This window comes from Sphingomonas faeni (assembly GCF_040407495.1).
Lineage (GTDB): Bacteria > Pseudomonadota > Alphaproteobacteria > Sphingomonadales > Sphingomonadaceae > Sphingomonas > Sphingomonas faeni_D.
Window position 1 is genome coordinate 1 of the sequence record NZ_JAPZPP010000004.1, and the last position, 55,990, is coordinate 55,990.

The window sequence follows — 55,990 nt, forward strand, 5'->3', positions numbered from 1 at the left end:
TCAAAGAGCCGACAAAAATACCGACACTCGCACAACCTCCCTCTCGAGAAGCTTGCAGCATCTGGTTTTTTGCGACCGCAACAACCAGACCGTGGGGCCGTTCGCTGCGGTTCGACGTATCTAAGAGAGCGGCCTCGGAACGTCAACAGGGAATTTTTTCAAATACGGGATAACGAACACATCGTCGTAATTTCACGGGGCATGACGCGGTCGGGCGGCGAAGGCCCGGTGCGTCGGCTACCACGCGAATATGCTGTGTGCAGGCCGGTCTAATAACAAACGTCCATGCCTCCCCTCCGCCTTCTGATTTCGGAAGCCCGTTCATCGCCGCATTCAGACCGCCTCTACCGCAAACCGTGCCAGGGATGAGGGGCCTGCGAACTACATTGGCATTGGCCAGCCGCAAATTTGAACGCGTCGTATGCCACTGCTTCAGTGTGGCTCGACTGGAAACGTATCCCCGCGGAACGCGAGGATGCGAGATGGCAAAGCCCTTTACGATAGCGCTGTCCAACGAGCGGCTCGCCGTCATCAGTGCCAAGGTCGCCGCGTTCGACTGCGGACATTGCCGGGCGCGGCAGGCTGACAATCCGGCATTGGGCTCGCGGACATCAAGAAGCTCGTCAACTAATGGTGCACGCGGTTCGAATGGCGCGCGCAGGCATCGCTATGGCGGACAGCCCTGCTGGCGTCGCCGCCTGAATCCTGAAGAAGTTCGGCGGATGGCGGACGCGCTGCGCTACAAAGAGGACCGGCCCGATCTTTGGCACGTTTTCGACGAAGACATGCTGCTCACCAACATCATGCTGTAACTTGTCGAGGGATCCTTCATCACATCGACCTATCGCGGTCGCGTGCTGGAAGGGTCGGGCAAGTTTCCGGCAGGTCGTCGCATCATGGTAGCGACCGGCGTTGCGCCCTTTCCCGATCCCGTCCTCCCGCCGCCCTACGTTCGCAAGCCCGTTAGACCTACAACATCGTCCATTGGAGCGTGATTGCAGCAGGCGGCCATTTCGCAACACTAGAGCAGCCGGCACTTCAGCGCGGCCGCCTGACTGCGCTGCTGCGGACGGTGCTGAGCCCGCAAGGTATGGAGATGGTCATCGAGCAGATGCAGGCCGACGACATCCTTGCTCGCAAGGACCCCGCGGTGTTCGGGGCAGATCGCTATTTCGTCGACATGGTTGGCATGCCGTCGCTCGACCGTGCCTGGACGCTCCAATTCGGCACCCATCACCTCGCGATCAACGCTACCGTAGCCGGGCCGCACGTCACGTTGTCGCCTAGCTTCACTGGCAGTGAGCCGGTGAAGTTCATCTACAACGGCAAGCGCATTTACATCGGTCGAGAACGAGGTCCTTCAGGCGCAGGCGCTGATGCGAGCATTGACGCGTGATCAGACGAAACTGGCAGTCCGTTCAACGCAGAAATCGATATCGTGGACGCGGGTGGCCGATCGCATACAGGGTCAGGACCGTAGCCCGGACGGACGAGCCTTGGTCTTCCGATACTTGAATACGACCGGCTGACAGCAGCTGACCCTCAGACCGATCTACGGTAGCCTTGGCGTCTCGGTCTAACTCGCAGGCAACACCAGAAGCAGCTCGTCCAAGCGCTCCATTGTCGAGGCCATGCCACCTTCAAGGCCCATATCGATCGCCTTTTGCAGATCGTCAGGCGATGCGTATTGTACGATCGTCGTGACCAGCGTGCGATCAGATGCATCGGCGAATGTGACGACCAACTTCGATCTTGGCATGTCGGGGTTCACCGTGCCGGTTTCGTCGCAGAAGCCGTCCATCGCCGTGTAACCGTCGATCGGATCGGTTTCCACGTACTCGAGCCGATTCCAATAGTGCTGACCGTCCGGCGTGACCATCGCGTAGTGCCAATAGCCACCGTCGCGGAAGTCCATATGCTTGGTTTTAGTCGTCAGCCCCTTCGGCGCAAACCACTGGTCCAGAAGGTCCTGCCTCGTGTGGCAGTCCCATACCAGCTGGCGGACCGCATTGAATTCTCGCGCGATCGTCGCCAGATCCTGGGTGTGCAGTCGACCGTCACGCCACCAGGCGTCCGATGCGCGGGGATCGCCGACATAACGGGGCGTGAGCCAAGGCGTCCGGAGTACCAGTTCGCCCACGGTCTCATCGTCCGCCGGCATCGGACTCATGGCTTCGTCGACAACCTGCGCCGACGCGAGACGAACCGGAATGCCGCTACGGATGGCATCGTAGCGTTGGGGACCGGCACACGAAGATCGGACCGGTTTCGGACATGCCATAGCCGGAGGTTAGCGCCGCCCCTATTGCGGAAGCCTCCTCGCGTAATTCACGCACTAGGGCACTGCCACCGATGACGAAATGCCAGCCGTCGAGGCGCCCGCCTGCATCTTTGGCCGTATCCAATACGATCTTCAGGACTCTCGGGACGCAGTGGGAAAAGGTTACGCCCTCTTTCTCGCGCAGCCGCAGGATCGCGACAGGATTGTAACGGCCCGGATCGACTTTCTTGAGGCCCAGCATCGTAGCGACATAGGGCAAACCTCACTTCTGCAGGGCCCCTGTTAGCTCCTCTACTACTGATCGCGCGGCGAGTGCCCAACCATCTCGCGGCAAGCGCGCAAGGCCTTGACGCCGTTTTGCTTGATGCGATGCTGGCAGGAGTAACCGCAGCGTCGTGTCCATTCGGGGCGAAAAGGCTCTCTCTTGCTTATGGCGGCATGGTAGTTATCGCGCTCGCCGCGCCCCCATTTTTACTCATTGCCCTAGGGTCAGAACGTAACGCCGTTCGGCCCAAATGATGTTCGCAAGCTACCTCGCCTTGCCGTCCTTTTTGAAAAAGCGGCAGCCCTACAAAATGCCTATTACTACTAGCTTTCCGATAGCAGCCATTCCGCTTTCCTGTCCAATTATCGCCAGACAGCGTTTAGATGTGGGGAAAGCCCGGTAATCACGACTGTGCGACGAACAGATGTTTTGCGTCGCTCGCGCTACCTTGCCGACACTGAGGTCCGGCGACAGATAAGAGTAGAGCGGTGACCGATCCACGGATGAGAGCCTGGTCAGTTGTCCTCGAACGGCAACACACCCTCCAAGGTTCAAACGGTCGCTGGCGTCGGCGCCAGCGCAACATAAATTCGGCCACCGCCTCAGACAGCACTGATGATAGCATATCCCTGAGTTCGTTTTATGTACCGAACCCAAATAGATAGCCCCATTCAGTCTGAGATTGCCAAAGACCAATCCAATACCTAGATGCCCCTCCAGAAATGGAGCCTTTCTATGTCTGACACTGCCCTCGACCTGAACCCCGTTGAACTCGCTACGGAATTGACAATCGCCTGGTTAGCCAATCCTAACACGCGCACCAATGCTGACGACGTTCCGGCCTTCCTGAACAAAATGTACGAAACTGTTTCGGTGCTGGTCGGCGGAAACGCGACGGCTGCTGAGCCCGAAGCATCCGCTCAAGAATACACCCCGGCAGTGACGGCGCGTAAGTCGCTTGCCAGCCCCGATCACATCATCAGCATGATCGATGGCAAGCCGTACAAGACGCTGCGCCGTCACCTCGCGACTAACGGCATGACGCCAGTTGAATATCGCGAGCGTTATGGCCTGAAGGCTGATTACCCCATGGTTGCTCCTACCTATTCAGAAGCACGCCGCACGATGGCCAAGAGCATTGGCCTTGGTCGCAAGCCTGGCCAGACGAATGCAGCTAAGGCAGACGCCAAGCCCGCTCCGGCTCAGCGTAAGCGCAAGACCGAAGACGCAGCAGCGGAATAATCCCTAGGCCCGGCTTCCTGGAAAACGGGAGGCCGGGCTACTGCTGAGACATTGCCGAATTCATTCCGTGTCGGCTCACTAGCGGTAATCCGGAACGGTTTGCCCACCCCCGACTGCGCCATTTGTTCACCGAGTTTTGAATAGGTCGACGACGCTGGTCGGCGCGTCCGGCCCGAAAAAGCGAGACAGGTTTCTTGCGCTGAGCTTTGCGATCGGTTGGCTGCGCGCGAACAACTCATGTTCGTAGTTGGCTAGCGCTCTTTCGTTATCGCCGTGATGTTCGATCAAGGCCAGCGCGAGTTCCGCTCCATCCAGCATTGCCAGATTGGCACCCTCCCCCGCGAACGGGGACATGAGATGCGCGGCATCGCCCAGTAGCGTCACGCCCGTTATCCGCGGCCAGGCCAGCAAGGGCGGCAGCGCGTAGATCGGGCGCATGATCGGGGCCTTTTCGCCGTCGGTGATCAGGGCACGCAGCGATCGCGCCCAGCCGTCGAACAAGCTTGTCATACGGGCGGTCGTTGTCGGCAGGTCTGCGGCCAGCCACGCCTCGGGGCGATTTACCGCCACATAAGCGTGGATGCTGCCGTCCGCGTTACGGTGCGCGAGAATGCCCTGGCCGGGCGCCACCGCCATCAACGTGCCGGAGCCGATTACCGTCGCAGCGGGGGCCGCGCGCGGATCGTCCGCGTCGAAGCGAAGCTCGAGAAAGCAGGTTCCGGTATAGGCAGGCCGGGCGTCGGTTACGAGCGGGCGTACGCGCGACCAGGCACCGTCCGCGCCAATCAGCAGCATCGTCTCGACCGTGGAGCCGTCGGTGAATGCGACCGCGTGGCGACCACGGCCCACGCGTAGTACCGACGCGACCTTGCGGTCCCACTGCACGATCCCTGCCGGCAAGGCGTCCAGCAACAGCCGGCGCAGGTCACCGCGGTCTACCTCCGGGCGAGCGGAGGCGGAATTACCCGGCCGATCAAGCAACACCGTGCCATTTCGGTCGACGACCCGCTTGGCATCTTCGCCCGGCCGGACCAGCTTCAGGAACGCGTGGTGCAGTCCGAGCATCTGCAGCGCCTGCTGACCGCTATGCTCATGCAGGTCGAGCAGACCGCCCTGAGCCCGCCCGTCGGGCGAGGGCTCGCCTTCATAAACGACGACTCCGATGCCGCGGCGATGCAATGCGCCAGCGAGCACCAAGCCGCCCAGTCCCGCGCCGATGATAGTAACGTCTTCTCGCATTTGTCCGCGCTCCTAGCCCGCAGGTCAAACCTGCGTTGCCGTTGATGGAGCCGCTCGCCAGCGATCGACTGGCGTATGCGCGAGGGTGATGTTTACCAAACCGTCGTTTTTCGCAGCCGGCGTTGTCTAGAAAGAGATCATCTGTTGCGCAACATTGAAGGTCGCACGACGTGCTGCCCGCACCCGGAACGTTCACGCTGGCGATCCCGGTTCCCCATAACAGCCATTCGTTAAGCGCGATCTTTTCCGTTTCTGCGTCTCCAACGGCCGATTTCTCGGCGCGGTCGCCCAAGCCGCTATTCCCTATGGAATTCTAGTCGAGGAAAGGTGCAAGCGCCCTCGCACCGCAATGGAAAATAACATCGGCAGGCGAACCCTGATCTCCGACGTGCGTTGAGGCAAAATGGCTACCGAACCAAAACCATCTGTCCTTGTCGTCGAAGACGAAATGTTCATCCGCATGGTAGCGGTCGATACGCTGGAGGACCGCGGCTACGTCATTCTGGAAGCTGGAGACGCTAAAGAGGCTCTAGAACTCTTGGAACAGACGCCAAATATCTCGTTGATTTTCACAGACATCAATATGCCCGGTGACATTGACGGGCTGGATCTGGCCACAGAGGTGGCGAAGCGTTGGCCGCAGATCGAGATCATCGTCACGTCGGGGGCGGTTCGCCTCAGTAATGATGTCATACCCGATGAGGGCGTATTTCTCCCCAAACCCTATTCGCCCGCCGACTTAGCCATGTTGGTCAAGGCACAGCTTATCAGCCGCAAGGAGGACGGCTAAGGCCGCGTCCGTGTCTTGAGCCGATCGAGCAAGCTACGGGGCAAGGCATCATCCATCTCGACCATCTCGACTACGTTGGCATCACCACCGGCGATCACGAACCGCCTTGAACCGATATCTTGCTGCCTCAGGATCGCGGCCGCCCATAATTGCCGGGCAGCACTCAAGGCTTCCTCGCGAGCGGCTGCTAGATCAGGCAGATCGCTGCCCTCCTCATCCTCGATCCGCTGCGTCCCGTCATCGATATGCAGGAAAAAACGAGGCATGTCCGGGTATCCGTGAACTTGATTGAGGTTAGACTGATGGTTCAGCGCAGCGGGCCGATCAAGCGCTCATATTCGGCTTCGGGTACGCCGTAGCCAGCGCCTGCAAATTCCTCCAGCAGCTCGCGCTTGCGCACCACGATCAGCCCGCGGGTAGCCTTGATGAAACCGAGGCCTTCGAGCGAGTGCAAGGCAATCGTCACACTCGGCCGGCGGACCCCAAGCATCAGCGCCAGGAAGTCGTGGGTCAAAGGTATCTCGTCGTCATCCTGACGGTCGTGGCTCATCAGCAGCCAGCGTGCCAGCCGCTCTTCGACGGTATGCACGGCGTTGGACAAAGCCGTGTAGGTGGTCTGCGTCGAATAGGCCTGAACGTAGCGTAGCAACATCTTCCGGATGTCTGCCTGTTCATCCATAATTTGACGAAAATCATCGCCGTCAATGCTGTAGCCGGCGCCCGCGACTTGCATGAAGATGCGGTGCGGGGTGCGATCGGCATCGAGAATGAGCGGCATCCCGACTAGGCCATCGCGTCCGGAGAGACCAACCTCGATACCCTGATCGTTCCCGGACATGGCGATGATCGAACTCAAGCCGCTTTCGAGAAACCACACGCGCTTTATCGGCTCGTCTGGCGAAACAAGTACGGTGCCGCGCTCCAGTTCAAACCATTTGAAATGGGGGCGCAGGATCTCCTGATCGGCAGACGAGAGGGCACGAAGGAGACGATTGTTATAGGCCATAGGGGTGCCCTGGCGGCATCTTTCGTGTCTGACGGCCGGTAATGAGCCGGCATCCGTTGTTGCTGCCACAAGGGGTTAGATGCAGAATGCCGCTTGGGCGAGGCCGCAAGTCTGTTTGGTTCGATACCTTACCAAACGTCCATCAGTAGGTAGTGATAAAGTGCGGGGGTAATGCGTCGGCAAACGGTACGGTCATCAGAACATGACCGGCCTCGTCGGTAATTTGGAACGCCGTACCGAGCGGTGCGACGCCAGCCAGAATAGCGTTGGCCAAAAGCTGGCGCGCCGCCAGAATGGCCTCATGCTTTGCGGCCGTCAGGTCGACGGCTTCGGTGCCGTCCGGGTCTTCGATGATACCGTTCGCGATCTGCTGATGGAGATAGAAGCGGCTCAACCGAACGGACCGATGAGACGACGATACTCGGCCTCGGGGACGCCGTACATGCCATCGGCAAAATCGACCAAGGCATCGCGGTCCTTGATTGCGATATGACCGCGCCGGGTCTTGATGAAGCCATAGCCCTCGATCACGTGCAGGGCCGTCGTAACGCTAGGACGTTGCACCGCCAGCATGATCGAAAGGAACTCGTGCGTCAGCGCTATATCGTCGCCGGCCACCCGGTCGTGGCACATCAGCAGCCAACGTGCCAGGCGGCCTTCGATAGACTGATTAGCGTTGGACAGCGCCGTATAGCTGGTCTGCGAAATAAACACGTGAACGTAGCGCAGAAGCGTCTCACGCAGCGAGGCTGACTGTTGGCAAGCGTGGCGCAATGCCTCGATGCTCACGCGGTAGCCCTCACCCTCGACCTGTACCAAGGTAGTCTGTGGACACTGATCGACTCCGAGCAGGCAGCCAAAGCCGGACAGGCCCTCACGCCCAAAAATGCCCGCCTCCACACGCCGGCTGTCCACGGTACTGACGACGATCGAACCGATTCCACTGTTAAAGAAATGCGCATGCATGAACGGCTTGCACGCCTCGATCAGCACGGTGCCCCTGGGTAAGTCGACGGGCTCAAGATGTGGGCCGATTGCAGCGTAACCGGTCGCACAGCGAGGTTCTGGCGCAGAGTGGAACCCACGGGTTCGAGCTGGTGCACAAGCCCTACTCGATCGACTCGTTGTCCCGGGCTTTGCGCAAGGTCTCGCGACGCAAATAGCGGCGGAAGCCGAGTCAGTACATGGCAGCGTGAACATTTAAAGGTGCCAGGCGTGCAATCATCGCATCGAAGGCTGCAAGGTCATGGCGTTTCCCAACCGGCCTCCCGACAGGCAGACTCGCTGGCAGGCCGAACTGAACGCGGCCGGGCAGCACCGCGTCCAGCGCCGTGTACCAAGCAGTGATTCCCAATCCATCCTCCGTTTGCGAAACGTCCGTTCCGTTCACGTAAATAGTTTCACTGCGACATAGCAGTCGTCTCCAGTCATCGGCGACGGCCGAGCCAGATACCGATCCCCGCCAGACCGAGCAGCGCGGCACCGCCCGCCGCGGCCGCCACCTTGCGCCCCCGGTGTGGATCGCGCCGGCCACCCTCCGGACCGGCGGGGACGCCAGGTTCGAACAACACCCCATCGCTGTCGTTGCCGTCAACCGCGCGGGCCGACCAGGTGTCGAGGAAACCGCTCATGATCGCCGCCAGCAGGTTCGGCGCTGCGAACTCACCGAGTTTGAATGCGATTGCCGGCGCGCCGACGGCGGTAAGGTTACGGGGGCGCGTGGCTAGCCTCACGACTGCCTTCGCCACCGTCTCCGGCGCGAGCGAACCCGGGGGAAGCGAAAGCCGTGCGCCAGTATAGTTACCGGCGTGGTCGACGCCGGGCGTATCGACGAAGGTCGGGCAGACGTCGCATATGTGGATATGCGGGCGCTTCGATACCTCACCGCGCAACGCCGATCTGAACCCGCGCAACCCGAACTTGCTCGCCGAATAGGCCGCAGCGTAAGGCGTGGCGACGAAACCGCCGGCCGAGATCATGTTTACCCAGGTGCCGTGATCCTGCGCGAGTAAGATCGGAAGTACTGCGTGGACGTCGTTCATGTGGGCGACGAGGTTCACCTCGACGACACGGGCATGATCCGCGATCGGGACGTCTTCGTACCGACCCAGCACACCGACGCCTTCGCAGCTGAACCACAGGTCAATGCCACCGAGCAGATCGCGCGCCTCGGCAGCGAATGCGGCCACTGCGCCTGCGTCAGTGCAATCGACTGGACGGACGATCGCGCTGCCGCCAGCTTGGACGCAGCGCTGCGCGACGTCGTCCAGCCCTTCCTTGCCGCGAGACCCCAGGACAAGCCGCGCTCCCGCTCTGGCGAAAGCCACCGCCGTTGCCGCCCCGATACCGCTCGATGCACCGGTAATCACTACGCGCCGCCCGGCCAGGTTACGACCAGCGCTCATCGGACGATGCTCAGGGCGGCCGCCTCAACTACGGGAAGGCAACGCGGGCGCGTTAGACGCACTGTCCTATCATCATGCTTAGATACTCAACGTCCCGGAGGCGCCGGGGTGTCCATCCGACGGCGCGCGATGTCCTTGGAAGTGATCGCAGGATGATCAATTCGGCTTGGTATGCGGCTCCTTGGGGCCATCGTTCAAAGACCTGACCTGCGCCTCGCGAGTTGGATTACCACCACCGCCATGCGGAACCGGCACGTCGATAGGGCTGTTCGGCGTTGCACCACCGCTGAGTTTTCCAGATCCGCTCAACACATCCGCGGCATCGGCACCGCCTAGACCCCCGCCACCCGGCGTTTTGGTCATCTGCGCATCGTCTAAAACGGTCGCAGCGCGATCCGCGTCGTTCGGCTCCGGCTTCACGTCGTCGGGTGCAATGTTCGGCTGTTCGGTCGCCATGTCGATCTCCTTTGCTCGATCTAAAACCTTTCAAGCGGCGCTAGTGTCCCATCAATTCGACGATTCAAATGCTTGTTCGGGAGAGATAGTTAGCCTTGAGCATACCGTCTCGGCCCGCCCAACCCGATGACCAAGTCATCCAGCATCACCTGTGAGGACCAGAGGCAATTCTGCCGCCACGCCCTCATGGATATCTTCCAAAATCTAGGCGTTTTGAACATCGTCACAGGGAGAGCATGATGTCCGATACGTTCAAACCAACTGCGAAGATCGCCGCCAATGCGAAGAAGGGACTAAAGTTACGCGACGATTTTGGACGAGGCGGTACGGACGTAGGGGTTCGTCGTGCCGAGCAACTGACAGCGCAGGACGATGTAACCGTCGAAGATGTGAAGTCGATGCACAGCTACTTCGCGCGTCACGAGGTCGATAAAGACGGCAAAACGCATGAGTGGGGATCGGACACCGATCCATCTGCCGGCTATATCGCTTGGCTTCTCTGGGGAGGCGATGAAGGGAAGGAATGGGCCGATCGACACGTCGATAAGCTCGACTAGAGGGCTATCGAAGCGGAAGATCGCGACAACGAACGTCATTCGATCAAGATCTACCACCACTTTCAATGCAGAGGGCCGGCACGATGCCGTTAGCGTTCTTTGCCCCCCGTAAGCGATCGGCACCTGTCAGATGTACGTTTTCCTTTTCGCTGCGGCCGCAGCGCTAGTGCAATCTTCGATTGCCGGATCTGTGGTGAAGCCAGGCACGATAGCGATCGTTGCTGCCGATAGTCCGACCGCGTCTCCCGCTATCACTAAAACATTCGCGGACGCCGTGCAGCGAACCCTCCTTCGGACACCTTTTCTGCCCCTGCCCGACGCAAACCACAGCCTTTACGTCGCCAAGGTCGAGGTATCGCAAACCCCGCGCGGCGTCGTCCGGTCCGGCAACGACCGATCGGATCGGCCAGGCATGGCGGCCGGGCTTGGAGGCCTGTCGCTGACTTTGCCCTCTGGGAAGGATCAGCTGCACGGTTTGATCGTGACCCGTCTCGACGTGACCGTGTCGCTGCGACGCGATAATCACGTCGTGTGGACGGGACAGGCGACCACGGTGCGCGCAAGCGGGACGCGAACGGGCGAACCCACGGCTGTTGCCGCAGCTCTATCCGATGCCCTGCTGACGTGGTTTCCCCGGCAGCTACCGGGGCCGCTGTCGGTGCCATAATACTGACCGGGTAAGGCGGTTGTCAGCTTCTGATCTTCGACACCGCGCACGCGGCGAGCTTTGGCGACATGGTGCTAAACGACATTCTCTTCCGCGTTAATTGCCTTTGTTCTGACACTGGCAAATGGCGGTATAGCGTTGCAATCGAGACGCCGATGGTCGGGCAATTTCCCGGCCAGTCATGCCAGAGGCTAGAAGGTTCGTTCGCAACCCGCACCGCGCAGCGCTTCGAGCTGCGGGGTCAGATCCTGTGATGCGACGGAGCTTCAAACATAATACGGCTTGCGACGGCGAGCGCAGCATTAACAAACCATGGGTGCGTGGCTGGATAGCCCGGCACGGCCTTCGATAGCGACTGCGACTATCGACTAAGTCGCTTCTAGATCAGTTGGTGACCGCATGAGCCTTCAGCGGTAGCCATCAGGCGACTGACATCGTTCACTCATATAGTGACAGATGACCGCCTTCGGCCACGTTCTGGCGCAACACGCGGTCTGCGCCCTTTGGAAAATCACTATCCGGTTTCGACCCAGGCGTTTGGAAGCTGGTCTCCCTATCCGGCCCGATTCTCGCGATCCGGTCGTATGCCAACGCTCGTCGTCGCATACAGCCGGCTGTCTATGTGGACATCGGAATGGACACCGCGCTGGTTCTCTTGGAGAATCTAATGATTTCAATGCAAGATGGCGGAGACGGAGGGATTCGAACCCTCGGTACCAGTAAACCCGGTACGGCGGTTTAGCAAACCGCTGGTTTCAGCCACTCACCCACGTCTCCGGTCGCAGCAGATGCGGGGCTATAGCGAGGGTCGGTGCGGGGGGCAACGCCTGTATGGGGCCGGTTCGCGAATTTCCGTATTCATATCGTCGGTGTTCTCGGTCGCAAACCGACGCCCTCGCCCCGGCGCGCCTCGTTCCGCCTCGTGCGCACCCCCGCACTCCCGCCTTTCATCCCGTATTCGCCCGAATTCGACACGGCGGCAGGGTTCGTTCATTGCGCGGCAAGGCCGACCTTGATTAACCTGGGCGACCGCGGGCAACCCGTAGTCCATCTACCGTCACGGGGTGCTTTGATATTTTGGGGATCGATCGACATGCGTAGCGTCTGGCTTGGCCTAGGTGCCCTTGCGGTAGCCGTTTGCGGAGGGACCGCGTCCGCGCAGGTCCGCACGATCGATCCCAACCAGGCGATCGATGGCGATCTTTCCGCCCAAGCCTATCAGCCGCCGTCCCGCCCGCGGACGACCACGCAGCCGTCGCGTCCCGCGCCGGACCCGACCTATCCCGAAACGCGCGCCCAGGACGTGCCGCCCTCGCTGCCCGCCCAGACGATCACCACGCCGGCGCCGGAAACGCGCGCCGAGGCGACGATGCAGGCCGCCGACACCTATCAGCGCGACGATCTGCTCGCGGCGGGCGAAGGCGTGTTCGGCAAGGGAGCGGCCGGGCTTGGCGGGCTCCTCGAGAAAATTCTCAAGGATCAGGGCCAACCCAATGCGTACATCGCCGGGCGTGAAGCGTCCGGTGCGTTCGTGCTCGGCGTGCGCTACGGTTCGGGCATCATGAGCCACAAGGTCGAAGGTCAGCAGCCGGTCTATTGGACCGGCCCCTCGGTCGGCTTCGACATCGGCGGCGACGCGAACAAGGTCTTCGTGCTCGTCTACAATCTGTACGACACCGAAGAGCTCTACAAGCGCTTCCCCGCCGTCGAGGGTCGCCTGTACCTGGTAGGCGGTTTCGCCGCGACCTATCTGCGCCGCGGCAACGTCGTGCTCATTCCGATCCGCCTGGGCGTCGGCTGGCGCGCGGGCGTGAACGTCGGGTATATGAACATCACGCATAAAAGCCGTTGGCTGCCGTTCTAGGCAAAGTTGGGCAGCCGGCCACGCCCGGCTGACTGCAACGAGCCCGGCCGGCGGGCAAAGCCCGTCCGACGCCGTGGGCTTTGCCCACGGCGCATCCAAAACCACACCGCATCTCAAGCCACAACACCCAAACCCCGCCACCCAAGTTGACGCCCCGACTCAAGGCGCTACGCCCGGGAAATGGCAAAACCCGACCGCCTCGCCCGTCTAGACGCCCAGCGCGAAGACCTTGAAACCGAGTATCGCGAGACCCTGCTCGCCGCGCTCGAAAAGACCGCAGCCGGCTCGCTAGGATTGTTCGACCGCACCCCGGACCGTCGCGTCCGCGCCGCGATTGCCCCGACGATCGACGCGCTTACCGAAATGGGCGGCGATATCGACGACATGCGGGAGCGCCTCATGCTCGACCCGTTCGCGCTCCACCGCGCGTTCTTCACTGCCCGCGGCCCGGTCAGCGCCAGCGCCGTCGGCGAACAGAGGGAAGCGCGTCTCTGGCTCGACCGGCTGAACGCTCCGTCATCCTGACGAAAGTCAGGCTCCAGAGCCCAAACGGCGGCCCACGTGGCTCTGGATCCTGGGTCGAGCCCAGGATGACGAAAAATAGGGAGAAGCCGGTGGGGACCCGTTACCCCTCGAACCGCCACCCGGCATTCGTCCCCGCGAGAAACGGCACGACCGCCGTCTCCCCCGCGCCGATCGACGCCGGAACCTCGGCATCGCCGCGCACCAGAGTCACCGTCCCCGCGTTCAACGGCACCCCGTAGAACCGCGCGCCATGCTCGGAGGCAAACCCCTCGAACTTGTCGAGCGCCCCTTCCTCGTCGAACACGCGCGCGTACGCCTCCAGCGCGAACGGCGCGTTGAAGATCCCCGCACAGCCGCACCCGGACTCCTTGGCCCCGACAACATGCGGCGCGCTGTCGGTTCCCAGGAAGAACCGCGGCGACCCGGATACTGCGGCGCGGCGCACGGCAAGCCGATGCGTCTCGCGCTTCAGCACCGGTAGGCAATAGGCATGCGGCCTGAGCCCTCCGTCGAACAGCGCGTTGCGGTTGATCAGCAGATGCTGCGGCGTGATCGTCGCGGCGATCGGATGATCCGCTTCCGCCACGAACGCCGCGGCCTCCGCGGTCGTGATATGCTCCAGCACGATCTTCAGGCCGGGGTAATCGCGTACCAGCGGCGTCAGCACGCGCTCGACGAACACCGCCTCGCGGTCGAAGATGTCGATCGACTTGTCGGTCACCTCGCCGTGGATCAGCAGCGGCATGCCGATCCGCTGCAGCGTCTCCAGCACGCCGGTCAGCGCGCGGATATCGGTGACGCCGTGCGCCGAATTGGTCGTCGCATGCGCGGGGTAGAGCTTGCACGCAGCGAACACGCCCTCGGCATAGCCGCGCTCGAGCTCTGCGGAATCGGTGCCGTCGGTAAGATAGCACGTCATCAGCGGGGTGAAGGCGGCATCCCCCACCGCCGCCATGATCCGCCCCCGATACGCCTTTGCGGCGTCGATCGAGGTCACCGGCGGGGTCAGGTTGGGCATGATGATCGCGCGCGCGAACTGCCGCGCGGTATGCCCCGCCACCGCCTCCAGCATCGCGCCATCGCGCAGGTGGACATGCCAGTCGTCGGGGCGGCGGATCGTGAGGCGCTCGGTCATGCCGCCCTCCTATAGGCGCAGGCGGTCGGATACCAGATGCGGGCAGCTTGGAAATCGCATCCTGCGCACTAGGTGGTACCGATGGACCAGCTCACCTCTGTACCGACGTCTCCCACGATGCTGGCCGACCGCAGCGTCATCCGCGTTGCCGGCGAAGACGTCCGCGGCTTCCTGCAGGGCCTCGTCACCGCGGACACCGCGCTGCTCACGCCGGACGCGCCCGCCTGGGCCGCACTCCTGTCGCCGCAGGGCAAAGTGCTGCTCGACTTCATCCTCTGGGCGGACGGCGACGACGTGCTGATCGACGTCGAGGCGGCGCAGGCCGAGGCGCTGACGAAGCGCCTGACGCTCTACCGGCTGCGTCGCAAGATCACGCTCCAGCCCGACGACGCCAAGGTCCACTGGTCCCCAACCGGAAACCAGGGCGTTCCCGACCCGCGTCTCGCGGGCTTGGGCCGGCGCTGGCTCGGCCCAGCCGGCGAACCGGCCACCGGCTGGCACGCGCATCGTCTGTCGCTCGGCGTCACCGAAGGCATCGCAGAGCTCGGCAATGGCGAGACGCTCTGGCTCGAATGCAACGCGCGCGAGTTGAACGGCGTCAGTTTCACCAAGGGGTGTTACGTCGGCCAGGAGAACACCGCGCGGATGCACCACCGCGCGAAGGTCAACCGCCGCCTCGTCGTCGCCCCCTTCACCGAACCGAGCGCGCGGACGCGGGTGACGTATCCCGACATGAAGTTGATGGTCGAACACCGCCGCATCGAATCACTCGGCGACGCGCTAACGCCACCCTGGCTAGCCGCAGCGCTAACGGAAACGCCCTAACGAACCCCTTCACGATCCTCCCCCGCCAGGGGGAGGTGGCACCGCAGGTGACGGAGGGGGCGGACACGGAATCAGCGTTATCGCGCCCTCCCCCTCCGTCTCGCTACGCGATCCACCTCCCCCTCGCGGGCGAGGATCGCACGTTCGCGCACTCAAGAATGCTCGCGTGCCCAAGCGCCGGCGTCCGCCACCTGCCCCGCATCAGGCGTCACCCCGGTATACAGCACGAACTGCTGCACCGCCTGCAACGTCGCGACGTCCGCGCCCGTAATGCACCGCTTCCCTGCAACAGCGGCCGCCCGCAGGAACGGCGTCTCGATCGGGTATTGCACGACATCGAACGCCACTTCGCAGCCTGCGATCATCGCCTCAGGAAACGCCAGCGCCTCGGCGTCCGCCCCGGTCATCCCTAACGGCGTGACGTTCACCAGCAACGACACAGCCCCCGCGGCGACCGGCGCCCAGCGATACCCATAAAGATCCGCCAGCGCGCGCCCCGCCAGCTCGTTCCGCGCGACGATTGTCCCGTCGCGAAACCCGCTGTCGCTCAGCGCCGCCGCGACCGCCTTCGCCATGCCGCCCGAACCCTGGACGACAAACGGCATCGCCCGATCCAGATCCGCGACCAGGTCGACCACCGCGCCGTAATCGGTGTTGTGCCCGGTCAGCACGCCCTCGTCGTTGACGATCGTGTTGACGCTGTCGATCGCGTTTGCGGTCAGCGCCAGGCCGTCGAGCAGCGGAATCACTGCCTCCTTGAACGGCATCGAAATCGCGCACCCGCGAATCCCCAGCGCCCGGATCCCGCTGATCGCGGCGGTCAGATCGGTGGTGGAGAACGACTTGTAGACGAAATCCAGCCCGGTCAGTTCGTACAGCCGGTTATGAAACCGCGTCCCGAAATTCCCCGGTCGCGCCGACAGCGACATGCACAGCTGCGTATCCCGGCCAATCAGCGGCTTCATCTGCATCTCCTTGGCCAGCCCACCATTCTATGCCGGCGGCATGGTGAAGCGTCGATAGAGGATGTTCACGCGAAGGCGCGAAGGCGCAAAGAGGTCGTATCCGGCCCGAGCTCCTCCTCCCACACATGCGGCAGCATTGAAAAATCACAGGAGAAGGCGATCGACGCCGCCTCACGCAAACCTTCTTCGCGCCTTTGCGCCTTCGCGTGAACACATCGGCGTTCCGCCAGACACCGCCGTCGCGAGAGGTCCGAACGTTGATTTTGTTCGCGCGGAGGCGCGGAGCCGCGGAGAGTAAGAAGCAGGTTTGGGCGGCAAGTCCCGCCATCGCCGCGCCTTGGCGAAGCCGATTACCGAAAGCCGCATTCGCGGACGACCTCAGCCCCGAAAATTCCATCTTCGCACATACTCTCCGCGCCTCTGCGGCTCCGCGCGAACAAAATCGACGTCAGCCCAAGCCGCCGTCCCCGCGACCGGTCCACACTCAAAACGCAACGCACAAAAGAAAAGGGAGGCCGGCTCGCGCCGACCTCCCCGATCTTCATTCCGTAACCGACCCGAGAGCCGGTTGGCGAAAGTCTTACTGGCCCGAACCCGGACCGTAGGTGACTTCCACGCGACGGTTCTGCACTTCGCGAACGCCATCGGCGGTCTCGACGCGCGGACGGCTCTCGCCGAATGCTTCCGTCGAAATGACGCTGTCCGGGATGGCATGCGAAGACAGATATGCCTTCACGCCATCTGCGCGACGCTGCGACAGACCGACGTTGTACGAAGCCGAACCCGACTTGTCCGCGTGACCTGCGAGCATGACCTGTGCGTTGCCGCACGACTGGTACTGCGTGATCGCGTTGTCGAGGATCGACGCTGCCTCTGGCGTGATGTCCGACTTGTCCCATTCGAAGAACACGATGAACGGACCAGGCGAGCAGACCACATCGATCGGCGCCGGCGGCGGCGGAGGAGGCGGGGGAGGCGGCGGCGGCGGCGGCGGCGGCGGCGGCGGAGCAGCAGGCTCGCCGAAGTTGTACGTCACACCACCAAGGATGCTGTGCGAACGATAGCGACCTTCGAACTGACGGTTCGAAACGTCGACCAGCTTGACGTTCTCGGCGTTGAAGAAACGATACTTCAGCGTCGCGTCGATGTGATCGGTCAGCGGTGCACGGATACCGGCAAGACCCTGATACGCGAACACGGTGTCCGAGTCGTTCAGGAAGTCTGCGTTGTTGTTGAGGCCGTACTGCGCCTTGACGCGCGCAACACCAACACCACCACCGACGAAGCCCTGGATGCCATCGTCCGGACCGAAGTCCAGCAGGCCGTTCAGCATGAAGCTGAGTGCCGACGAGGAACCACCGGCATAGTCGTAGTTGCCAGCAGCCGCGTTGCCGCGAATGCCGGTTGCACCGAACACAGGCGTGGTCGCCGACGACGTGTAGCCATCCACGGTTGCCTTACGGTAGCCGACTTCGGTTTCGAGGCGGAAACCGCCAAAGTCGTAGCCCATCACGGCATCGACATCGTAACCATAGTCATGATCGACCGAACCGGCATTGTTCAATGCGCCGATATCATAGTCGATGTCTTCAACGATCATCGCACCGCCTTCGACGCCAACGTACCACGACTTGTCGCGGGCGAGGGCGGGAGTGGCGAGTGCGGTGGAGGCGAGTGCCAGAACGACGGCAAGCTTCCGCATACTAAATCCCCTTTCATGAGTGTCACACGGACATCGCAAACTCCCTATCCTCGGGCTTGTTTCCACGCAAGCTAACAAAAGTTGATACTGTTGCTGGAACGACACAGTTTTTGGGGTGTTTTAGACCAAAATCAGTCCATGCCCTCGCAAGGCACTCAAAACGGCGGCAATTGCCGCCCGCGCTTCCAGATCGATGACAAGTCCGCCGGAGGGATCGACGATCGCCCCGCGTCGCGCACCGACGACGTCGACACCGCCGATCGTCACCCGCGATCCGGCCAGCACGCCCAGCGTCCACACCCCGCCGCCAAACCGCAGAACCTGTTCGTCCGCCACGCTCCACACCGCCATGCCGTCACGTGGTGCCACGAACCGCCACCCACTGCTCGTCCATCCCGCCATCGCCCGTGCGTGCCCGGTCCAGCCCCCCGTCGGCACCGTGCCGACGATCCAGGCGTCCCCCGCCGCAGGCGACGCCGGCGGTGCATTCAGCCCCACGGCCAGCACGGTCGCCGGCACGACGAGGTCGAGCAGTGCGAGCGCCTCGTTATGCGTCGTTTCCTTCTGCGCCTGGCCTGGCTGCAACATCGGCAATGCCAGTCGCGGTGTGATGTCGTCGCTCATCATTCGTTCCCCCGTTCGAAAATCAGGCCGGTACGATCAGGCCGGTTCCCCGCGACTCCCCGAAGACGCCGCGTTGCCGCACCGTCACGCGCGCGACGCCAGCCCGCTCCTCCGCCGTCACTGCCGCGGACGGCGTCACGACCTCGATCTCGCGCGTGCCCGTGGCGGTGGCGACGGTCACCCGGTACGCCTCGGTCTCCTCGGCAAGCGGTGCATCGACTCCGTCGATCCAGCGCCAACCCGCTCGGCTTCGCCGCGTCCACCAGACCGTCGCGCCGCCGTCCGCCTCGCCATGCCAGTCGAGATGCACGGGCGAAGGCGGCACCACGGACGCGCCGGTCATCAGGCACCGGGTCTCGACCGGAGTCGCATCGCCCACGCCCGAGGCCATCACCCGAACCTCGCGCGCCAGCACCGAGACCGGAAGATCGAACGCGCGCGCCGCCCCCGTTTCCAACACCGCGAACCGATCCCCGATCCCCTGCGTGCCGGCCGCCGCCTCGCTCCCCCGCCGTCCGCGCAGCAGCCCGCTCAACCGCCACCGCGCGCCACCCAGCGGTTCCGCCCGCCCGAACTGCACCAGTTCGTCGCCCAGCAACGCCAGGTTCTCGCCACGGTCGAGCGCCGCCGCATCCGCATCTCCCAGCGTCATGTCCGCATGGGCAAGGACCACCTCGAACGCGCCTCGAAGATCGATCAACGTCGCGGGCGCGCCCGACGCGACACCGGCAATCGTCCCCAGCACCGCAGGCGCAGCCGTCGCCCCGGCCGTCACCCAACTCACCCCGTCGTCGAGGCTGTACAGCAGAGCCGCCTGCCGCCACGCGGCGCCGGTGCCCGCCGCGACCACGGTCATCCGCGGCGCAGTCAACGGAGCCTCCTCCAGCCCGGGGATCTCGAAGGCATGGACGATCGTCGCGCCGATCACCGCGTCCGCCGCCTTCGAAACCCGTCCGCTCGTCGCCGTCGCAGGCAGCGAAGCCGCCACCAGCGGCACCAGCCCCAAGATCGTCGCCATCCCCTCGATACTGACGTCGGTCACGCGCCAGACGCCGCCCTCGCTCGCGCCCCGTTCGTCGACAATCGTCACGCAAGCCCCTGGCGCGATCGCCATCGCGCCGAACCCCGCCGCGACGGTCCGCCGCACGCGCCCAGCCTCCGCCCTCGCAAGCATGGCCTCCGCCACGGTCTTTGCCGCGCCTGCCTCGAGCACCGCCGGTACCTCGATCCGTTCGTCACGCAGCCCCGCGCCCGGCCGCCGCGCCCGCTGGACCCCCGCCTGATAATCGCGCGCCGCGTCATAATAGCCGACCGTCAGCGACCGCGGCACCGTCTCGATCGCCGCCACCGCTCGAGCCCGCCGCACGCCCTTACCCGAAGCCGCAAACCCCTCGTCCGCCACGGTCACGGCAGCGCCCGCCGTATCGCGCATCACCAACCCGGTTCCGGAGGGCGCGAACCAGGCCCCGCCGGCGTGTCCCAACATCTCCAGCACCGCCCGAACGCTACCGCCCGACGCGGCGAACCCGCCCACCGTCAGCGCAGCCGTTCCCGAAACCTCCTGCGCCAGCGCCTTCGCGATCGTCGACACCGGCACCGAACCCTCGTCCGCCATCACCTCGAACGTCAGCGAAGGGATCCGATTCCCGAAATCCGCCAGTTGCAACATCTCGAACACGGCGTACGCCGCCCCCCGATACGCAGGCGACGCCGCGCCCTCGGCGGACGCGATCAAGGGATCGACCGCTTGATCCTCACCCCCGAGATGCAACCGAAACCCGGTCGCCGTCTTGAAGTCCCCCGCCGCTCCCCGCAGCAGCTTCCCCTCCGCCCAGATCCGCCCGACACCGCGGATAGCCCGCGCCGACAACAGCACCGCAAACGACGCCGCATAGGAATAGGTGGACGTGCTCGGCTGCCCTTTTCCACGACGGGACGACGCGCGAGTCTCGATCAGGTCGGACGCCCAGATCACCGTCCCCGCCACCCGCATCGTACCGAACAGCTTCGGAATCTGGCTGCCGTAAGACGACGTCTGCACCGCCAGCTCGACCAGCCGCGGTCCCTCGCGCCGCTTGGGGGCGAACAGCGCGTGATCCACGGACTGACCGATCAAAGCCCCGATCGCACCGCCGATCGGCCCGCCCACCGCGCTCCCCACCGCCGTCAATACCAAGGTCGCCATGTCACACTCCCATCCGCCACACACCGATCAAAGGCCAAGGCGGCATCCCCGGCCGCTCCACCACGCGCCGCAATCCCGCGTCCGCATGCACGAAGCCGGTCGCGGTCCTGATCCCGAAATGAAGCTGCCCCGGCCCTGCCGCCATCAGCAGCACGTCGCCCGGCTCAGCCTCGGCAACCCGCACCAGCACCCGATCGAGCACGCCCCAGTCGTCGCCTCGCAACGAATACCCGGTCGGAACCTCGCCGACATAGCCGCCAGCGCGCAGCGCCAGCGCGACCAGCCCGACGCAATCGAGCCCGTCCGCCCCCCGCCCATGCAACCGAAACCGCGTCCCGACAGCGGCAATGGCAGCGTCCGAAACGGCGCTCAAACCCCCGGATATCGCGTGAGCAGATCGATCCCCGGCAGAAACGGCTCCCCCCGGAAATTCACCGCATTCCCGAACCGCCCCGCGCAGGTGGCCAGGCTCTTGTCACACCCCTCGACGACCTCAACGAGTGCGCCGGCCTCGACCACGAAAGCCGGCACCGCCCGCAAGGTAACCGCCATCCCGGCCCCCCGTGCGACCGCGCTCTCCAATCCGCAATTCGCACCGCCGAACCAGCGCAACAGCCCACCACCAAGCCCCTCCGCGCTCGAGTCGAGCGTCACCACCGCTCCCTCGGTCGCAACGACCCGAGCAAACCGCCGCCGCCCCGCCATCGCAACCCGGCACCGCCGATCCCCCAGTTCCGCCCGACACTCCGGCGACGTCTCCTCCACGACCGCCCGGTCCAACGCCGCACTCGCTCCTCGCAGTTCGGCGGTGAACCCGGCGTCCCTCAGTTCGACGGCGCCGATAACACCCTCGCCCAGCTCCACGCGCGAGGTCGGATCGGTCCAGTCCACCGCGAACAGCGCCACCCGAGCCCCATCCCAGCGTCCGCTCAGCAGATCGCGCTCGCCAATGGCGGCAGACGTCAAAGCCCCCGCCACATCCATGGTATCGGCGTCCAGGCCGTCGCCGCGCTGGATCGCGGACGGTGTCATCCCCGGCGCAGCCCGGTGCACCAGCCCTGCCACCAGCAGATCCCGATCATGCGCGGTCAGACCCACCGCCACGCCGTCGCGCCGCTCGATCCGCCAGCACAAGGCGATCGTAGCCAGCTCAGCATCGAGAAACATGGCAGTCTCCTAAAAACGCCTCTCCCATCCGGGGAGAGGGAGGGGCCCGCGCGTGGAGAAATCACGCCTCCCGCACCTCGACCAACGGCACGCTCGCCGCCACGCCAGCGAGAAACGTGGCTCGAGCCACGCTCAACCGATCCTCGGCAAACCGGACCGGCACATCGAACGCAAACCCGGACGTCACCACGACCCCGAGGGCCGGCGCCAGATCCAGCACCACCCACCCCCCGGCCTCCACGGAAAACGCCGAAGTCCCGACGCCCCCCACCGCCACCGAGACACTGCCGGCAACCGGACGGGTAATCCGCCGCTCGGCTGCGCCATAGGATTTCACCAGGGCAAACCGCCGCGCCACCCCGTCGCCAACCCCCACGACCTCACTCACCGCATCGAAGTCGAACGGATCGCGCAACCGAAACCCGCGCGCCGCCCCCATCCGCGCGCGGAAAAACGCGAGCAACACGCCGATGTCCGCCTCGCTTCGCAATCCCGGCCCGACGTCATACGACGTTCGAGCCTCCGCCCACGCCGCATTCCGCGCCTCGCGTCCCCCGGCACTCGTCAGGATTGCGGTCGAAAACCCAGGCGCCACCTCGGCCTCGCGCCCCAGCTCGAGCGGAAACAGCACGTCATCGAACGCGTCCACGGCATCCTCCTGTTCCGTATCGAAATGCACGAACCCGTCCCGCATCACCTGCGGCAGCGCCCACAGGAACGTCTCCGCCACCCCCCGCGCTCGAGCGACCTCGGCAGCCGCTTCGATCAGCCCCCACTGCACCGCCTGATCCGGCCGCAACACGAACCCGGACAAGTAATGCTGCCGCTCCGCCGGATAGCCGAGCCGCGCGAACGCGACCGCCACGCCCTTGGCGGACGATGCGGAATCCCCCGCGGTGACCCAGTCGTAATCCTCGAGCTGCAACACATCGAACGCAGGACTTGCCCACCCTACCGGCATGTTCGCACGCTTGGCTTCAGGCGCGGCGGCATCCAGAACGGTCGGCAGATACGTCAGCAGATGCGTGACGCACCCCGGCGCCTCCGCCTTGGCCGCCGCCGCCAACGCCGCCGTGGACGCCGCCAGGCATACCCCCGCCGCATCCAAGGTCGCGATCCGCGCCGGCGTCTTCGTCCCCCGGATGCTGCCGATCGCGACCGGCGCAAACGCCGCCACCGCGCTCGCATCGTACAGGCAGGGCCGCCCGTCCGGCATGATCCACCACCACGGCTCGCCGACCTGGAACTTCGCGGCCAACCCTCCGGCCACCGCGATGGCCATGAAAGCCCGCGCGACCGCCCGCAGATACCCCATCGCTCCGCCATGCGCCGGCGACAGCAGCGTCGACGGCGGCTCCCACCCGGTCAGCGCGGGCGATCCATCGGCCGCCCGCTGCTTCCAGTCGTTCCAGCAATGCGCGTCGAACAGCTCGTAACTCAGCGACCAGATCACGTCGAAGCCGAGCGCCTTCGCCCGCGCCGCAAAATCCCGGTGCCACGCCGCACACGCAACGTTCAGCACGCCCCCCGCCGCCGAAACGTAGAACCCGCCGCCAAGCGCCTCGAGCCGAAAATAATGGCTCATCCCGACATAGTGCGTGATGCTCCCGCGATACCCGAGATGCAGCGCATTCCGCAGCAACCGCGCCGGCGTCAGATTATAGCTGTCGTCATACCCGCCAGCGATCCGGAACTCGTGCTCCGGCACCACCGCATCGCCGATCGCCAGCACTGACCCCGGCCCCTCGCAGACCATATCGGTCCACTCGACCCACCCCTCGCGCGGCGCGGCCAGCGGCACATCGACCTTCGTATAGTCCGGCGGCACCAGCGACACGAACATCCGATCGATATCCCCCGCCCAAACCGGATCGGAGTCCTCGGGCAGTTCAAACCCGCTAACCATCGCCCCGAAATCCAGCGAAACGACCGCATCCTCCGGTATCCCGACCGCATAATTCCACAACCGCACATACCACGCGCGCGCCACGCCCGCCGCATCGCGCCCTTCGATCGTGAGCGTCGGGCCGTTGATCGCATCCAGCGCCATCACGCCGCTCGAACGCCACCGAAACGCCAACCGACAGTCCCGAAAATCCCGCGACGTCTCGTACTTCAGCAGCGGATGATCGAACCGATCCTCAGCCGCCCAGATCACCCCGGCCAGGTCATCCACCGTGTAAAACACAGCATCCACCCGCAGCGACGCGGGGCCGGTCGTCACAACGGACGCCATCATCGGCCGCGGAAAATCCACCGTCCAGAACCGAGGATCGAACCGGGACACAAGCCCCTCGACCTGCACAGTCCGAGCCGAGCAAAGCCAATGCGCCATAAGATCCTCCTCTTTCCCTCGCCCCTACGGGGAGAGGGAGGGGCCCGCGCGCCCTTGCGCGCGGGAGGGAGAGGGGCGTGAGGCACGGAACCCCCGCCCCAAAGCCCCTCACCCTCCCGTCGCCGACGGCTCCTCCTTCCCTCTCCCCGACGGGTAGAGGGACTATTCGCTCGCCAAAGCCGCCTTCACAGCCCGAGCCACCTGCCGGCTCGACTGCGCCAATACCCCAGGCGCGCTCCCACCAGCCGCATTGACGGTGATCGCCACCCTCACCTCCCGAACCCCGCCCCCCGGCGCGCCAGCCTCGACCCGCCCGCTGGAGGTAGGCACGAACACCTCCGCCCCCCGCTCCCCCACGACATAAGCCCGCCCCGGCAACCCACCAACCAGCCCGGCAAGCGCCCCACTCAACCCCCCACCACGCAACACCGACTGCACCCCAGCCTTCAAAGCCGCCGAAGCAATCGCATCCAGCGCCGACAGAGCGACCCCCTTCAGCTCCTCGAACCCCAGCTTCCCCGACCGAACCGCCCGCAACAGCCCCGCCTCCAACCGAAGCGCAGCCCGCTCCGCCCCAGCGCCGAGAACACCCTCCAGCTCCCCCCGCATCGCCTCGACGTCACGCGAGAACCCGGTCGTATCGGCCCGCACGCTCACCAGCGCCGCATCAAGATCATCCATCAGGAAAAGCCCCCCTCAACCACGCGATCGTCGAGGCATCCGGCGGCGTTTGCACATCCCCCACCAAAGCCCCCACAACCCCCGCCAATTCCGCCGGCGTAGCGCGCCAGAACACCTCCGGCGCCCACCCCAACACCGCGCCAGCAAACCCCGCCAACCGCGCCGCATTCTCGGAGAACGTCACTTCCCCGCCAGGATCTGCCGCAACAGCACTCGCAACACCGGCGTCACCGCCGCCAGCCCCGCCTCGACGACAGCCTCCCCCAACCGCTCCCGAGTAACCCCCTCGGGACACTCGCGCAGGCAATGCCAGAACAGCCCCACCATCTCCCCGATCCCAAGCTTGCCCTCGGCCGCGCGCTCCACCAGCGCAAACAAAGGCCCCAACTCGCCCTCCGCCGCCACAAGCGCAGCAAAGCTAGGCCGCAAAACAAGAGTCTCCCCCCCAACCCGAAGAGATCCCTCCCCCCGAACCGGATTCGCCAAATCACCCATAAGATGTCTCCAAAAATTCCCTCGCCCCTCCGGGGAGAGGGAGGGGCCCGCGCGCCCTTGCGCGTGGGAGGGAGAGGGGAGTGAGCCTAAGGACCCAAGTCCCAACCACCCCTCACCCTCCCGTCGCCAAGCAGCTCCTCCTTCCCTCTCCCCAAAGGGCGAGGGAGATTAAGCAACAACAACAGCCCCGGAACTCTCCAGGCTAAGCGTATAAGACCGCTCCCCGTTGAAATCCCCGGCATAGTCCAGCCGCGACACCAGGAACTTCCCCGTCATCGTATCGCCCCCCTCGAACGCCAGCCGGTAATCATCGAGCACGCCGGTCAGCGCGCTAGCCTTCACCCGCAACTCCGCCACCGACCCGGTAAAGACCCCAGCCCCCGACACCGAAACACTCCGAACCCCAGCCCCAGACAGCAACTGCCGCCACCCCCCGGAATCCTTCGTGGTGACGACGATAGCCTCCCCATTCACCGACATCTGCGTCGTCCGCAGCCCCGCCACCGTCGCATAGACCACCGGCACCGCCCCGTTCCCCACCTTCAGCAGGAACGCACTCCCCTTCTCCACCGCCATGTCCGTCTCCCCCAAAACCGTGCCGCTCAACTCTCGCGGTACATCCGCACCAGAAACTCCGACGTCCCCCGCCACCGATCCCCGACCCGCAGCACCCGAGACCGCACCAGCGCCAGCCGAACCACCCGCCACCCCTCGCCAAGATCGGGCGGCAGCGCCTCCAACCCCTCCTCCGCCACCGTCAGCAGAGCGCGCGCCCGAACCGGCCGCTCCCCCCCATCGAACAGCGTCAGCAGAACGCGCCCCTCGCGCCCGACCCAGGTCTTCGTACTCCAGTCCGACAACACCGGCTCGTCGACCACCGCATACGGCAGCCCCCCACGAACCGGCGGCGCATCGAACACGCTCACGTCCAGCACCGCGTTCAACCGAGCCACGATCGCCGCCTGCAAGACCACCCGACCACTCACGAATGCACCCCAGCGGACAGCCGCATCCGCCGATAAGGCCGCCACAAAGCCGCCACCGCGGCCGGCGGCGCGACATCGCTCTCCCGGTGATCGAACAGATGCGCGATTAGCATCGCCACCCCCTGCGCGATCGGCGCGGGCACTGCCTCGAAGCTCAAGGCAAGCCCCGCCGAATACGCGACAGCCACCCGCCCCGCCGATCCCGCGGCAAGAACCCGAACCCACCCGACCCCGTCCGCATCGATATCGACCGCATACGTCCCGACCGCCAACACGAACGGCGCCCCCTCGCTCGGCAACCCCGTAACCCCGGAAATCGCGCTCACCGGCGCAACCAACAGCCGCCGCCACCCCGCCGCACTGGTCACCACATCTTCGAACGGCCGCCCGATCACTGCCGTCCCCAGAAACGCCTCCGCCAACAGCAACGCCGTCGACGCCAACCGCGCCAACACGACATCCTCCCCGCTCTCCACCCGCAACAAAGCCCTAGCCGCGACGACCACCTCAGCGATCACCCCGGCAGAAATCGCCGACCCACCCATGGAACTTCTCCTGTTTCCCTCGCCCCTCCGGGGAGAGGGAGGGGCCCGCGTGCCCTTGCACGTGGGAGGGAGAGGGGCGTTGGAACGAGCACCGCTCGACCCAAACCCCTCCTCACCCGTCGATCAAGCCACCGAGAACTTCATCAGCTTGATGGCCTCGGAGTTCGTCACACACCCACCGACCCGCTTGGTCGCGTAGAAGCTCACGAACGGCTTGTTCGAATACGGATCGCGCAGGATCCCCGTCTCCGTCCGCTCGGCGATGATGTACCCCGCGCGGAAATTCCCGAACGCGATCGCCAGAGCATTCGCCGCGATATCCGGCATGTCCTCGGCCTCCACCACCGGATAGCCGAGCAACGTCGCCGGCTGCCCCGCCGCCAGCGACGGCGCCCACACGAATGCCCCATCGCTCGTCTTGAACTTCCGGATCCGCGCCAGCGTCGCCGCATTCATCACGAAGCTAGCCCCCTGCCGATAAGGCCCGCGCAACGACTGGACGAGATCGATCAACCGCTCCTGCGGACTCGCCGAAAAGTCCCCCGCAGTCCCGCTCGCCAGATACTGCAACGTCCCGAAAGCCCGAACCCCATCCGCAGTCGCTGCGGTAGCCGAGGTCAGGAACCCCTTGGGCCGCGACACGCCCGACCCGGACACGAACGCCGCCCCCTCGGCCTTCGCAAACTCCATCGCGATCTCGCCCGCCAGCCACTCTTCGACATCGAAAGCAGCATCGTCCAGCATCGCCTGGCTAGCCGAAGGGTTCGCATACAGCTCCCCCGTAGGCGGCGCGATCTCGGTGAAAACCGGCGAAGCCGTCTCCGGCCGAGCCGCATTCTCCGCCGCCCACCCGGACGGCGTACCCCCGGTCGTCACCAGCTTGCGATACCCCGCCGAGCCCACCTTCACGACATTGGCAATCGCCCGGATCGGCGAGATGCTCTTCAGCAACGTATCGATCTGAGCATCGATCTCCCGCGGCACCGCAAAGCCGCCAGAATCCCCCGTAACCCCGGTAAAAGCCTTCATCTCCAGCGTAGCGCCAGTCCGAACGAACCCCGCAAACGCCGCATTCTGCGCCAAGGGGGAAGCCCCCGCCAAAACCGGCCGGTCAACAACACTCATGTCCATCTCCTCGCATGAAACGAAAAAAGGCGCCCCGCAGGACGCCTCATGAAACTCAAAAATCCCCTCGCCCCTCCGGGGAGAGGGAGGGGCCCGCGCGCCCTTGCGCGTGGGAGGGAGAGGGGAGTGAGGCTAGGAACACCCGCGCCAAAGCCCCTCACCCTTCCGTCGCCAAGCGGCTCCTTCCTCCCTCTCCCCGACAGGGAGAGGTAAACGCCGCTAAGGCACCACCTCAACCCGAGCCAAAGCCTGCATCGGAACCGCCACCAGACTAACCTCCACTAGCTCCACCGACAGCAACTCTCGCCGAACCCCCTGCCGCACGGACGTCGCCCGATACCCAACCGACAACCCAGCAACCGCCCCAGACCGCACCAACCGAGCCAGCTCCAGATCCGCAACCACCCCCTCGACCCGCAACCCCCGCGCATCCTCCGCAACAACGGACAAGGACCCTACCGCCCCCCCACGATGCTGCCACAACAAAGGCACCACCCCGGCCCCAGCAAAAGCCCCCCGCCGCACCACATCCCCCGCGCGATCGACAACATCGAACACTGCCGCATACCCAGCAAACGCCACCGCGCCGCTCACTTCAACCACGCAGCAAACCCCAGCTTCACCGCCAGCCCCGCCAGCATCAGCGCCATCGCCAGCCGAGCGATCCACCCGACCACCGCCTTCCACACCGACCGCTTCGCATCCCGCCAAGCCGCCAGCAGCTCGCGCAACTCCGCCACATCCTCCCGAGCCCGCTCGTCGCTCAACGCCACCCGCGCCAAGGCCCGAGCCGCCCCCAACTCCCCCGCCTCCTCCACGATCGCCCGCAGCGTCACCAGGTCGACACCGCGCTCAGCCCCCTGCCGCATCAACTGCGCCAAAACCGCCCCATCCATCACGCCACCTCCTGAATCTCGAGCAACGCCCGCTTCTCCACATCACTGAGAAACGAAGCCGCAGAAACCATCCCCCAAAGCCGCTCGCGATCCTCCGCCAGCGCCGGCACCCGGTCGAGATCGACCGAAATCGCCGCCCCCTCGAACCACCCGGCCAGCCCCTGCGCGATCCCGCCCAGCACCGCGCTCGCCAGCGGCAAAATCGCCAGCCGCCACAGCGCACGATTGGCCTCGCGGTAATTCGCGTACGAATTGTCCCCCGGCAGCCCGAGCAGCATCGGCGGCACCCCGAACGCCAGCGCGATCTCCCGCGCCGCCGCCGCCTTGGTCCCCACGAAATCCATATCCGCCGGCGACAAGCTCAACGCCTGCCACCTGAGCCCCCCCTCCAGCAGCATCGGCCGCCCCGCATTCCCCGCCCCCGAGAACGACGCCTCCAGTTCACCCCGCAACCGCTCGAACTGCTCGGTCGACAACGTCGCGCCATCCTTCGGATCGTACATCAACGCTCCCGAAGGCCGCGCCGCATTGTCGAGCAAAGCCTTGTTCCACCGCGCCGCCGCATTGTGGATCGCCACCGCCCCAGAAGCCGCCCCCAGGCACCCCAACCCATAATGATCATCCACCGGATTGAAGCTCTTCAGGTGAATAACCTCCGGCCGAACCGGATCGGCATGCAGCCGCGCCACCCGCTCCCCAACGCGGTACCGATAAGCCGCCGGCCACCCACTGGCATCCGGCTCCACCGTCACCCGCTCCGGCCGCAGCGCATAGAGTTCCGCCGCCCCGCCCTCGACATCGCGCAGCACCTGCACATACGCATTGCCGTGCAGCATCAGATGCGCCGCCACCGTCTCGATCAGCGTCTGCCCGCCCGACCGCACCGTCGCCAGCGCCAGCAACGCCGGATCCGACGCAACGATCGGCGCGCTCCCCAGCCCCTCCACCACCAGCTTCACCGCCCGCTGCGCGATCGGATTATCCAGATACGCCTCGCGCACTTGCGCCTCGTAACTCCGCGGCCACTCGCCAAACGCCGAGCCCCCAATCGCCCCCGCCGAAGACCGAGACAACACCGGCCGCGACTCATCGCGCCCAGATTTCCACCCGAACAATTTCATGGATGATCTCCTCTAAATTCCCTCGCCCCTACGGGGAGAGGGAGGGGCCCGCGCGCGCTTGCGCGTGGGAGGGAGAGGGGAATGAGGCTCGGGACCAAAATCCCAACCACCCCTCACCCTCCCGTCGCAAGAGCTCCTCCTTCCCTCTCCCCGAAAAGGGAGAGGGCCAAACCTAAAGCACCCGCGCCGAAACCCGCGCCCGCGGCCCCAACATCACCTCGGTCATTGCCCAAACCAGCGCATCAGCCCGATCCGGAGACCGCCCCGGCCCCTCATACCCCCCGCCGGCGATCAGCCCGCAAAGCTCGTCCTCCAGGTCCGGAAATGCCCCCACATGCCAAGCCCGCCCACACTCATACAAAGCCGCCACCGGCTCCGCCCGCGCCACCTTCCCCAGCGACGCATGCACCAGCTTCACCGGCATCGCCCGATCAGCCCCGGCAAGGACGCTCCCCACCATCTTCCCCCCCTGGTTGGCCTCCGCGATCACCCGATCCGCCCCATGCCGCGCCGCGCACTCGGCCACAGCCCGAGCCCACCCCTCGGGACTCGCCCCCGAAACGCTCGCATCCTCCAAGACATACGCAAACCCATCGTCCCCAAGCGCAACCGCCACGATCCCGCAGGCATCCCCCGGCCCCCCGGAAACACTCCCGGCCGGAGGATCCACCCCCACCACGACCCGCGTCACCACCGGCGCAAAAGCCACCCGCCGAGACTCCACCAGCGCCCGCGTCCACAAGGCCCCAGCGACGTCCTCGATCATCTCGCCATCCAGCTCCTGCCGCCCCAACCGCGTCCCCGCATAGGTCGCCGTCACCGCCGCGACGAAGCTCGCGGGCAGATGCGGATTGTCACGCGTCCGCCCGTGCGTCTCGACCAAGTCGGGCAGCGCCATCAACCGTCGCATCAGCGCGATCGGCCGCGGCGTCGTCGTCACCAGCGCGCGCGGCGTCTCGCCCAGCCGCAATCCCATCATCAGATTGTCCCAGGTCGCATCGCCGTGCCGCCATTTCGCCAGCTCGTCGCACCACGCCCAGCCATGCTCGGGCCCGCGCAGCGATTCCGGCGCTTCCGCCGAATAGGCATAGGCCTTCGCGCCGTTCGCGAAGTGCAGCTCGCCCACCGCCCCGCGCCACGCCGGTTCCTCATCGTCGTGCGCCACCGCGATCAGCCCGCTTTCGCCCTCGATCATCACCCGCCGCACGTCGTCGAGCGTCGCCCCGACCAGCGCGATCCGCGCGTCGGGATCCGCGCGTGCGATCTGCCACACCCATTCCGCCCCCGCGCGCGTCTTGCCGAAGCCCCGCCCCGCCCGGATCAGCCAGATCCGCCAGTCGCCCTCCGGCGGATATTGCCCCGCATGCGCCCAGTGTCGCCACCGGTCGCGCAACTCGTTGCGCTGGCCGAGCGTCAGCTTGCGCACGATCTCCGCGCGGTGGACGATCGGCAACCGCGCGAGCTCCGCCACCAGATCGCGATCCGGCTCCAAGTCGGGTGCCGGGTCGGGTACCGCGGCAGGCCCCTCGGCAGGCCCCGCGGCAGCCTTCGCCTCCGCGACCCGCGCCGCCTCCACCCAGGGACGCGGCACACCCTTGCGCTTGCGTGCCACCGGCTTGGCGTTCGCGGTGCCGCCCTCGCGAGGGTCCGTCCCGGCGATCGGACCGTCCGCGTCGGGACCCGCGCGCCGCTTCCGCGTCACGAGTCTTTCGCCATGCGTCGTGCCAGCGAATCCAGGAGCTTGCCCAGCGCGGCATCGGTGTCGATCGATGTCGCCCGGTGGCTCTGGTTCTTCCTGCGACCGCGCGCCTGGTCCGCGCGATGCTGGTTCAACATCGACAGGGCGAACTGGATGGCGGTCACGCTCGAAAGCTGGATCAGCCCAGCCCCGGGCACCGCCTGCCCCCGCCCGAGCGACCCCGTCGCCGCCCCGCCCCCATCACCAGCACCACCGCCGACATCCCCGTTCTCGCTCTCGTCGTCCGCTGTATTTCCACCGGCAACGGTCCCCCCGACGGTTCCGCCGCCGACCGACTCCAGCGCGGTCGCCAGCAACAGTTCTTCCAGCCGTTCGTACCCCCGCACCAGCGCAGCCTGCCATCCCGCAGCGAACGCCGGATCGCGCGCCCGGCGGTTATACGCGCCGCCGACCGACATGCCGACCGCCGCGACCGATGTCGTCACATTGCCGGTCATCGCCAACGCCTCCAGGAACCGCATCTGCATCGCCGCGCTCCATTCGTTCACGCGCGGTTTGCGGATTTGCACAAGGCGGTTCTTGCCCCCTCTGATCGCCCTCGCTCGCGTCGTCCCCGTCTCGACCGTCCCCAGCTCGATCGTCGCCTTGCGGCTCGCGCTCGTCATCTCGCCACCAACGGGCGTGCTCCCAATGGCCCTGGTTTCGGCAATCGTGGTTTCGGCGATCGTGGTGTCAGCAACCGCGATTTCAGCCGCCTCGATTTCAGGAGCGACGGTTTCGGCGACGGCGGTTTCGACCGAGGGTCCGCCGATCCGGATTTGCCCTGCAACGATATCGGCCGGCGCAGGATCCTGTGTCTCCGCCAGCGCGATGGACTGCGTATGCGCCATCGGTTCTCCCTTTCCGCAACGACCGCCAGAACGCGAAAAGGCCGGCGACGTCCGAGGCTCTCACCCCGGCCGTCCCGGCCTTCGTCCGCCGAGCCCTACAGCCCGACCCGCAATTCTTCAGCGTTCCCGTTATGTACCAAACGAGCGTGACGATGTCAAGCGATTTAACCGATCTGGTTATCTCAAAGCTTACGGTCGGTTCCGAGCCAACGCAACGTCATGTCCGCAATCGCCCAATATCAGACGCTCGGATGCCGTATCGGGGCTCCCGAAACTGCCATTCGTTCAGGACGATCTTTCTCACTACAGCACCGGACTAAACGGAACGCGTGAACGCCCCGTCAAAGCCAACGGTCAGCTTGCCCTTTTCTGGAACGTTGGACCAAGCTGCGCTCAGCTCATCAATCCTGACGCGTATCGCCTCGATGTCTTGCTTCGATACGGGAGCGACCGCATGCCCGCTGGCCGCACAGCCATGCTCATACATTGCGATGGCGTCGGAGGCGCTGACCCTTCCGCTCCACATTTCGGCTTGGAAGGTCTCGACGAGCCGCTCGATCGCGTCAGCCACCTCATCGCCTTGGGTCGAAAAGCTCGCCGGTTGGCCTTCCCGTAACAAAGACAGGAAGCCGCGATGCGGCACGACGCTCTCGACCGCATAGTGGATCATATCGTGGGGGATGATGCCCTGTTTTGGGCATTGAATCATCTCTAGGGGTAAGCCGCCGCGCTCGATATGCAGATTATCGTACTTCCCAGTGCCTTTTGTAAACGTAAGATGCACGCACTAGTCTCCTTGCGTTTGCAATCCAGCAAAGTCCCGCGCGCGTGGCAAGACCGGCGGCTAACGCCCAAATGTTCATCGTTCGACGACTTCTGATCTTCAATCCAAAGCTGCCGTTGGTTAATCAATCAAAACCCGTATAGGTTTCGAACCAAGTGGATGCGCATAATGGCGGTAGCTCCGAATATCAGCATGACGATCAGGGCCATGCCGAAACGTCGGTTCGGCTTATCCTCAGGACTGGTAGCCATTCCTAGAATGCTTGAAACGGCAACAGAAGCACACACGGTTGCCATACCAATGTATCCAAACAAGTATACAGCCGTACTTTCCGCTTGGTGACGCCGAACCGGATGATTAACTGTGCCGTACAGGTCGAGAACATGCGGAACATGCTCATAAACCCAGGCAGAATATATCCAAAGCGCGGTGCAGGCCAATGCGAACGGAGCGGCCACGATCCAGCGCCTGCTCGGACTCTGTTCCATCACGATCGTTTAACACTGGTCGAGACTGTCCGCTATCCCCAGACTTTTGACCGAAAGCCGCCAGTCCGCTTTCCTTCCCATTCCGACCATTCCGCTTCCGCCCAATAGCGCCTCGCCGCATCGGTCGCTTTCGGCTTGGCGATAGACCCCGCACCATGCATCCCGTTCTAAACTCTTGTAGTCGAACGCGGGGCTCATCACCACGGCGAGAGCAGAGCCCCCCGCGTCAGCGTCTTCCTATCCTTGGGCGTTCTCCGGACGGAGGGTGTCGATGATCGCGCGGCGGCTCGCAGCCAACCTCTATCAAGAGCGCGAGTTACTGTATTATTATAGCGACACACATGAATCGGTTCGGTATGCGCCTGCCGCCGGGTATGCGATCCCTCGCTGACCGGCAGCTTCCCTTTTAGGGCACCTCCGGTCGCGCTCGACGTATCGATGTCGCGACCGCCTTTTCCGACGGCGCCAGCAGAACGCGCGACGGCCGGTCCCTGGTTTTTCGAGCTGGATGCAAGGTCTCGGTGTCCATTGTGAGCATGTGCGCCGCAACCGGGTCGACCGTCCGTTTCGCTCGCATGGCGGGCGTCGCCCGATTGCAGACATCGGTGTGATCGTTCACCCTAGGCAAGCTGCGGCGACAAGGTGACTAAACATGAGCTATAAAACGGACCATCGCAGCCGAACGCGAGCGGTCGCTGTGTATGGAGTGATCGTTTGCATCGGGGCAGCGCTGGGCTTTCTCGTAAGGGCAGGCGTCATCACCGACCACATCCTCTGGTAATAGCTGCCAACGATCGAACGATCGCGTTCCGGCATTCCGGCCATTCCGTTTACGCCCGCATCCGGACGCTTGCGCTCGTAATCAGGGCCACGGAAATGATCCGTGGTTCAGGCGGCGTGTTTCTTCGCGAATTCTGCAAAATAAGCATGCACGATAGGATCTGGTATCGGTGCGATAAGTTCGGCTACGTCACTGGCTACGGTGCCTTCGGCGTGCGGGATGCCAGCCGGTTTATAGCCCATCGCCCATTCGGAAAAGCTGCGCTCGGCGATCTCCCGATCGCTCAATATGACCGCGGCAAAGTGCCGACTATCGGCCTTGATACGGTCATAGGTCTTCATGACGGCGTCTGCAGGACCTTCGAGAGCCTGAAGGAACCGGCGACCGCCAACGATCAAAAGGCCTGTGACGTCGACCGCTTGATTGTTCCGGCGCGACACTCGCAGGACCTCATCCAGCTCCTGTTTTGAAAGCACGCTACGCGCGGTGCTGATATAAATTAATCGTATCACAAGTCGCCTCCGTATGGGGCGCTTCTACCGACTGAATCATAAACGTTTTCTCAATCGGAGTATAAGCATCCTCGCGATGCACATCGGCATGAGCCTCATTGCGTCCCGATCACCAATCGCTTCTGTAGAAAGGCAGTGGTGCAACTATGTCGACCTTGCCGATCGCCTTACCTATAAGCCGCCAGTTCGCTTTCCATCCCGGACATTTCCGAAATCCGATCCCGACGGGACAGCCCGCTCGCCTCGCTAGCCGTTCTCGAGCGGCAGAGCTGCTTAGCGGGGGCGCTGACCTAATCGCCAGGCAAGAAGCCGGGTGAATGGCGCCGGATCGTCCAGGCGGAACGCGACACGGACGAACGGACCTCGCTTTTTGAGGACCGAGCGACGACGCAGAGGACGATCCAGCCGCAGCATGATGTTGGGCCAGGCTAGCAATGCCGCGTTGAGGGTCGCGGGATCGCGTACCTCCTCGCCGGTGAAACCGCATTCGATGGCAATGATCGCGTCGAGCGGCACGAGCTGGTCGATCAGGAAACCGGCCCGCACGCGCACGCCCTCGGGCGTCAACAGCACCGGCCTGAACCGGAACGACTTGATGAGGCCGACAAGGTACACGAACCCCACGTCGCTCAGCACGAACATGACCAGCGTGGCGGTGCGGCTCCAGTGTCCGACGAGAAGATGGTAGACGGCGATCTCGATCGCCGACAGGATCAGCAGCGTCGTGCACATCGGCGTCAGGTGCTTGTGATAGGCGAACGCGCGGGCGTTGGCTGGCACGTCCGCCGGTCCGCCCCAGCGGAACAGCGCCATGTGGATCACCGTCATCTCCGCCACGGCCACGCGGACCAGCGCCGAGGGCAGAATCTCTGATGCGGCCGCCACCCACCGCGTCTTCCGGTCCATGCCGTCCCTGCTTGCCGCCCGGCGCGCTCTCGCCGTGGCCCAGGCGACATGGCCCAGAACGACGGCCGACATCGTCAGCACAAGGATCGGCGTCTCGAACAGTACGCCCCGTATCGCCGATGGCGAACCCAGCCAGACGGTGAAGCTGGCGCCGGCCAGCACGCCCAGGACGGCGCTCCGTGCCGGCTTTCCGGCGGATCGGGCGATCAACGACAGCATCAGCGTGTCCGCGACCGCCCACACGAACAGCAACAGCGCCACGAACGGATAGGCGGTCGCCAACGGCGTCCGTATCGCCATGCCGGCCAGCGCGACGATGATAACGGGCGCAATGCGTGCAGTGATATGGCGGCGATTGACGCTACCATCGGTCTGGGCTGCCATGGAAACCCCCGTTCGCTGTGCAAACGACCCCGTGCTGGTCTGGCGCGGCGTCAACCGTGCTTATACGCTGGCTTTGCAGGCGATCACCAGCGTCGCCAGCGTCTCAAACTTCCTTTCGAACGGGTTTGGAGATCGTGTCTGCCCTCCCCCCTCACCGCGTAGGCACGGGCTCCGCGCCCGAATAATCGTAGAACCCGCGCTTGGTCTTGCGCCCGAACCACCCAGCCTCGACGTATTTTACTAGCACCGGCGCCGGCCGGAACTTCGGATCGCCCGTCCCCTCGAACAGGACGCGCGTGATCTCGAGGCAGGTGTCGAGCCCGATGAAATCGGCCAGCGTCAGTGGCCCCATCGGATGGTTCAGCCCCAGCCGGCACGCGAGGTCGATGTCGCGCACGCTCGCCACGCCTTCGCCCAGCGCGAAGCACGCCTCGTTGATCATCGGCATCAGCACGCGGTTGACGATAAACCCCGGCGCGTCGTTAGCATGCACCACCTGCTTGCCGAGCTTTTCCGCAAACGCCTCGACCGCCACCACCGTGGCATCCGACGTCGCGAGGCCGCGGATCAGCTCGATTGGCCGCATCACAGGTACCGGATTGAAGAAATGCACGCCCATGAACCGGGCAGCATCGGGCGCCGCCTGTGCGAGGCGCGTGATCGGGATCGACGACGTGTTCGACGCCAGTATCGCATCCGGCCCCAGCACCTTGCCGACCTGGGCGAAGATCGCGCGCTTCACCGCCTCGCGCTCGGTCGCCGCCTCGACGACGATTGCACAGTCGCCCATATCCGCCACGCTCGCGATCGGCTCGATCAGCGTGAGTGCCGCATCGCGCGCCTCGCCCGCGATCTTCTCCTTCTCGACCAGCCGACCAAGCGCCTTGGCGATCCCCGCCTTGCCCTTGGTCGCAGCATCCAGCGATATGTCCGCCAGCAGCACGCGGTAGCCCGCCTGCGCCGACACCTGCGCGATCCCCGCGCCCATCTGGCCTGCACCAATCACACCGATCGTCTGCACGTCTCTCTCCTGATCTGTTGCCCCCTCCCTAGCCGCTTTTCCCCGCGCCGCCAGCGCGCTACGCTGCAACAATGCTGTGCAAACCGATCTTTTCCGCCCTCGGCCCCCTCGTCGCGCTGCCGCTGGCAGCCTGCTCGCCAAGCCAGCCCGCACCCCAGCCTAAAGCAGAGACGGCGCCAACAACCGAGCCAGCTCCCGCCGCGCCGACGGCACCCCAACCAACCCCTGCCACCGACTCGCATACGCCTTCAAAGCCGGGCGCGCTGAAGACCTTCACCGACTGGACCGTCGGCTGCGACAACACGCTGCGCTGCACGCTCGGCTCGCTCCTTCCCGAGGCGGGCGGCGAGACCATGATCACGCTCAACCTCACGCGCGAGCCTGGCCCCGTGGCAAGCGGCGGCGGCAAGATCGCGCTGGCGCTGGACACCCGCAACGACGCGGCGGCCACCAAGCGCCCGCCCGCCAGCTTCACCGTCGACGGCAAATCCATAGCCTTGGACGATGCCGCCGCGCTCGCCGCGGCCATCACCAACGCCCGGTCGTTGAAAATCCTCGACGCGAACGGCGCCACGCTGGCCACCGTCTCGCTGACGGGCGCCGCCGCCGCGCTTCGCTACATCGACGCACGACAAGGCCGCACCGGCAGCACAGACGCGATCGTCGCCAAGGGATCCGCGCCCTCGGCCGCTTCCACGCCCCCGCTCCCAACCATTACCGCGATCGCGCCATCGGGCACCGCTGCAAAGCTCACCGCCGCTCAGGTTGCCACGATGCGCAAACGCGCCACCTGCGATCTCGCCAGCTTTCCCGACGGCGCAGACGAGTCAATCACCACCCATGAAACGCACGCGCTGGGCGGCGGCAAGTCTCTCGTCATCCTCCCCTGCTCGACCGGCGCCTACAACCTGATCGGCGCGCTCTTCATCGTCGATGGCGCGAGAATCACTCCAGCCCAACTCGACGCCCCTTCTGGCTTCGAGGCAACCGGCGCCGACACCGGCACCCCCGTCAAAAGCGTCATCAACGGCACGTTCGAGAACGGCATCCTCACCAGCTACGCCAAGGGTCGAGGCCTGGGCGACTGCGGCTCGCACCAGAGCTTCGTCTGGGACGCCACCCGCTTCCGCCTCTCCGAACAGGCCGACATGGGCGAATGCCGCGGCAACATCGACTACATAACCACTTGGCGCGCAAAGGTGGTGCGGTAACTCTTCCCCCTTTGACGAAGGGAGCATGCCCAGACTGGACATCGCGCTGCGAGCCTGTCGCGAACTGGCAAATACTGAGTCGGCCAAAGCTCGCGTACGGCGATCGAAGAAGCGCTAACGGGAAAGGAAAGGACCTCCCGGTTTCGCGGCTAGGACGTAGCCTTGCGCAAGACACGCGATAATTGCTCGACGGAATAGGGTTTGTGCAGCAGCTCGAAGCCATGCGTTCCATCTTGAGCCAGCACGTTGCTGTATCCCGACGTGAGTACGACAGGAATGTCGGGATGTTCCTCTCTAACATATTTGGCCAGATCGATCCCGTTCATGCCTGGCATGACCACGTCGGAAAATATGACATTGAACCTCGACGCATCCTTATCGAGTTCGGCGAGGGCCTCCTGAGCATCAGCGGCCCAAACCGTCACATAGCCAAGCTCTGCCAGCGATTGGGTCGTAAAGGTTCCCACCTCCTTGTTGTCCTCGACCACGAGAACGCAGGTGCCATGACCATCGGCAAGGCTCTCGCCGATGTCCGTTTCTTCGGTGCTTTCTCGGGGATCGACCGCCGGCAGATATAGGGTGAAGGTCGTACCGTGACCGACCAGACTCTCCACGGTTACGTCGCCGCCGGATTGTTTGGCGAATCCAAAGACCTGACTGAGCCCGAGACCCGTTCCCTGACCGACGCTCTTGGTCGTGAAGAACGGTTCGAACACGCGTTCCAGCTTCTCCGGCTCGATACCCGAGCCAGTATCCGTAATCGAAATAGCAACGTACCGGCCATGAACCTCGGGGTGCGAACGAACGGCTGGAATCAAGGACGCCGATCGCACCGCGATCCCGATGCGCCCGGCGCCGTCCATTGCATCACGCGCGTTCACGGAGATATTCACCAAGGCAGTATCCAGCTGGCTGGGATCCACATTGGTAAAACACGGCACGGCCGGCTTATCGATTTCGATGACGATGCGCGATCCGGTCAGCGTTCCAAGCATATCCGCAATGACATCGAGACTCCGTCCTACGTCGATGACTTCGGGCTTGAGCGCCTGTCTCCGGGCAAAGGCGAGCAGCTGTCCGGTCAGCTTCGCAGCCCGGTCGGCCGTATCGGAAATCGCGGCAATGTACCGCTGTCGACGCTCGGCACTAAGATCCGCCCGCTTGAGGAGATCGGTAGCGGACCGAATGACCGTGAGGAGGTTGTTGAAGTCGTGCGCCACGCCACCGGTCAGCTGGCCCACCGCCTCCATCTTTTGTGATTGGCGCAACGCGTCCTCGGCGCTTTGCAGTTCGCTGGTACGGGCGACCACCTGGAGCTCAAGGGACGCAGCCAGTGCCGATACCTCGTGCTCGGCGCGTCTGCGTTCCGCCGCAATACGCATCCGCTCGGCCACCTCGCGAACAAAAGCGACGTCTTCGTCTTTCCAAGTACGCAGCGTGCTTTGATGGATAAACAGCAGCGCCACCAGATTGCCGTTTTCCGTCAGCGGGACATTGATCATCGCACGGGCGCCCATCCGCTCCAGGCCCGCTGCATTGACGGTACGCGGGTCGGTTCGGGCGTCATCGAAGCTCACTTCTTTGCCGTCCATCAGATCTTCGATGTACGATCCGTAGTGGCGAATGTTATGAACACCGGCAATCGACTGAACATTGGGCGCATGCCAATCACGAATGATCGTGATATCTTCGGTTCCGGTATCGACTTTCCCATAACCGACCCGATCCACGCCAAGAGTACGGCCAATCACCTCCGACGCACCAAACAGGATGTCTTCCGGCTCGCCGGTGTCACGGAACAGATCGCCAAGCTCGACAAGTGCGCGCCGTCGTCCGTCGCTGAGCGTCTGATCGGTAACATCCGTAGAAACGCCGGCAATGCGCAAGGCAACGCCTTCTGCATTGAAGAACGGCTGGCCACGCGACCCTATCCAGCGCATTTCGCCGTTTGGTCGAAATACCCGATAGGTCACATCGTAATCGGTGCCCTCGGAAACGCAGCGCCTGACCTCGTCGATGCTCTTCTGACGGTCTTCGGGATGAATGGCATCCAATCGATCTTCATACGTAAAAGGCTGATCCGTCGGCCGTCCGAAAATCTCCTTGCACGTTTCCGATGCAGTCAGCCGGCGACTGGCAATCTCGAGGCTCCAGGTACCAAACCGCGCCGCCCTCAGCGTAAAGGCCAATTCCCGTTCATGCTGTTCTTTCTCCCGCAGACGGTCGGTCAACTCTGCCATCAGGGACGCGTTGCTCTTCTCGAGCCCCTGCATCCGTTCTCGCTCGATCGTCACATCGACTTGGCTAGCGAAGAAATACGCCAGCACGCCTTCGGTGTCGTAGACCGGCGCCATCAGCAGCCGGTTCCAGAAGGGCTCTCCGTCCTTGCGGTGGTTCCGGATATCGACCTCTATCGGCTCGACGGCTACGACCGCATCGTGAATACGCCTGACGGTTTCGGGATCGGTTTCCGGCCCCTGGAGGAACCGGCAATTGCGCCCCAATATCTCTTCGCGCTCATAGCCGGACAGGCGGCAAAACGAGTTGTTGGCGAAAACGACCGGATTGTCCGGAAGGCGCGGGTTGGTGATAATCATCGGCATCCGCGTTGCGCGGACCGCCGCTACGAACGGATCCGTGCCAAGATCCTGCCCAAGTACCTGCGCCGCGATGCGCTCTGCGTCGGCCGTCATCACGGGCACGCTTGCAGCAGCGCTATCGGTCGTTTCGCTCAAGGCCGCCTGCTCATTTCAGTTCGCTAAGTTGCCCTATCTAGGAGCAAATGTGCCAATCGCAACGTCAGCATCGGCATAGCTCTGGCCGCATGCAGCCTGACCAAGGCAATCCACCACGATGTATCGATCAGGGCGCCGGTCGCTCCACCTGAGCCTCGGCAAGATACACCCCGAACAGGCCGTCAGGATCGGTCCACGCCGCCACCGGCGTCCACCCGCCCGACCGGAGCAGGATCCGCGCATCCCGCGCGCCATATTTATGCGAATTCTCGGTGTGGATCGTCTCGCCCGCGGTCATCTCGAACGATCGCCCATCGACGGTGAACGCGACATCGCGCACCGCCTCTAGGTGCATCTCGATCCGCGCGCGATCGTCGTTCCACACCGCCTTGTGCCGGAACGCGTCGACGGGAATATCGCCGTCCAGTTCGCGGTTGATCCGCTCGAGCAGGTTCAGGTTGAACGCCGCCGTCACGCCCTGCGCATCGTCATACGCGGGCACCAGCACGTCCTCGCCCTTGATCCGGTCCATCCCGATCAACAGCATCGCGCCGACGCCGAGCGACGACCGCATCGCGCGGAGCAGATCGACCGCCATCAGCGGGATCATGTTGCCAATCGTCGACCCCGGAAAGAAGCCCAGCTTCGGTGTATCCGCGATCGTCTTCGGCAAGCTCAGCGGCCGCATGAAGTCCGCCTCGAACGGCAGCACCAGCAGGTCGGGAAACTGCTCGCTCAGCACCTTCGACGACTCTCGCAGGAAATCGCCCGAGATATCGATCGGCACGTAGACCGACGGCGCCACGGCATCGAGCAGGATCGGCGTCTTGGTCGACGATCCCGAGCCGAACTCGACGACCGCACGACCTTCGCCGGCAAGCGTCGCCACTTCGGGACACGCCGTCTCCAGGATCGAACGCTCGGTCCGCGTCGGATAATATTCGGGCAGATCCGTGATCTTCTCAAACAGCTCCGACCCACGCCGGTCGTAGAACCAGCGCGCCGGGATCGCCCGTGGGCGGCGGGCAAGGCCGTCCAGCACATCCGCACGGAACTGCGGATCGGCGAGCGTCTGCTGGCCGTCCTCGATCTCAGGCTTCAACATCAGATATCTTTCGCGAGACGCACGCCGGTGAACTGCCACCGTTGGTGCGGATAGAAGAAATTGCGGTAGCTCGCCCGCGCATGACCGCGCGGCGTCGCACAGCTGCCACCGCGCAGGATGAACTGCGAACTCATGAACTTGCCGTTATATTCGCCGACGGCACCGGCCGCGGTCACGAAACCGGGATACGGGCGGTACGCGCTGCCGGTCCATTCCCAGACATCGCCGAAAAACGCAGGGCCATTCGCGGCAGGCCGAGGCTCGACTGGCCCCGCGACATCCATCTGGTTGCCGCCGTTCGCGTCGTGCGAGGCCGCCGCCGCCTCCCATTCGAACTCGGTCGGCAACCGTGCGCCAGCCCAGCTCGCATACGCATCCGCCTCGAAGAAGCTCACATGCGTCACTGGTGCCGCCGGATCGATCGCGCGCCGCCCGTCGAGCCCGAACCGCGTCCAGCCTGCCTCGCCCTGTTCCCAATACAGCGGCGCGACGATGCCCTCGGCCTTCACCCACGCCCAGCCATCCGCCAGCCAATGCCGCGCTTCGGTGTAGCCGCCATCGGCAATGAACGCGGCCCATTCGCCGTTCGTCACGGTCCGGTCGGCGATCGCATGCGGCACCAGCAAGGCGGCGTGCCGCGGTCCCTCGCAATCGAACGCGAACCCGTCGCCGTCATGCCCGACCTCGACGATCCCGCTCTCGCGCGCGATCCAGCCGATCGGCCCCGGCATCTCGACCGGCACTTTCCGCAGCGCCGGCCACATTGCGGGCTCCAGCGGGTTCTCGGAAAACATGTGGAGGATGTCGGTCACCAGCAATTCCTGGTGCTGCTCCTCGTGATGACACCCAAGCGCGACCAGCGTCTGCGCATCCGCCGACAGCCCAGGCAGCGCGTCGAGCAACGCCGCATCGACATGCGCGCGGTACGCCCGCACTTCGTCGAGCGACGGCCGCGTCACCATCCCACGCCGATCGCGCGCATGACGCCGCCCCTCGGCCTCGTAATAGCTGTTGAACAGGAACGGAAATCGCTCGTCGTGCAGCGCGTAACCGGCGACATGATCGCGCAACACGAACGTCTCGAAAAACCACGTCGTATGCGCCAGATGCCACTTGGTCGGCGACGCGTCGTCCATCGACTGCACCGTCGCGTCCGCATCCGACAGCGGCGCGGCCAGCGCCAGCGTCAGCGCGCGTACGGCGGAAAAGCGCTCGCTCAAATCCGACGATGGAGCGGCGTTTGGATCAGGACGAACAGGCTGCGGCATCGATTATCCTTCAATGCGTCGCCCGGTACCGCAACGCTCGAACGCCGATCACGCCTGCGCGCGCGTAGCCCCCGGTCGCCATAGAACGTCGCCGGCCCCGTTTTGGTTCACTGCGCGCGACGCCACGAACAGGAAATCCGATAGCCGGTTAACATACGCTAATGCCGCCGGATTCAGCGGCATATCGTGCGTCGCCGCGACCGCAGATCGCTCCGCCCGCCGCGAAATCGCCCGCGCCAGATGCAGTGCGGCGGCCTGCGGCGATCCGCCCGGCAGGATGAAACTGCGCAACGGCGCGAGGTGCGCGTTCATCGCATCGATCTCGTGCTCGAGTCGCTCGACCTGCGCCGGCACGATGCGCAACACCATCTCCGACGGCGCGAACCCGTCCTCGGTCGCAGGCGTCGCAAGGTCGGCACCAAGATCGAACAGGTCGTTCTGGATCCGCTCCAGCGCAGCGGCGAGCAGATCGTCGCCGAGCGCCATTACCGCCAAACCAATGGCGGAGTTCGCCTCGTCGACATCGCCGATCGCCTGCATCAGCGCGCTCGCTTTCGACACACGTGATCCGTCGACCAGCCCTGTCGTACCGTCGTCACCGGTTCGCGTGTAGATCTTGTTGAGCTTGACCATTTTTACCCATCAACACCAGGACTCGTCATCCTGACGAAAGTCAGAAACCAGAGCGCCTCGCCAATTACTCTGGATCCTGACTTTCGTCAGGACGACGGACGCACACCAACTGCGGAAGTGGCCGAACCGCGTAAGCGGAGCAGCCCCTTTCCTAGTTCCGTCCCGCCGCGAACAGGATAACGACGACAATCAGGATCGCGAGCGCCTGGAAAAAGATCCGCTGCTGCATCATCCGATTCGATTTGAGCGACGCCGCGCTCGGCCCGTTGCCGTCGCGGACCTGCGCCGTGCCCTCCTGCAGGAACGACACGACGCCCCGCACCAGAGCCACGACGGTCGCGATCATCGCCGCGATCAGGAGGATGACGAGGAATGTGTTCATGAAGGGAATGTAAGCGCACCGGATGCTGCTAGCAATGGCCGTAGCAGTGTTGCGGATCCCCCCGTGATGCGCGCAAATGCTGCATGTTATACTTGACGCTGAAAGCCCTGATTTCCGGCATTCTTATCGCCGCCGCCTCGGAGATCGCCAAGCGCTATCCCGGCTTCGGCGCGCTCGTGGCGTCGCTGCCGTTGGTGTCGGTGCTCGGCATGATCTGGCTCTGGCGCGACAAGCCCGACCCTCGGACGATGGCCGCGCACGCCGGCGCGACCTTCTGGTACGTGCTTCCGTCGCTGCCGATGTTCCTGCTGATCCCGGCGCTGCTCCACCACGGCGCGCCGTTCTGGGTGTCGCTGGTGGCGGGGTGCATACTGACGATCGCGCTGTACGCAGCGATGACATGGGCGGCGCCGAAACTGGGGATAGAGCTTTAGCGGCGGCATCCACCACGCCTTAGCCACCACCCCGGCGAAGGCCGGGGCCCAATTGGGAAAGCCAAGGTGAGGAAGCAATAAGCTTCATCATCACCGTCCCCCAATTGGGCCCCGGCCTCCGCCGGGGTGGTCCGTCGGTAAAATTGGCGTGACCCCCAGAATTGTTTCCCCGCGAAGGCGGGGATCCAGACTGGGCTCCCGCCTTCGCGGGAGAACAAGGAGGCACAGGCTACGATCCGTTTCCGGCCATACCCTGCTCAGATCACCACGCTAATGATCGGCAGCGCGGATCGGTCACCCCCCACTCCGCACCCGATCCGCCAACGCCACCCCGTCCTCCCCCGCCGCTCGCATCTCAGCCAGCGAGCGCGCCCCATCTCGCTTCGCCAACCGCCGCCCCGCCGCATCCACCACCAGCGGATGATGATGATACGTCGGCACCGGCACCCCCAGCAAAGCCTGCAAAACCCGGTGCACGTCCGTCGCCGCGAACAGATCCACCCCGCGCACCACGTCCGTCACACCTTGCGCCGCATCATCCAGAGTCACCGCCAGATGATAGCTAGCCGGCGCATCCTTCCGCGCCAGCACGACGTCCCCCTGCGCCAGCGGATTGGCGACAACCGTCCCCGCAATCGCATCATGCCACGAAAGCACGCTGGTAATCGCCACAGCCTTCGCCATGTCGAGCCGCCAGCAATGCGCCACACCCCCCCGCGCAGCGACCTCCTCCGCACTCAGACCCCGACAAATCCCCGGATAGACCAGCCCGACATCCCCCTGCGGCGCCGACGCACTCGCCGCGATCTCCGCCCGCGTACAGAAACAGGGGTAAACCAGCCCGCGCGCCCTCAAAGCCTCCAGCGCGACATCATACGTAGGCAACCGCTCCGACTGGAACACCAGCGAGTCCCACCGCAACCCAAGCCACGCCAGATCCTCCAATATTCCCGCGACGAATTCAGGCCGGCTCCGCGTCCCGTCGATATCCTCGATCCGCAGCAGGAACCGCCCCCCCCGTTCGCGCGCGTAATCGTGCGCGCGGATCGCCGAGACCGCGTGGCCCAGATGCAACCGCCCCGTCGGGCTCGGCGCGAACCGCGTTACGACCGGTCCGTCGCTCAGCATGCTTGACCGACCGCCACGCGCCGTGCTGTCATGGCGGTGTCATCGCTGTCGTCCATAGGGCGCTCTGCGAAGCCTGAGTGGGAGGAGCCGTGTTTCACCCCGATCTGATGCGTCATCCGGATGGTTGTCCGGCGCTCGTGCTCAATGCCGATTACACGCCGCTTTCCTACTATCCGCTCAGCGTCTGGCCGTGGCAAACCGCGGTCAAGGCGGTGTTCCTCGATCGTGTTGACATCGTCGCCACCTATGAACGCGAAGTCCGCAGCGCCAATTTCGCGCTGAAGCTGCCCTCGGTGATCGCGCTCAAGCAGTTCGTCCGACCGTCGCAATTTCCCGCCTTCACCCGCTTCAACCTGTTTCTGCGCGACAAGTTCACCTGCCAATATTGCGGCAAGCTGCGCGATCTTACCTTCGACCATGTCGTCCCCCGCGCGCAAGGTGGGCGTACCACATGGGAGAACGTCGTCACCGCCTGCTCGCCCTGCAACCTCAAGAAAGGCGGCCGCACGCCGAAACAGGCGGCGATGCCGCTGCATATCGAGGCGATCCGCCCGACCAACTGGCACTTGCAGGAACACGGCCGCAGCTTCCCGCCCAACTACCTGCACGACACGTGGCACGACTGGCTCTATTGGGACATCGAACTCGAGGCCTGACGGCATCGATACGACGGGAGATTCTATGCAGGTGAAACTGGTGGCGGCGCTCGCCGCGACGGGAATTCTGGTGTCCGCGTGCGGCGACAAGGACGCGCAGCGCGCGCAGGCTGATCGCAATGCGGCCGGCTTCGTCCCGCCATCGGTCACCTCGCGGCTCGATTTCGGCGCCAGCATGGAACGGCGTTTCCGTACGCTCGACCGCAACGGCGACGACCGCATCACCAAGGACGAGCTCCCCTCGCCGAATGCACGGATCAAGGCGTTCGACCGCAACAAGGACGGTATCATCACTGCGATCGAATGGAGCGAAGGCACGCTCGCCTGGTTCGACAAGATGGACCTGAACCATGACGGCACGGTCACCTCGGAAGAGCGGGCGGAGTCGCGCAAGCGCTGATCAGCGCAATTAAGTGTCGATGACGACCGGTTCGACGCGACAAATATACCGCATGAGGTTGACCTGATCCCTGCCGCAGCGCAGCAGGGAATCATGGCTAGCCTTCCCGCAATCGCGAACAATTCCGACATCCGCTTCCTCGGCAAACTCCTCGGCGACGTCATCCGCGCGTACGGCGGCGAGCGTCTGTTCGAGGCGACCGAGACGATCCGCAAAGCCTCCGTGGAGCGCCACCGCGACGCCTCCGAAGGCAAGCCCGGCGACGATCGCGCGGTCGATCTCAGCCTCGAAAAGCTCAGCCTCGACGAGACGCTCGATTTCGTCCGCGGCTTCATGCTCTTCTCAATGCTCGCCAATCTCGCCGAAGACCGCCAGGGCATCGCCGCGGAGGACGGCGCCGACCTCGCCTCCGCGATCGCCCAGCTCGAATCCGAAGGCATCGACCGCGCGCAGATCCGCACGTTGCTCGATCACGCACTGATCGCCCCCGTGCTCACCGCGCACCCGACCGAAGTCCGCCGCAAGAGCATGATCGACCACCGCAACCGCATCGCCGAGCTGATGGGCCTGCGCGATCTCGGCCGCGACACCACGCCTGACGGCGACAGCGTCGACGACGCTATCCTCCGCCAGATCGCGCTGCTCTGGCAAACCCGCGTCCTGCGCCGCGACCGCCTCTACGTCACCGACGAGGTCGACACCGCGCTCAGCTACCTGCGCGACGTGTTCCTCCCCGCATTGCCCGCGCTCTACCAGCGCTGGGACCGCGCGCTCGGCGAACGCACGCCGAGCTTCCTGCGTCCCGGCAGCTGGATCGGCGGCGATCGCGACGGCAACCCGTACGTCACCGCCGACTCGCTCAAGACCGCGCTGTCGAAGGCGAGCGAGGCGGTGCTCGGTTATTATTGCGACGCGGTGCACGCGCTCGGCGCGGAACTCTCGATATCGACCGAACATGCGCCGGCCGAGGCCGCGGTGCAGGCGCTCGCCGACGCCAGCGGCGACGATGCCGCCAGCCGCAGCGACGAGCCCTATCGCCGCGCGCTCTCCGGCATCTACGCCCGACTGTCCGCGACGCACGACGCGCTCACGGGGAAGCACGCCCCCCGCCCCGGCCGTCTCGTCGGCGAGCCCTATGCCAACCCCGCCGACTTCCGCGCGGACCTCGTCACGCTCGCGCACGGCCTCGGCATCGCGCTGAAGACCGGCGGCGCGCTCGGCCGCCTGATCCGCGCGGTCGAGACGTTCGGCTTCCACCTCTCCACCTTGGACCTTCGCCAGAACAGCGCCGTCCACGAACGCGTCGTCGCCGAACTGCTCAAGGTCGCCGGCGTAGAGGACGAGTACCTCGCGCTCGACGAAGACGCGCGCGTCGCGCTGCTCCGCCGCGAACTCGCCAACGCCCGCCCGCTCACTTCGCGCTTCGCCGAATATTCCGAGGAAACCGCCGGCGAACTCGCGATCGTCCAGGCCGCCGCCGGCGCGCACGCCGCCTACGGCCCTGCGTGCATCACCAACTACATCGTCTCGATGGCGCAGTCGGTCAGCGACCTGCTCGAAGTGAACCTCCTGCTCAAGGAAGTCGGCCTCTACCGCCCCGGCGAAACCCCGACCGCAGCGATCATGGCCGTGCCCTTGTTCGAGACGATCGGCGATCTCGAAGCCGCCCCCGGCGTCATGACCGCGTGGTTCGCGCTCCCCGAGATCGCCACGATCTCCAAGGCGCGCGGCCATCAGGAAGTGATGATCGGCTATTCGGACAGCAACAAGGACGGCGGGTACCTCACGTCCACCTGGCAACTCTCGAAAGCCTCGACCGCGCTAAAACCCGTCTTCGCAGCCGCCGGCGTCGGCATGCAGCTCTTCCACGGTCGCGGCGGCGCAGTCGGGCGCGGCGGCGGCTCGGCGTTCCGTGCAATCCGCGCGCAGCCCTCGGGCACCGTCCAGGGCCGCATCCGCATCACCGAGCAGGGCGAAGTCATCGCCGCAAAATACGGCACGCGCGACGCCGCGATGACCAATCTCGAAGCGATCGCCTCGGCCACGTTGCTCGCCAGCCTCGAGCCCGAACGCCTCTCCAATGCCGACAACGCCAGCTTCTCTGCGGCAATGGACACGCTCAGCGACTCCGCATTCCACAGCTACCGCGACCTGGTCTACGGTACGGAAGGCTTCCGCACCTTCTTCCGCCAGATGACGCCGATTGCCGAGATCGCCGGCCTCAAGATCGGCAGCCGCCCCGCCAGCCGCACCAAGTCCGACCGCATCGAAGACCTCCGCGCGATCCCCTGGGTGTTCAGCTGGGCGCAGGCGCGCGTCATGCTCCCCGGCTGGTACGGGGTAGGCCGCGCGATCGCCGATTTCGAGGACAAGGCGCTGCTGAAGGACATGGCGCAAGGCTGGCCGCTCTTCGCCTCCGCACTGGCGAACCTCGAGATGGTGCTGGCCAAGTCCGACATCGGCATCGCCGAACGCTATGCGGGCCTCGTCGAGGACGACAAACTCCGCGAGATCTTCACCACGATCCGCGACGGCTGGCACCAGACCCACGACGGACTTTTGCAGGTCACCGGCCAGTCCCGCCTCCTCGAAAAGCACCCCACGCTAGACGCCTCGATCCGCCTCCGCCTGCCGTATATCGAGCCGCTCAACCTCCTCCAAATCGAGCTGATAAAGCGCCGCCGCGCCGGCGAGGACGACCCGCGGATAGGCGAAGGCATCCTCCTCTCCATCAACGCCATCGCCACGGCCCTGCGAAACAGCGGCTAATCCTCCCCGGAACGGGGAGGGGGACCAGCGAAGCTGGTGGAGGGGGCGGGCGGCAAAAGTACCAGCCGTGAGACTCGCCGTTGCCTAAGCACAACGCCTGTCGTCGCTCAGACACAACCATAACGCTTGCGGCGCTCCCCCTCCACCACACCGCTACGCGTCGCGGTCCCCCTCCCCGTTCCGGGGAGGATAAAACGGCGCAGCGACATCCTCGCGCACCCGCATCAACCGCCCGGTCGCGCGGTCCAGCAAAGCCCAGGTCGTAACCGCCTCCAGCTTCACCCGCCCATCATCGCCGACAAACCGAACATGCCGATCGAACCGAGCCCCCTTCGGCGCCCCCTCGACCCACGTCTCACCAACGACGGTCTCCCCCGCAACGACACTCCCGCGGTAATCGATCTCATGCCGCGTCACGACCCACACATAGGCCAGCTTATGTTCGGCAGGCGCCACCGCCTCCCAATGTGCAGTCGCGATGGCCTGGATCCACTGCACCCAGACCGCATTGTTCACATGCCCAAGCTCGTCGATATCCGCGTCCTGCGCCGTGATCGAGAGCGTGAACCGGCTCACCCCGCGACGCCCAGCTGCCACAGCACGAACGCGTGCTCCTCCGCGCCCTCACGCAGCGACTCGAAACGCCCCGACTTGCCGCCATGCCCCGCACCCATGTTGGTCTTGAGCAACAGCACATTGTCGTCGGTCCTCATCAGCCGCAGCTTGGCCGCCCACTTCGCCGGCTCCCAATAGGTCACGCGCGGATCGTTCAGCCCGCCGCTGATGAACATCGGCGGATAAGCCTGCGCCCTCACGTTGTCGTACGGCGAATACGACCGGATCAGCGCGAACGCCGCCTCATCCTCGATCGGATTGCCCCACTCAGGCCACTCGCCCGGCGTCAGCGGCAAACTCTCGTCGAGCATCGTGTTGAGCACGTCGACGAACGGCACATCGGCGATCACCGCGCCCCACAATTCCGGATCGGAATTGACCACCGCCCCCATCAGCTCGCCGCCAGCAGACCGTCCCGCGATCGCGATCTTCCCCGCCGACGTCCATTGCGCGTCGACCAGCGCCTTCGCCACATCGACGAAATCGTTGAACGTGTTCGCGCGCTTCTCCAGCTTGCCGTCCAGATACCATTGCTGGCCCAGATCATCGCCACCACGGATGTGCGCGATCGCATAGGCAAACCCGCGATCGAGCAGGCTCATCCGCCCCGTCGAGAAGCCCGGCGGGATCGCGTACCCGTACGCCCCATACGCATAAAGGAACAAAGGCGCCGACCCATCGCGCACGAACCCGGCGGGATACACGATCGACACCGGTATCTCGGTCCCGTCCCGCGCGGCGATCTTCAGCCGCTCCGTCGCATACTTGGCCGGATCGTACCCGCTAGGGATCTCCTGCACCTTGAGCATCGTCCGCTCGCCGGTGTCGACGTCATAGTCGTACACCGTCCCCGGCGTGACCATCGACTCATACCCAAGCCGCAACACCGTCATGTCGTACTCGGGATTGTCCCCCAGCCCAGCGACATAGCTCGCTTCGGGGAAGTCGATCCGCTTGCCCTCGGTCGGCGTCTCGTACCGGTGGATCGCGATCTGATCGAGCCCGTCCTCGCGCCCATCGACCACGAAGAAGTCCTGATAGCACTCGACCCCGGTCATGTAGAAATGCGGCGAGGCCGGAATCAGCTCGCTCCACGCATCCGGCTCCTCGACCAGCGCGGTGCAAAGGCGGAAATTCGGATCGACGTCGTTGGTGTGGACGAACAGCGTCCCGTCATGCTCGTCCACATCATATTCGCGGCCCACCTTCCGCGCCGAAACGAGGATAGGCACCGCCAGAGGCTCGTGCGCAGGCAGCAGATATAGTTCGCTGGTCACATGATCGCTGGTCGCAATCACGATCCACTTGCGCGAACTCGTCTCGCCGACGCCGACGCGAAAGCCCTCGTCTTCCTCGTGGAACAGCACGACGTCCTCGGAGATCGGCGTCCCCAACCGGTGGAACCGCGCATTGTCCGTCCGCCACTGCTCGTTCGCCAGCCCGTACAGGAAACCCGCATCGTCCGCGGTCCAGACGATCTCGCTGAGCATCCCCGGGATCACGTCGGGCAGATGCTCGCCGGTATCCAGGTCCTTGACCCGAACCTCGAACCGCTCGCTCCCATTGTCATCGATCGCATAGGCGAGATACCGCCCATCATTGCTGATGGAGAACGCCCCTAGCCGGAAATACTCGTGCCCCTCCGCCAGCGCCGGCTCGTCGAGCAACAACTCGTCGTCACCATCCGCGACCGGCTTGCGCCACCATTTCTTGTACTGCCCGCCGGTCTCGTACGCGGTCCAGTAGAGCCAGTCGCCATCCTTCTGCGGCACCGAGGATTCATCCTCCTTGATGCGCGCTTTCATCTCTTCGTAGATCGTATCGGTGAGCGCTTCGTGCGGCGCCATCTGCGCTTCGAAATACACATTCTCGGCGGCGAGATACGCCAGCACGTCGGCGTCATCGACCTCAGGATAGTTAGGGTCCTTCAGCCACGCATACGGATCCTCGATCGTCACGCCATGCGTGGTGAAGCTGTGCGGGCGCTGTTCGGCGATGGGGGGCGTGGTCATGCCGGTGTGTTAGCCTTGGTGGGTGTGGATGCCAACGCTGTGGCGTTGGGGAGCGATCGATAAAGACCGCCCACCACCCCGGCGGCGCCACCCCGGCGCCAAGATCCCTAGGCCACCACCCCGGCGAAGGCCGGGGCCCAATTGGCAAGGTTGCAGTAACTGTGCGCGATCCTCCGTTATTGCCGTCCCTCAACTGGGCCCCGGCCTCCGCCGGGGTGGTGGCGATTGGTGTGGACCACCGTGCACCAAACGTGTTTCCCCGCGAAGGCGGGGACCCAGACTGGGCTCCCGCCTTCGCGGGAGAACAAGAAGCGGAAACGTACGATAGCAGCTAAGAACACCACCCCGGCGGAGGCCGGGGCCCAGTTGGAAAGGTCACCGTAACGAAGCGCGGTCCTCAGCCATCACCGCTCCAACTAGCCACGTCCTACCTCGGGAAAATGGTCGAAAGTACCGGCCAACGCTGCAAGCGCATTCCCTCCCCCCGCCCGCACCCGCTGTCCTACACATCTGCTTTCTGTCACAACGCCCGGCATGGACCGTGACCAACCGATCCGTACCCATATCCATGCCGTCGCACCCGTCCGCAACGCCCACCGGATGAACGTATTGAAACCTCGCCAGCGTCTGCACTTTCTATACTTCACTTTTGACGAGAGACCGAACCGATGACCCCGACCGCCCGCTTAGCCGACCGCCTCGCCGCCCTCCGTGCCCAGCTAACTGCCGATAATCTCGACGGTTTCGTCATCCCGCTCACCGATGAACACATGAGCGAATATGTCGGCGGCTACGCGCAGCGCCTCGCCTGGCTCACCGGCTTCGGCGGCTCGGCCGGCACAGCCGTCGTCGTCGCCGACCGCGCCGCGATCTTCACCGACGGCCGCTACACGATCCAGGTCCGCGAACAGGTCGACGGCGCGCAGTGGGACTATGCCGACGTACCCCAGACCAGCCCCGCCGCCTGGCTCGCCAAGCACGCCCCTGAAGGCGGCCGCATCGGCTACGACCCGTGGCTGCACACCGGCGGCTGGGTCGCCGACGCGGGCGCCGCGCTCGCCGATCGCGGCGCGACGCTGGTCGCGGTCGATGCCAACCCGGTCGACGCGATCTGGACCGACCGCCCCCTGCCCTCACCCGCCAAGCTCACCGTCCAGCCCGACCAGTTCACCGGCGCGTCCTCCGCCGAGAAACGCGCGAAAATCGCCGACTGGCTCTCGGAGCACAACGCCGACGCGGTCGTCCTAACCGCACTCGATTCGATCGCTTGGGCGCTCAACATCCGCGGCGGCGACGTCGACCACACCCCCGTCGCGCTATCCTACGCGATCGTCAGCGCGGACGGCACCACAGACCTGTTCGTCGCCCCCGACAAGCTCGACGACGCGGTTCGCCAACATCTCGGCAACGCGGTCCGCCTCCACGACCGCGCCGCCTTCGCCGCGACCCTTGCCACCTATGCCGGCAAGCGCGTCGCCGCCGACCCTGAGCGAGCAGTCGCGGCGATCACGCAGGCACTCCAGGCCGGTGGCGCCAAGATCCTCCCCCTCCGCGACCCAGTCGTCCTCGCCAAGGCCATCAAAAACCCCGTCGAGATCGCTGGCCACCGCGCCGCGTCCGCCCGCGACGGCGCCGCACTCGCGCGCTTCCTCCGCTGGGTCGAAACCGAATGCGTGAAAGGCGGCCAGACCGAACTCAGCGCCGCCGCCAAACTGCTCGCGTTTCGCGAACAGACCGGCGTCCTCAAGGACACGTCGTTCGACACGATCTCCGCCACCGGCCCGCACGGTGCGATCCCGCACTACCACGTCACCGAGGAGTCGAGCGCACCGATCGAACCCGGCCAGCTCTACCTGATCGACTCCGGCGGCCAATATGCCGACGGCACCACCGACGTCACCCGCGTCATGCCGATCGGCGAACCGACCGCAGAGATGCGCGACCGATTCACCCGCGTCCTCAAGGGCCATATCGGCATCGCCACCGCGGTCTTCCCCGACGGCACGATGGGCGGCCAGATCGACGCCTTCGCCCGCCGTCCGCTGTGGGAGGCCGGCCTCGATTTCGCGCACGGCACCGGCCACGGCATCGGCGCCTATCTGGCCGTCCACGAAGGCCCGCAGCGCATCGCATCGCCGAACTATCCCGGCGGCGCGGCGATGGAGCCCCTGCGCGCCGGCATGATGCTCTCCAACGAGCCCGGCTACTACAAGGCAGGCGAATACGGCATCCGCATCGAGAACCTGATCCTGATCGAACCGCGCGCCATCCCCGGCGCCGACCGCGAGATGCTCGGTTTCGAGACGCTCACCTTCTGCCCGATCGAACGCACGTTGATCGAGCCCCCGCTGCTGACCGCAGCAGAGCGCCAATGGGTCGACGACTATCACGCACAAGTGCTGGCGGTCCTGACCCCCGAAATGACCGACGCGGAGGATCGCGCCTGGCTCACCGCCAAGTGCGCGCCGCTCAGCTAGAGGGCTCGTCCTTGGACGCAGGCGCGGCCCCCACGGCACGCGCCTGCGCCTTGCGCCGCCGCAGGTTCTCGCGCAGCGCGGCAGCCATTCGCTCGGCCTTGTCCGCCGCCTTTCGATCCCGATCATCCATAAATATGCCCTACATTGCGGCGCGGTGCCTTGACAATCATCCCGCCCTCGTCTCTTAGCCCCACTCCGCCGGCAGCGATGCCGACGAGTGCTGCCGTAGCTCAGTGGTAGAGCGCATCCTTGGTAAGGCTGAGGTCGTGAGTTCAATCCTCACCGGCAGCACCATTTTTCAATGACTTAGCGTCGGCGGGCTTAGTGCCCGCCAACCTTGGCAAGCGCCCAGCAAGCCACAATCCACGGTTATGCCGGCTATAGCCGCCATCGGAATCAGGACGAACCGCGGCGGGGACGGGACAGGCTGCTGGACCGGGCGCCTCAATGATCGTCATCATGAAGCACCCGCAGCGTCTGGACGGTCCGATTCATGAGGCGGAACAAGACGCCCCAGCGTTGAGCGCAGATCGGGTGATGTCGAATATGCCACCTTTCCAGCCATCGGCGCGGATATCGCCCGTTACGGGAACGGTTCAGTCCGAGAAGCGATTTT

58 protein-coding genes and 2 tRNA genes are annotated in these 55,990 nt (G+C 64.8%); 16 read left to right on the forward strand and 44 right to left on the reverse strand.

The genetic code is table 11. The features are described from left to right. Positions 1–482: 482 nt before the first annotated feature. Both O6W96_RS13125 and O6W96_RS13130 read left to right on the forward strand, forming a co-directional pair. Entirely contained in the window at positions 483–812 is a 330-nt protein-coding gene (locus O6W96_RS13125; RefSeq protein ID WP_353469984.1) for a hypothetical protein, read from the forward strand. A 179-nt stretch (positions 813–991) separates the two neighbouring features. Beyond that, complete coding sequence (locus O6W96_RS13130; RefSeq protein WP_353469985.1) at positions 992–1,396, forward strand: DUF3500 domain-containing protein; 405 nt, start codon at positions 992–994, stop codon at positions 1,394–1,396. A gap of 180 nt (positions 1,397–1,576) precedes the next feature. Here the strand turns inward: O6W96_RS13130 and O6W96_RS13135 are convergent, their stop codons facing one another. Both O6W96_RS13135 and O6W96_RS13140 read right to left on the reverse strand, forming a co-directional pair. After that, the gene (locus O6W96_RS13135) at positions 1,577–2,161 is read right to left on the reverse strand and encodes an SRPBCC domain-containing protein (RefSeq protein ID WP_353469986.1); all 585 of its coding nucleotides are present in this window, start codon (positions 2,159–2,161) and stop codon (positions 1,577–1,579) included. Positions 2,162–2,216: 55 nt separating this feature from the next. Further along, complete coding sequence (locus O6W96_RS13140; protein ID WP_353469987.1) at positions 2,217–2,522, reverse strand: AMP-binding protein; 306 nt, start codon at positions 2,520–2,522, stop codon at positions 2,217–2,219. Positions 2,523–3,281: 759 nt separating this feature from the next. On the opposite strand from O6W96_RS13140, the gene O6W96_RS13145 reads away from it, so the two are divergent. After that, complete coding sequence (locus tag O6W96_RS13145; protein WP_353469988.1) at positions 3,282–3,788, forward strand: MucR family transcriptional regulator; 507 nt, start codon at positions 3,282–3,284, stop codon at positions 3,786–3,788. A 126-nt stretch (positions 3,789–3,914) separates the two neighbouring features. Here O6W96_RS13145 and O6W96_RS13150 read toward each other — a convergent pair whose 3' ends face one another. Beyond that, a complete protein-coding gene (locus O6W96_RS13150; protein ID WP_353469989.1) occupies positions 3,915–5,027 on the reverse strand; it encodes an FAD-dependent oxidoreductase in 1,113 nt (370 codons plus the stop codon). A 403-nt stretch (positions 5,028–5,430) separates the two neighbouring features. On the opposite strand from O6W96_RS13150, the gene O6W96_RS13155 reads away from it, so the two are divergent. Beyond that, complete coding sequence (locus tag O6W96_RS13155; protein ID WP_353469990.1) at positions 5,431–5,817, forward strand: response regulator; 387 nt, start codon at positions 5,431–5,433, stop codon at positions 5,815–5,817. Here the strand turns inward: O6W96_RS13155 and O6W96_RS13160 are convergent. The 6 genes from O6W96_RS13160 to O6W96_RS13185 all read right to left on the reverse strand — a co-directional run bounded on the left by O6W96_RS13160 (position 5,814) and on the right by O6W96_RS13185 (position 9,684). Further along, positions 5,814–6,083 carry a DUF6894 family protein gene (locus O6W96_RS13160; RefSeq protein WP_353469991.1) on the reverse strand — a complete coding sequence of 90 codons (270 nt, stop codon included), beginning with the start codon at positions 6,081–6,083 and terminating at the stop codon, positions 5,814–5,816. The genes O6W96_RS13155 and O6W96_RS13160 overlap by 4 nt on opposite strands. A 41-nt stretch (positions 6,084–6,124) precedes the next feature. Then, positions 6,125–6,823 (reverse strand): Crp/Fnr family transcriptional regulator, encoded by a 699-nt coding sequence (locus O6W96_RS13165; RefSeq protein ID WP_353469992.1) that lies wholly within the window; start codon positions 6,821–6,823, stop codon positions 6,125–6,127. A 142-nt stretch (positions 6,824–6,965) separates the two neighbouring features. Next, the gene (locus tag O6W96_RS13170) at positions 6,966–7,217 is read right to left on the reverse strand and encodes a DUF6894 family protein (RefSeq protein WP_353469993.1); all 252 of its coding nucleotides are present in this window, start codon (positions 7,215–7,217) and stop codon (positions 6,966–6,968) included. Continuing rightward, positions 7,214–7,816, reverse strand: a complete 603-nt coding sequence (locus tag O6W96_RS13175) for a Crp/Fnr family transcriptional regulator (protein ID WP_353469994.1) — start codon at positions 7,814–7,816, stop codon at positions 7,214–7,216. The genes O6W96_RS13170 and O6W96_RS13175 overlap by 4 nt, the downstream gene beginning before the upstream one ends. A 434-nt stretch (positions 7,817–8,250) precedes the next feature. Further along, complete coding sequence (locus O6W96_RS13180) at positions 8,251–9,228, reverse strand: SDR family oxidoreductase (RefSeq protein WP_353469995.1); 978 nt, start codon at positions 9,226–9,228, stop codon at positions 8,251–8,253. Between the two features lie 156 nt (positions 9,229–9,384). After that, on the reverse strand, positions 9,385–9,684 hold the full coding sequence (locus O6W96_RS13185) for a hypothetical protein (protein WP_353469996.1): 300 nt from the start codon (positions 9,682–9,684) through the stop codon (positions 9,385–9,387). A 239-nt stretch (positions 9,685–9,923) separates the two neighbouring features. On the opposite strand from O6W96_RS13185, the gene O6W96_RS13190 reads away from it, so the two are divergent. Next, positions 9,924–10,241 carry a hypothetical protein gene (locus O6W96_RS13190; RefSeq protein WP_353469997.1) on the forward strand — a complete coding sequence of 106 codons (318 nt, stop codon included), beginning with the start codon at positions 9,924–9,926 and terminating at the stop codon, positions 10,239–10,241. 274 nt (positions 10,242–10,515) lie between these two features. Beyond that, positions 10,516–10,908: a hypothetical protein gene (locus O6W96_RS13195; protein WP_353469998.1), complete on the forward strand. Its 393-nt coding sequence runs from the start codon at positions 10,516–10,518 to the stop codon at positions 10,906–10,908. A 684-nt stretch (positions 10,909–11,592) separates the two neighbouring features. On the opposite strand, the gene O6W96_RS13200 is transcribed toward O6W96_RS13195, so the two are convergent. Then, positions 11,593–11,685 (reverse strand) — tRNA-Ser (locus O6W96_RS13200). Positions 11,686–12,001: 316 nt separating this feature from the next. Between O6W96_RS13200 and O6W96_RS13205 the strand changes: the two genes are divergently transcribed. Together O6W96_RS13205 and O6W96_RS13210 are read left to right on the forward strand one after the other, a co-directional pair. Next, a complete protein-coding gene (locus O6W96_RS13205) occupies positions 12,002–12,772 on the forward strand; it encodes an EipA family protein (protein ID WP_353469999.1) in 771 nt (256 codons plus the stop codon). A gap of 180 nt (positions 12,773–12,952) precedes the next feature. Continuing rightward, positions 12,953–13,297, forward strand: a complete 345-nt coding sequence (locus tag O6W96_RS13210; protein WP_353470000.1) for a hypothetical protein — start codon at positions 12,953–12,955, stop codon at positions 13,295–13,297. Between the two features lie 100 nt (positions 13,298–13,397). Here the strand turns inward: O6W96_RS13210 and pyrC are convergent, their stop codons facing one another. Beyond that, positions 13,398–14,432 (reverse strand): dihydroorotase, encoded by a 1,035-nt coding sequence (pyrC, locus tag O6W96_RS13215; protein WP_353470001.1) that lies wholly within the window; start codon positions 14,430–14,432, stop codon positions 13,398–13,400. An 81-nt stretch (positions 14,433–14,513) separates the two neighbouring features. Between pyrC and O6W96_RS13220 the strand changes: the two genes are divergently transcribed. Continuing rightward, complete coding sequence (locus O6W96_RS13220; RefSeq protein ID WP_353470002.1) at positions 14,514–15,257, forward strand: YgfZ/GcvT domain-containing protein; 744 nt, start codon at positions 14,514–14,516, stop codon at positions 15,255–15,257. A 152-nt stretch (positions 15,258–15,409) separates the two neighbouring features. Here the strand turns inward: O6W96_RS13220 and O6W96_RS13225 are convergent, their stop codons facing one another. The 24 genes from O6W96_RS13225 to O6W96_RS13340 all read right to left on the reverse strand — a co-directional run bounded on the left by O6W96_RS13225 (position 15,410) and on the right by O6W96_RS13340 (position 37,549). Then, on the reverse strand, positions 15,410–16,228 hold the full coding sequence (locus tag O6W96_RS13225; protein ID WP_353470003.1) for a shikimate 5-dehydrogenase: 819 nt from the start codon (positions 16,226–16,228) through the stop codon (positions 15,410–15,412). Positions 16,229–16,802: 574 nt separating this feature from the next. Then, positions 16,803–17,924, reverse strand: coding sequence for an OmpA family protein (locus O6W96_RS13230; RefSeq protein WP_353470004.1), 1,122 nt, complete (start codon positions 17,922–17,924; stop codon positions 16,803–16,805). A gap of 120 nt (positions 17,925–18,044) precedes the next feature. Then, positions 18,045–18,548 carry a DUF2793 domain-containing protein gene (locus tag O6W96_RS13235; RefSeq protein WP_353470005.1) on the reverse strand — a complete coding sequence of 168 codons (504 nt, stop codon included), beginning with the start codon at positions 18,546–18,548 and terminating at the stop codon, positions 18,045–18,047. Between the two features lie 22 nt (positions 18,549–18,570). Continuing rightward, entirely contained in the window at positions 18,571–20,733 is a 2,163-nt protein-coding gene (locus O6W96_RS13240; RefSeq protein ID WP_353470006.1) for a phage tail protein, read from the reverse strand. A gap of 1 nt (position 20,734) precedes the next feature. Continuing rightward, positions 20,735–21,106, reverse strand: coding sequence for a peptidoglycan endopeptidase (locus O6W96_RS13245; RefSeq protein ID WP_353470007.1), 372 nt, complete (start codon positions 21,104–21,106; stop codon positions 20,735–20,737). After that, positions 21,103–21,900: a DUF2163 domain-containing protein gene (locus O6W96_RS13250; RefSeq protein ID WP_353470008.1), complete on the reverse strand. Its 798-nt coding sequence runs from the start codon at positions 21,898–21,900 to the stop codon at positions 21,103–21,105. Before O6W96_RS13250 ends, O6W96_RS13245 begins: the two co-directional genes overlap by 4 nt. 61 nt (positions 21,901–21,961) lie before the next feature. Next, positions 21,962–24,235: a DUF2460 domain-containing protein gene (locus O6W96_RS13255; RefSeq protein WP_353470009.1), complete on the reverse strand. Its 2,274-nt coding sequence runs from the start codon at positions 24,233–24,235 to the stop codon at positions 21,962–21,964. A 162-nt stretch (positions 24,236–24,397) separates the two neighbouring features. Beyond that, positions 24,398–24,916: a tail tape measure protein gene (locus O6W96_RS13260; protein ID WP_435372221.1), complete on the reverse strand. Its 519-nt coding sequence runs from the start codon at positions 24,914–24,916 to the stop codon at positions 24,398–24,400. After that, a complete protein-coding gene (locus O6W96_RS19695) occupies positions 24,909–25,211 on the reverse strand; it encodes a phage tail assembly chaperone (protein WP_435372222.1) in 303 nt (100 codons plus the stop codon). The genes O6W96_RS13260 and O6W96_RS19695 overlap by 8 nt, the downstream gene beginning before the upstream one ends. Beyond that, positions 25,097–25,411 carry a gene transfer agent family protein gene (locus O6W96_RS13270; protein WP_353470011.1) on the reverse strand — a complete coding sequence of 105 codons (315 nt, stop codon included), beginning with the start codon at positions 25,409–25,411 and terminating at the stop codon, positions 25,097–25,099. The genes O6W96_RS19695 and O6W96_RS13270 overlap by 115 nt, the downstream gene beginning before the upstream one ends. 168 nt (positions 25,412–25,579) lie before the next feature. After that, positions 25,580–25,987 (reverse strand): phage tail tube protein, encoded by a 408-nt coding sequence (locus O6W96_RS13275; RefSeq protein WP_056484731.1) that lies wholly within the window; start codon positions 25,985–25,987, stop codon positions 25,580–25,582. Between the two features lie 26 nt (positions 25,988–26,013). Next, complete coding sequence (locus O6W96_RS13280) at positions 26,014–26,364, reverse strand: DUF3168 domain-containing protein (protein ID WP_353470012.1); 351 nt, start codon at positions 26,362–26,364, stop codon at positions 26,014–26,016. A 29-nt stretch (positions 26,365–26,393) separates the two neighbouring features. After that, positions 26,394–26,942 (reverse strand): head-tail connector protein, encoded by a 549-nt coding sequence (locus O6W96_RS13285; protein ID WP_353470013.1) that lies wholly within the window; start codon positions 26,940–26,942, stop codon positions 26,394–26,396. A 123-nt stretch (positions 26,943–27,065) separates the two neighbouring features. Beyond that, positions 27,066–28,067, reverse strand: a complete 1,002-nt coding sequence (locus tag O6W96_RS13290; RefSeq protein ID WP_353470014.1) for a phage major capsid protein — start codon at positions 28,065–28,067, stop codon at positions 27,066–27,068. A 219-nt stretch (positions 28,068–28,286) separates the two neighbouring features. Then, positions 28,287–28,754 carry an HK97 family phage prohead protease gene (locus O6W96_RS13295; RefSeq protein WP_353470015.1) on the reverse strand — a complete coding sequence of 156 codons (468 nt, stop codon included), beginning with the start codon at positions 28,752–28,754 and terminating at the stop codon, positions 28,287–28,289. Then, the gene (locus O6W96_RS13300) at positions 28,658–28,963 is read right to left on the reverse strand and encodes a DUF6127 family protein (RefSeq protein ID WP_183129183.1); all 306 of its coding nucleotides are present in this window, start codon (positions 28,961–28,963) and stop codon (positions 28,658–28,660) included. The genes O6W96_RS13295 and O6W96_RS13300 overlap by 97 nt, the downstream gene beginning before the upstream one ends. After that, positions 28,963–30,084: a phage portal protein gene (locus O6W96_RS13305; protein WP_353470016.1), complete on the reverse strand. Its 1,122-nt coding sequence runs from the start codon at positions 30,082–30,084 to the stop codon at positions 28,963–28,965. The genes O6W96_RS13300 and O6W96_RS13305 overlap by 1 nt, the downstream gene beginning before the upstream one ends. Before the next feature lie 172 nt (positions 30,085–30,256). Next, positions 30,257–31,555 (reverse strand): DNA-packaging protein, encoded by a 1,299-nt coding sequence (locus O6W96_RS13310; RefSeq protein ID WP_435372228.1) that lies wholly within the window; start codon positions 31,553–31,555, stop codon positions 30,257–30,259. Positions 31,556–31,782: 227 nt separating this feature from the next. Further along, positions 31,783–32,673, reverse strand: coding sequence for a hypothetical protein (locus tag O6W96_RS13315; protein WP_353470017.1), 891 nt, complete (start codon positions 32,671–32,673; stop codon positions 31,783–31,785). A 316-nt stretch (positions 32,674–32,989) separates the two neighbouring features. After that, positions 32,990–33,457 carry a hypothetical protein gene (locus O6W96_RS13320; RefSeq protein ID WP_353470018.1) on the reverse strand — a complete coding sequence of 156 codons (468 nt, stop codon included), beginning with the start codon at positions 33,455–33,457 and terminating at the stop codon, positions 32,990–32,992. A 128-nt stretch (positions 33,458–33,585) separates the two neighbouring features. Continuing rightward, entirely contained in the window at positions 33,586–33,915 is a 330-nt protein-coding gene (locus O6W96_RS13325) for a hypothetical protein (protein WP_353470019.1), read from the reverse strand. Between the two features lie 918 nt (positions 33,916–34,833). Next, the gene (locus O6W96_RS13330) at positions 34,834–35,238 is read right to left on the reverse strand and encodes a BLUF domain-containing protein (RefSeq protein ID WP_353470020.1); all 405 of its coding nucleotides are present in this window, start codon (positions 35,236–35,238) and stop codon (positions 34,834–34,836) included. Positions 35,239–35,511: 273 nt separating this feature from the next. Continuing rightward, positions 35,512–36,528 (reverse strand): hypothetical protein, encoded by a 1,017-nt coding sequence (locus O6W96_RS13335; protein ID WP_353470021.1) that lies wholly within the window; start codon positions 36,526–36,528, stop codon positions 35,512–35,514. 151 nt (positions 36,529–36,679) lie between these two features. Beyond that, entirely contained in the window at positions 36,680–37,549 is an 870-nt protein-coding gene (locus O6W96_RS13340) for a 3-hydroxyacyl-CoA dehydrogenase NAD-binding domain-containing protein (RefSeq protein WP_353470022.1), read from the reverse strand. Positions 37,550–37,620: 71 nt separating this feature from the next. Here O6W96_RS13340 and O6W96_RS13345 point away from each other — a divergent pair, with 71 nt between their 5' ends. Then, positions 37,621–38,760, forward strand: a complete 1,140-nt coding sequence (locus tag O6W96_RS13345) for a DUF1176 domain-containing protein (protein ID WP_353470023.1) — start codon at positions 37,621–37,623, stop codon at positions 38,758–38,760. Between the two features lie 149 nt (positions 38,761–38,909). Here the strand turns inward: O6W96_RS13345 and O6W96_RS13350 are convergent, their stop codons facing one another. The 5 genes from O6W96_RS13350 to O6W96_RS13370 all read right to left on the reverse strand — a co-directional run bounded on the left by O6W96_RS13350 (position 38,910) and on the right by O6W96_RS13370 (position 44,883). Beyond that, positions 38,910–41,495, reverse strand: coding sequence for a PAS domain-containing protein (locus O6W96_RS13350; RefSeq protein WP_353470024.1), 2,586 nt, complete (start codon positions 41,493–41,495; stop codon positions 38,910–38,912). A gap of 127 nt (positions 41,496–41,622) precedes the next feature. Then, complete coding sequence (gene egtD / locus O6W96_RS13355; protein ID WP_353470025.1) at positions 41,623–42,600, reverse strand: L-histidine N(alpha)-methyltransferase; 978 nt, start codon at positions 42,598–42,600, stop codon at positions 41,623–41,625. Continuing rightward, a complete protein-coding gene (gene egtB, locus O6W96_RS13360; protein ID WP_353470026.1) occupies positions 42,600–43,868 on the reverse strand; it encodes an ergothioneine biosynthesis protein EgtB in 1,269 nt (422 codons plus the stop codon). Before egtB ends, egtD begins: the two co-directional genes overlap by 1 nt. Positions 43,869–43,916: 48 nt before the next feature. Continuing rightward, on the reverse strand, positions 43,917–44,501 hold the full coding sequence (locus tag O6W96_RS13365; protein ID WP_353470027.1) for a cob(I)yrinic acid a,c-diamide adenosyltransferase: 585 nt from the start codon (positions 44,499–44,501) through the stop codon (positions 43,917–43,919). A 151-nt stretch (positions 44,502–44,652) separates the two neighbouring features. Continuing rightward, positions 44,653–44,883, reverse strand: a complete 231-nt coding sequence (locus O6W96_RS13370) for a twin transmembrane helix small protein (RefSeq protein WP_056052241.1) — start codon at positions 44,881–44,883, stop codon at positions 44,653–44,655. 83 nt (positions 44,884–44,966) lie between these two features. On the opposite strand from O6W96_RS13370, the gene O6W96_RS13375 reads away from it, so the two are divergent. Further along, on the forward strand, positions 44,967–45,317 hold the full coding sequence (locus O6W96_RS13375) for a DUF3147 family protein (protein ID WP_353470028.1): 351 nt from the start codon (positions 44,967–44,969) through the stop codon (positions 45,315–45,317). 294 nt (positions 45,318–45,611) lie between these two features. Here the strand turns inward: O6W96_RS13375 and gluQRS are convergent, their stop codons facing one another. Next, entirely contained in the window at positions 45,612–46,445 is an 834-nt protein-coding gene (gene gluQRS / locus O6W96_RS13380) for a tRNA glutamyl-Q(34) synthetase GluQRS (protein WP_353470029.1), read from the reverse strand. Positions 46,446–46,534: 89 nt separating this feature from the next. Here gluQRS and O6W96_RS13385 point away from each other — a divergent pair, with 89 nt between their 5' ends. The 3 genes from O6W96_RS13385 (at position 46,535) to ppc (ending at position 50,270) form a co-directional block, all read left to right on the forward strand. Continuing rightward, positions 46,535–47,101 carry an HNH endonuclease gene (locus O6W96_RS13385; protein WP_056052248.1) on the forward strand — a complete coding sequence of 189 codons (567 nt, stop codon included), beginning with the start codon at positions 46,535–46,537 and terminating at the stop codon, positions 47,099–47,101. 25 nt (positions 47,102–47,126) lie between these two features. Then, positions 47,127–47,501: an EF-hand domain-containing protein gene (locus O6W96_RS13390; protein ID WP_353470030.1), complete on the forward strand. Its 375-nt coding sequence runs from the start codon at positions 47,127–47,129 to the stop codon at positions 47,499–47,501. A 93-nt stretch (positions 47,502–47,594) separates the two neighbouring features. Further along, complete coding sequence (gene ppc / locus O6W96_RS13395) at positions 47,595–50,270, forward strand: phosphoenolpyruvate carboxylase (protein ID WP_353470031.1); 2,676 nt, start codon at positions 47,595–47,597, stop codon at positions 50,268–50,270. 153 nt (positions 50,271–50,423) lie between these two features. Here ppc and O6W96_RS13400 read toward each other — a convergent pair whose 3' ends face one another. Both O6W96_RS13400 and O6W96_RS13405 read right to left on the reverse strand, forming a co-directional pair. Then, positions 50,424–50,846, reverse strand: coding sequence for an acyl-CoA thioesterase (locus O6W96_RS13400; protein WP_132735119.1), 423 nt, complete (start codon positions 50,844–50,846; stop codon positions 50,424–50,426). Continuing rightward, positions 50,843–52,897: a S9 family peptidase gene (locus O6W96_RS13405; protein WP_353470032.1), complete on the reverse strand. Its 2,055-nt coding sequence runs from the start codon at positions 52,895–52,897 to the stop codon at positions 50,843–50,845. The genes O6W96_RS13400 and O6W96_RS13405 overlap by 4 nt, the downstream gene beginning before the upstream one ends. 668 nt (positions 52,898–53,565) lie before the next feature. Here O6W96_RS13405 and O6W96_RS13410 point away from each other — a divergent pair. Continuing rightward, positions 53,566–55,374 (forward strand): aminopeptidase P family protein, encoded by a 1,809-nt coding sequence (locus O6W96_RS13410; RefSeq protein ID WP_353470033.1) that lies wholly within the window; start codon positions 53,566–53,568, stop codon positions 55,372–55,374. On the opposite strand, the gene O6W96_RS13415 is transcribed toward O6W96_RS13410, so the two are convergent. Continuing rightward, positions 55,367–55,504 carry a hypothetical protein gene (locus O6W96_RS13415; RefSeq protein ID WP_353470034.1) on the reverse strand — a complete coding sequence of 46 codons (138 nt, stop codon included), beginning with the start codon at positions 55,502–55,504 and terminating at the stop codon, positions 55,367–55,369. The genes O6W96_RS13410 and O6W96_RS13415 overlap by 8 nt on opposite strands. An 89-nt stretch (positions 55,505–55,593) precedes the next feature. Between O6W96_RS13415 and O6W96_RS13420 the strand changes: the two genes are divergently transcribed. Further along, a tRNA-Thr gene (locus O6W96_RS13420) sits at positions 55,594–55,668 on the forward strand. The last annotated feature ends 322 nt before the right edge of the window (positions 55,669–55,990 follow it).

Bases quoted from the DNA above. Each gene is read 5' to 3' on its own strand.
- O6W96_RS13125 (WP_353469984.1), top strand. From the start codon at position 483: ATGGCAAAGCCCTTTACGATAGCGCTGTCCAACGAGCGGCTCGCCGTC.
- O6W96_RS13135 (WP_353469986.1), bottom strand. From the start codon at position 2,161: ATGCCGGCGGACGATGAGACCGTGGGCGAACTGGTACTCCGGACGCCT.
- O6W96_RS13140 (WP_353469987.1), bottom strand. From the start codon at position 2,522: ATGCTGGGCCTCAAGAAAGTCGATCCGGGCCGTTACAATCCTGTCGCG.
- O6W96_RS13145 (WP_353469988.1), top strand. From the start codon at position 3,282: ATGTCTGACACTGCCCTCGACCTGAACCCCGTTGAACTCGCTACGGAA.
- O6W96_RS13150 (WP_353469989.1), bottom strand. From the start codon at position 5,027: ATGCGAGAAGACGTTACTATCATCGGCGCGGGACTGGGCGGCTTGGTG.
- O6W96_RS13155 (WP_353469990.1), top strand. From the start codon at position 5,431: ATGGCTACCGAACCAAAACCATCTGTCCTTGTCGTCGAAGACGAAATG.
- O6W96_RS13160 (WP_353469991.1), bottom strand. From the start codon at position 6,083: ATGCCTCGTTTTTTCCTGCATATCGATGACGGGACGCAGCGGATCGAG.
- O6W96_RS13165 (WP_353469992.1), bottom strand. From the start codon at position 6,823: ATGGCCTATAACAATCGTCTCCTTCGTGCCCTCTCGTCTGCCGATCAG.
- O6W96_RS13180 (WP_353469995.1), bottom strand. From the start codon at position 9,228: ATGAGCGCTGGTCGTAACCTGGCCGGGCGGCGCGTAGTGATTACCGGT.
- O6W96_RS13185 (WP_353469996.1), bottom strand. From the start codon at position 9,684: ATGGCGACCGAACAGCCGAACATTGCACCCGACGACGTGAAGCCGGAG.
- O6W96_RS13190 (WP_353469997.1), top strand. From the start codon at position 9,924: ATGTCCGATACGTTCAAACCAACTGCGAAGATCGCCGCCAATGCGAAG.
- O6W96_RS13205 (WP_353469999.1), top strand. From the start codon at position 12,002: ATGCGTAGCGTCTGGCTTGGCCTAGGTGCCCTTGCGGTAGCCGTTTGC.
- O6W96_RS13210 (WP_353470000.1), top strand. From the start codon at position 12,953: ATGGCAAAACCCGACCGCCTCGCCCGTCTAGACGCCCAGCGCGAAGAC.
- pyrC (WP_353470001.1), bottom strand. From the start codon at position 14,432: ATGACCGAGCGCCTCACGATCCGCCGCCCCGACGACTGGCATGTCCAC.
- O6W96_RS13220 (WP_353470002.1), top strand. From the start codon at position 14,514: ATGGACCAGCTCACCTCTGTACCGACGTCTCCCACGATGCTGGCCGAC.
- O6W96_RS13225 (WP_353470003.1), bottom strand. From the start codon at position 16,228: ATGCAGATGAAGCCGCTGATTGGCCGGGATACGCAGCTGTGCATGTCG.
- O6W96_RS13230 (WP_353470004.1), bottom strand. From the start codon at position 17,924: ATGCGGAAGCTTGCCGTCGTTCTGGCACTCGCCTCCACCGCACTCGCC.
- O6W96_RS13235 (WP_353470005.1), bottom strand. From the start codon at position 18,548: ATGAGCGACGACATCACACCGCGACTGGCATTGCCGATGTTGCAGCCA.
- O6W96_RS13240 (WP_353470006.1), bottom strand. From the start codon at position 20,733: ATGGCGACCTTGGTATTGACGGCGGTGGGGAGCGCGGTGGGCGGGCCG.
- O6W96_RS13250 (WP_353470008.1), bottom strand. From the start codon at position 21,900: ATGTTTCTCGATGCTGAGCTGGCTACGATCGCCTTGTGCTGGCGGATC.
- O6W96_RS13255 (WP_353470009.1), bottom strand. From the start codon at position 24,235: ATGGCGCATTGGCTTTGCTCGGCTCGGACTGTGCAGGTCGAGGGGCTT.
- O6W96_RS13260 (WP_435372221.1), bottom strand. From the start codon at position 24,916: ATGGATGATCTTGATGCGGCGCTGGTGAGCGTGCGGGCCGATACGACC.
- O6W96_RS13270 (WP_353470011.1), bottom strand. From the start codon at position 25,411: ATGGGTGATTTGGCGAATCCGGTTCGGGGGGAGGGATCTCTTCGGGTT.
- O6W96_RS13275 (WP_056484731.1), bottom strand. From the start codon at position 25,987: ATGGCGGTGGAGAAGGGGAGTGCGTTCCTGCTGAAGGTGGGGAACGGG.
- O6W96_RS13285 (WP_353470013.1), bottom strand. From the start codon at position 26,942: ATGGGTGGGTCGGCGATTTCTGCCGGGGTGATCGCTGAGGTGGTCGTC.
- O6W96_RS13290 (WP_353470014.1), bottom strand. From the start codon at position 28,067: ATGAGTGTTGTTGACCGGCCGGTTTTGGCGGGGGCTTCCCCCTTGGCG.
- O6W96_RS13300 (WP_183129183.1), bottom strand. From the start codon at position 28,963: ATGGATGGGGCGGTTTTGGCGCAGTTGATGCGGCAGGGGGCTGAGCGC.
- O6W96_RS13305 (WP_353470016.1), bottom strand. From the start codon at position 30,084: ATGAAATTGTTCGGGTGGAAATCTGGGCGCGATGAGTCGCGGCCGGTG.
- O6W96_RS13315 (WP_353470017.1), bottom strand. From the start codon at position 32,673: ATGGCGCATACGCAGTCCATCGCGCTGGCGGAGACACAGGATCCTGCG.
- O6W96_RS13335 (WP_353470021.1), bottom strand. From the start codon at position 36,528: ATGGCAGCCCAGACCGATGGTAGCGTCAATCGCCGCCATATCACTGCA.
- O6W96_RS13345 (WP_353470023.1), top strand. From the start codon at position 37,621: ATGCTGTGCAAACCGATCTTTTCCGCCCTCGGCCCCCTCGTCGCGCTG.
- egtD (WP_353470025.1), bottom strand. From the start codon at position 42,600: ATGTTGAAGCCTGAGATCGAGGACGGCCAGCAGACGCTCGCCGATCCG.
- egtB (WP_353470026.1), bottom strand. From the start codon at position 43,868: ATGCCGCAGCCTGTTCGTCCTGATCCAAACGCCGCTCCATCGTCGGAT.
- O6W96_RS13365 (WP_353470027.1), bottom strand. From the start codon at position 44,501: ATGGTCAAGCTCAACAAGATCTACACGCGAACCGGTGACGACGGTACG.
- O6W96_RS13370 (WP_056052241.1), bottom strand. From the start codon at position 44,883: ATGAACACATTCCTCGTCATCCTCCTGATCGCGGCGATGATCGCGACC.
- O6W96_RS13375 (WP_353470028.1), top strand. From the start codon at position 44,967: ATGTTATACTTGACGCTGAAAGCCCTGATTTCCGGCATTCTTATCGCC.
- gluQRS (WP_353470029.1), bottom strand. From the start codon at position 46,445: ATGCTGAGCGACGGACCGGTCGTAACGCGGTTCGCGCCGAGCCCGACG.
- O6W96_RS13390 (WP_353470030.1), top strand. From the start codon at position 47,127: ATGCAGGTGAAACTGGTGGCGGCGCTCGCCGCGACGGGAATTCTGGTG.
- ppc (WP_353470031.1), top strand. From the start codon at position 47,595: ATGGCTAGCCTTCCCGCAATCGCGAACAATTCCGACATCCGCTTCCTC.
- O6W96_RS13405 (WP_353470032.1), bottom strand. From the start codon at position 52,897: ATGACCACGCCCCCCATCGCCGAACAGCGCCCGCACAGCTTCACCACG.
- O6W96_RS13410 (WP_353470033.1), top strand. From the start codon at position 53,566: ATGACCCCGACCGCCCGCTTAGCCGACCGCCTCGCCGCCCTCCGTGCC.
- O6W96_RS13415 (WP_353470034.1), bottom strand. From the start codon at position 55,504: ATGGATGATCGGGATCGAAAGGCGGCGGACAAGGCCGAGCGAATGGCT.